This window comes from Saccharomonospora amisosensis (assembly GCF_011761185.1).
Classification (GTDB): Bacteria; Actinomycetota; Actinomycetes; order Mycobacteriales; family Pseudonocardiaceae; genus Saccharomonospora_A; species Saccharomonospora_A amisosensis.
On record NZ_JAAOYM010000001.1, the window covers coordinates 3,970,984 to 4,027,210 of the forward strand.

Annotated in this window: 58 protein-coding genes (2 of these 58 running past the window's edge); 13 read left to right on the forward strand and 45 right to left on the reverse strand. The window is 68.7% G+C overall.

The features are described 5' to 3' along the window. On the forward strand, positions 1–663 hold the 3' portion of the coding sequence (locus tag FHU38_RS19300; RefSeq protein WP_167173414.1) for an 8-amino-7-oxononanoate synthase. Its footprint begins 525 nt before the window's first position; the window shows 663 of its 1,188 coding nt (coding positions 526–1,188); its start codon lies beyond the left edge, outside the window; the stop codon is at positions 661–663. 35 nt (positions 664–698) lie between these two features. Here the strand turns inward: FHU38_RS19300 and FHU38_RS19305 are convergent, their stop codons facing one another. Then, entirely contained in the window at positions 699–1,145 is a 447-nt protein-coding gene (locus FHU38_RS19305; protein WP_167173416.1) for a GNAT family N-acetyltransferase, read from the reverse strand. Then, positions 1,142–1,936, reverse strand: coding sequence for a S1 family peptidase (locus FHU38_RS19310; RefSeq protein ID WP_167173418.1), 795 nt, complete (start codon positions 1,934–1,936; stop codon positions 1,142–1,144). Before FHU38_RS19310 ends, FHU38_RS19305 begins: the two co-directional genes overlap by 4 nt. Before the next feature lie 81 nt (positions 1,937–2,017). Here FHU38_RS19310 and FHU38_RS19315 point away from each other — a divergent pair, with 81 nt between their 5' ends. Further along, positions 2,018–3,526 (forward strand): cobyric acid synthase, encoded by a 1,509-nt coding sequence (locus FHU38_RS19315; protein ID WP_208415741.1) that lies wholly within the window; start codon positions 2,018–2,020, stop codon positions 3,524–3,526. Positions 3,527–3,687: 161 nt separating this feature from the next. Next, positions 3,688–5,076, forward strand: a complete 1,389-nt coding sequence (locus FHU38_RS19320) for a mycothione reductase (protein ID WP_167176302.1) — start codon at positions 3,688–3,690, stop codon at positions 5,074–5,076. Positions 5,077–5,079: 3 nt separating this feature from the next. On the opposite strand, the gene FHU38_RS19325 is transcribed toward FHU38_RS19320, so the two are convergent. Further along, positions 5,080–6,315: a CynX/NimT family MFS transporter gene (locus FHU38_RS19325; protein WP_167173420.1), complete on the reverse strand. Its 1,236-nt coding sequence runs from the start codon at positions 6,313–6,315 to the stop codon at positions 5,080–5,082. 90 nt (positions 6,316–6,405) lie between these two features. Here FHU38_RS19325 and FHU38_RS19330 point away from each other — a divergent pair, with 90 nt between their 5' ends. Continuing rightward, positions 6,406–7,089 (forward strand): FadR/GntR family transcriptional regulator, encoded by a 684-nt coding sequence (locus tag FHU38_RS19330; protein WP_167173423.1) that lies wholly within the window; start codon positions 6,406–6,408, stop codon positions 7,087–7,089. Positions 7,090–7,103: 14 nt separating this feature from the next. Here the strand turns inward: FHU38_RS19330 and map are convergent, their stop codons facing one another. The 10 genes from map to dxr form a co-directional block, all read right to left on the reverse strand. Continuing rightward, positions 7,104–7,961, reverse strand: coding sequence for a type I methionyl aminopeptidase (gene map / locus FHU38_RS19335; RefSeq protein ID WP_167173425.1), 858 nt, complete (start codon positions 7,959–7,961; stop codon positions 7,104–7,106). A gap of 58 nt (positions 7,962–8,019) precedes the next feature. Then, entirely contained in the window at positions 8,020–9,822 is a 1,803-nt protein-coding gene (locus FHU38_RS19340) for a penicillin-binding transpeptidase domain-containing protein (protein WP_167173427.1), read from the reverse strand. 155 nt (positions 9,823–9,977) lie between these two features. Continuing rightward, on the reverse strand, positions 9,978–10,829 hold the full coding sequence (locus FHU38_RS19345; RefSeq protein ID WP_167173429.1) for a GNAT family N-acetyltransferase: 852 nt from the start codon (positions 10,827–10,829) through the stop codon (positions 9,978–9,980). 59 nt (positions 10,830–10,888) lie between these two features. After that, positions 10,889–11,461 carry a Uma2 family endonuclease gene (locus FHU38_RS19350; protein ID WP_167173431.1) on the reverse strand — a complete coding sequence of 191 codons (573 nt, stop codon included), beginning with the start codon at positions 11,459–11,461 and terminating at the stop codon, positions 10,889–10,891. A gap of 36 nt (positions 11,462–11,497) precedes the next feature. Continuing rightward, positions 11,498–11,890 (reverse strand): VOC family protein, encoded by a 393-nt coding sequence (locus FHU38_RS19355; protein WP_167173433.1) that lies wholly within the window; start codon positions 11,888–11,890, stop codon positions 11,498–11,500. 5 nt (positions 11,891–11,895) lie between these two features. Beyond that, positions 11,896–12,738, reverse strand: coding sequence for a helix-turn-helix domain-containing protein (locus FHU38_RS19360; protein ID WP_167173435.1), 843 nt, complete (start codon positions 12,736–12,738; stop codon positions 11,896–11,898). Then, positions 12,735–13,781 (reverse strand): LLM class flavin-dependent oxidoreductase, encoded by a 1,047-nt coding sequence (locus FHU38_RS19365; RefSeq protein ID WP_167173438.1) that lies wholly within the window; start codon positions 13,779–13,781, stop codon positions 12,735–12,737. Before FHU38_RS19365 ends, FHU38_RS19360 begins: the two co-directional genes overlap by 4 nt. Then, the gene (gene ispG, locus FHU38_RS19370) at positions 13,782–14,924 is read right to left on the reverse strand and encodes a flavodoxin-dependent (E)-4-hydroxy-3-methylbut-2-enyl-diphosphate synthase (RefSeq protein ID WP_167173440.1); all 1,143 of its coding nucleotides are present in this window, start codon (positions 14,922–14,924) and stop codon (positions 13,782–13,784) included. Between the two features lie 74 nt (positions 14,925–14,998). Continuing rightward, positions 14,999–16,207: a M50 family metallopeptidase gene (locus FHU38_RS19375; protein ID WP_167173442.1), complete on the reverse strand. Its 1,209-nt coding sequence runs from the start codon at positions 16,205–16,207 to the stop codon at positions 14,999–15,001. 3 nt (positions 16,208–16,210) lie between these two features. Further along, on the reverse strand, positions 16,211–17,392 hold the full coding sequence (dxr, locus tag FHU38_RS19380; protein ID WP_313886882.1) for a 1-deoxy-D-xylulose-5-phosphate reductoisomerase: 1,182 nt from the start codon (positions 17,390–17,392) through the stop codon (positions 16,211–16,213). 181 nt (positions 17,393–17,573) lie between these two features. Between dxr and FHU38_RS19385 the strand changes: the two genes are divergently transcribed. After that, complete coding sequence (locus FHU38_RS19385) at positions 17,574–17,834, forward strand: DUF2631 domain-containing protein (RefSeq protein ID WP_167173446.1); 261 nt, start codon at positions 17,574–17,576, stop codon at positions 17,832–17,834. Positions 17,835–17,857: 23 nt separating this feature from the next. Here the strand turns inward: FHU38_RS19385 and rlmN are convergent, their stop codons facing one another. Next, positions 17,858–18,991: a 23S rRNA (adenine(2503)-C(2))-methyltransferase RlmN gene (gene rlmN, locus FHU38_RS19390; RefSeq protein WP_167173448.1), complete on the reverse strand. Its 1,134-nt coding sequence runs from the start codon at positions 18,989–18,991 to the stop codon at positions 17,858–17,860. Positions 18,992–19,081: 90 nt separating this feature from the next. Then, positions 19,082–19,849, reverse strand: coding sequence for a class I SAM-dependent methyltransferase (locus tag FHU38_RS19395; protein ID WP_167173450.1), 768 nt, complete (start codon positions 19,847–19,849; stop codon positions 19,082–19,084). A 125-nt stretch (positions 19,850–19,974) separates the two neighbouring features. On the opposite strand from FHU38_RS19395, the gene FHU38_RS19400 reads away from it, so the two are divergent. Then, the gene (locus FHU38_RS19400; RefSeq protein ID WP_167173452.1) at positions 19,975–20,817 is read left to right on the forward strand and encodes a VOC family protein; all 843 of its coding nucleotides are present in this window, start codon (positions 19,975–19,977) and stop codon (positions 20,815–20,817) included. 140 nt (positions 20,818–20,957) lie between these two features. Here FHU38_RS19400 and FHU38_RS19405 read toward each other — a convergent pair whose 3' ends face one another. The 5 genes from FHU38_RS19405 to rpsB all read right to left on the reverse strand — a co-directional run bounded on the left by FHU38_RS19405 (position 20,958) and on the right by rpsB (position 24,986). Continuing rightward, a complete protein-coding gene (locus FHU38_RS19405) occupies positions 20,958–21,875 on the reverse strand; it encodes a phosphatidate cytidylyltransferase (RefSeq protein WP_167173454.1) in 918 nt (305 codons plus the stop codon). After that, positions 21,875–22,432, reverse strand: a complete 558-nt coding sequence (gene frr, locus FHU38_RS19410; protein ID WP_167173456.1) for a ribosome recycling factor — start codon at positions 22,430–22,432, stop codon at positions 21,875–21,877. The genes FHU38_RS19405 and frr overlap by 1 nt, the downstream gene beginning before the upstream one ends. A gap of 2 nt (positions 22,433–22,434) precedes the next feature. Further along, complete coding sequence (gene pyrH, locus FHU38_RS19415; RefSeq protein ID WP_167173458.1) at positions 22,435–23,184, reverse strand: UMP kinase; 750 nt, start codon at positions 23,182–23,184, stop codon at positions 22,435–22,437. Positions 23,185–23,287: 103 nt separating this feature from the next. Beyond that, entirely contained in the window at positions 23,288–24,103 is an 816-nt protein-coding gene (gene tsf, locus FHU38_RS19420; RefSeq protein WP_167173460.1) for a translation elongation factor Ts, read from the reverse strand. A gap of 52 nt (positions 24,104–24,155) precedes the next feature. After that, entirely contained in the window at positions 24,156–24,986 is an 831-nt protein-coding gene (gene rpsB, locus FHU38_RS19425; protein ID WP_167173463.1) for a 30S ribosomal protein S2, read from the reverse strand. A 414-nt stretch (positions 24,987–25,400) separates the two neighbouring features. Between rpsB and FHU38_RS19430 the strand changes: the two genes are divergently transcribed. Beyond that, complete coding sequence (locus FHU38_RS19430) at positions 25,401–26,078, forward strand: M23 family metallopeptidase (protein ID WP_390623307.1); 678 nt, start codon at positions 25,401–25,403, stop codon at positions 26,076–26,078. A gap of 612 nt (positions 26,079–26,690) precedes the next feature. Here the strand turns inward: FHU38_RS19430 and FHU38_RS19435 are convergent. The 13 genes from FHU38_RS19435 to rpsP all read right to left on the reverse strand — a co-directional run bounded on the left by FHU38_RS19435 (position 26,691) and on the right by rpsP (position 37,584). Beyond that, the gene (locus FHU38_RS19435) at positions 26,691–27,608 is read right to left on the reverse strand and encodes a FliA/WhiG family RNA polymerase sigma factor (protein ID WP_167173465.1); all 918 of its coding nucleotides are present in this window, start codon (positions 27,606–27,608) and stop codon (positions 26,691–26,693) included. Next, positions 27,580–28,590: a tyrosine recombinase XerC gene (locus tag FHU38_RS19440; protein WP_243852299.1), complete on the reverse strand. Its 1,011-nt coding sequence runs from the start codon at positions 28,588–28,590 to the stop codon at positions 27,580–27,582. The genes FHU38_RS19435 and FHU38_RS19440 overlap by 29 nt, the downstream gene beginning before the upstream one ends. A gap of 475 nt (positions 28,591–29,065) precedes the next feature. Then, on the reverse strand, positions 29,066–30,259 hold the full coding sequence (gene dprA, locus FHU38_RS19445) for a DNA-processing protein DprA (RefSeq protein WP_167176308.1): 1,194 nt from the start codon (positions 30,257–30,259) through the stop codon (positions 29,066–29,068). 373 nt (positions 30,260–30,632) lie between these two features. Continuing rightward, positions 30,633–32,144, reverse strand: a complete 1,512-nt coding sequence (locus FHU38_RS19450; RefSeq protein ID WP_167173467.1) for a YifB family Mg chelatase-like AAA ATPase — start codon at positions 32,142–32,144, stop codon at positions 30,633–30,635. Continuing rightward, complete coding sequence (locus tag FHU38_RS19455; RefSeq protein WP_313886832.1) at positions 32,144–32,536, reverse strand: YraN family protein; 393 nt, start codon at positions 32,534–32,536, stop codon at positions 32,144–32,146. Before FHU38_RS19455 ends, FHU38_RS19450 begins: the two co-directional genes overlap by 1 nt. A 371-nt stretch (positions 32,537–32,907) precedes the next feature. Further along, on the reverse strand, positions 32,908–33,231 hold the full coding sequence (locus FHU38_RS19460) for a DUF2469 domain-containing protein (RefSeq protein WP_009153034.1): 324 nt from the start codon (positions 33,229–33,231) through the stop codon (positions 32,908–32,910). Continuing rightward, on the reverse strand, positions 33,228–34,037 hold the full coding sequence (locus FHU38_RS19465) for a ribonuclease HII (RefSeq protein WP_167173469.1): 810 nt from the start codon (positions 34,035–34,037) through the stop codon (positions 33,228–33,230). The genes FHU38_RS19460 and FHU38_RS19465 overlap by 4 nt, the downstream gene beginning before the upstream one ends. A gap of 5 nt (positions 34,038–34,042) precedes the next feature. Continuing rightward, positions 34,043–35,020, reverse strand: a complete 978-nt coding sequence (gene lepB, locus FHU38_RS19470; RefSeq protein WP_390623308.1) for a signal peptidase I — start codon at positions 35,018–35,020, stop codon at positions 34,043–34,045. A gap of 31 nt (positions 35,021–35,051) precedes the next feature. Further along, the gene (gene rplS, locus FHU38_RS19475) at positions 35,052–35,411 is read right to left on the reverse strand and encodes a 50S ribosomal protein L19 (protein WP_167173472.1); all 360 of its coding nucleotides are present in this window, start codon (positions 35,409–35,411) and stop codon (positions 35,052–35,054) included. 122 nt (positions 35,412–35,533) lie between these two features. Continuing rightward, entirely contained in the window at positions 35,534–36,295 is a 762-nt protein-coding gene (gene trmD, locus FHU38_RS19480) for a tRNA (guanosine(37)-N1)-methyltransferase TrmD (protein ID WP_167173474.1), read from the reverse strand. Then, a complete protein-coding gene (gene rimM, locus FHU38_RS19485) occupies positions 36,295–36,807 on the reverse strand; it encodes a ribosome maturation factor RimM (RefSeq protein ID WP_167173476.1) in 513 nt (170 codons plus the stop codon). The genes trmD and rimM overlap by 1 nt, the downstream gene beginning before the upstream one ends. A 10-nt stretch (positions 36,808–36,817) precedes the next feature. Beyond that, positions 36,818–37,057 carry an RNA-binding protein gene (locus FHU38_RS19490; RefSeq protein WP_009153028.1) on the reverse strand — a complete coding sequence of 80 codons (240 nt, stop codon included), beginning with the start codon at positions 37,055–37,057 and terminating at the stop codon, positions 36,818–36,820. After that, positions 37,054–37,584 (reverse strand): 30S ribosomal protein S16, encoded by a 531-nt coding sequence (gene rpsP / locus FHU38_RS19495; RefSeq protein ID WP_167173478.1) that lies wholly within the window; start codon positions 37,582–37,584, stop codon positions 37,054–37,056. The genes FHU38_RS19490 and rpsP overlap by 4 nt, the downstream gene beginning before the upstream one ends. Before the next feature lie 313 nt (positions 37,585–37,897). Here rpsP and FHU38_RS19500 point away from each other — a divergent pair, with 313 nt between their 5' ends. After that, positions 37,898–38,668 (forward strand): sulfite exporter TauE/SafE family protein, encoded by a 771-nt coding sequence (locus tag FHU38_RS19500; RefSeq protein WP_167173481.1) that lies wholly within the window; start codon positions 37,898–37,900, stop codon positions 38,666–38,668. Positions 38,669–38,670: 2 nt separating this feature from the next. On the opposite strand, the gene FHU38_RS19505 is transcribed toward FHU38_RS19500, so the two are convergent. The 9 genes from FHU38_RS19505 to FHU38_RS19545 form a co-directional block, all read right to left on the reverse strand. Further along, positions 38,671–39,465, reverse strand: a complete 795-nt coding sequence (locus FHU38_RS19505; protein ID WP_390623309.1) for a CPBP family intramembrane glutamic endopeptidase — start codon at positions 39,463–39,465, stop codon at positions 38,671–38,673. A gap of 70 nt (positions 39,466–39,535) precedes the next feature. Further along, the gene (locus FHU38_RS19510) at positions 39,536–40,282 is read right to left on the reverse strand and encodes a CPBP family intramembrane glutamic endopeptidase (RefSeq protein WP_313886833.1); all 747 of its coding nucleotides are present in this window, start codon (positions 40,280–40,282) and stop codon (positions 39,536–39,538) included. 79 nt (positions 40,283–40,361) lie between these two features. After that, on the reverse strand, positions 40,362–41,426 hold the full coding sequence (locus tag FHU38_RS19515; RefSeq protein WP_167173482.1) for an amidohydrolase family protein: 1,065 nt from the start codon (positions 41,424–41,426) through the stop codon (positions 40,362–40,364). Positions 41,427–41,438: 12 nt separating this feature from the next. Beyond that, positions 41,439–42,983 carry a signal recognition particle protein gene (gene ffh / locus FHU38_RS19520; RefSeq protein WP_167173485.1) on the reverse strand — a complete coding sequence of 515 codons (1,545 nt, stop codon included), beginning with the start codon at positions 42,981–42,983 and terminating at the stop codon, positions 41,439–41,441. A gap of 307 nt (positions 42,984–43,290) precedes the next feature. After that, the gene (ku, locus tag FHU38_RS19525; protein WP_167173487.1) at positions 43,291–44,190 is read right to left on the reverse strand and encodes a non-homologous end joining protein Ku; all 900 of its coding nucleotides are present in this window, start codon (positions 44,188–44,190) and stop codon (positions 43,291–43,293) included. Between the two features lie 39 nt (positions 44,191–44,229). Next, positions 44,230–44,589 carry a hypothetical protein gene (locus FHU38_RS19530; protein WP_167173489.1) on the reverse strand — a complete coding sequence of 120 codons (360 nt, stop codon included), beginning with the start codon at positions 44,587–44,589 and terminating at the stop codon, positions 44,230–44,232. An 83-nt stretch (positions 44,590–44,672) separates the two neighbouring features. Beyond that, on the reverse strand, positions 44,673–46,985 hold the full coding sequence (locus tag FHU38_RS19535) for a [protein-PII] uridylyltransferase (RefSeq protein WP_167173491.1): 2,313 nt from the start codon (positions 46,983–46,985) through the stop codon (positions 44,673–44,675). A gap of 9 nt (positions 46,986–46,994) precedes the next feature. Next, the gene (locus tag FHU38_RS19540) at positions 46,995–47,333 is read right to left on the reverse strand and encodes a P-II family nitrogen regulator (protein ID WP_167173493.1); all 339 of its coding nucleotides are present in this window, start codon (positions 47,331–47,333) and stop codon (positions 46,995–46,997) included. Further along, positions 47,330–48,628 carry an ammonium transporter gene (locus FHU38_RS19545; protein ID WP_167173495.1) on the reverse strand — a complete coding sequence of 433 codons (1,299 nt, stop codon included), beginning with the start codon at positions 48,626–48,628 and terminating at the stop codon, positions 47,330–47,332. Before FHU38_RS19545 ends, FHU38_RS19540 begins: the two co-directional genes overlap by 4 nt. A gap of 183 nt (positions 48,629–48,811) precedes the next feature. On the opposite strand from FHU38_RS19545, the gene FHU38_RS19550 reads away from it, so the two are divergent. Genes FHU38_RS19550 through FHU38_RS19565 form a run of 4 tightly spaced genes read left to right on the forward strand, consistent with a single transcriptional unit; the run spans position 48,812 to position 52,158 of the window. Then, a complete protein-coding gene (locus tag FHU38_RS19550) occupies positions 48,812–49,675 on the forward strand; it encodes a putative RNA methyltransferase (protein ID WP_167173497.1) in 864 nt (287 codons plus the stop codon). Then, the gene (locus FHU38_RS19555) at positions 49,672–50,316 is read left to right on the forward strand and encodes a (2Fe-2S)-binding protein (protein WP_167173499.1); all 645 of its coding nucleotides are present in this window, start codon (positions 49,672–49,674) and stop codon (positions 50,314–50,316) included. Before FHU38_RS19550 ends, FHU38_RS19555 begins: the two co-directional genes overlap by 4 nt. Positions 50,317–50,362: 46 nt before the next feature. Then, positions 50,363–51,661 carry an O-acetylhomoserine aminocarboxypropyltransferase/cysteine synthase family protein gene (locus tag FHU38_RS19560; RefSeq protein ID WP_167173501.1) on the forward strand — a complete coding sequence of 433 codons (1,299 nt, stop codon included), beginning with the start codon at positions 50,363–50,365 and terminating at the stop codon, positions 51,659–51,661. After that, entirely contained in the window at positions 51,658–52,158 is a 501-nt protein-coding gene (locus FHU38_RS19565; RefSeq protein ID WP_167173503.1) for a CoA-binding protein, read from the forward strand. The genes FHU38_RS19560 and FHU38_RS19565 overlap by 4 nt, the downstream gene beginning before the upstream one ends. Positions 52,159–52,376: 218 nt before the next feature. On the opposite strand, the gene gcl is transcribed toward FHU38_RS19565, so the two are convergent. From gcl to FHU38_RS19580, 3 genes are read right to left on the reverse strand one after another with little or no spacing between them, the layout of a single operon-like run. After that, on the reverse strand, positions 52,377–54,068 hold the full coding sequence (gcl, locus tag FHU38_RS19570; RefSeq protein ID WP_167173505.1) for a glyoxylate carboligase: 1,692 nt from the start codon (positions 54,066–54,068) through the stop codon (positions 52,377–52,379). A 10-nt stretch (positions 54,069–54,078) separates the two neighbouring features. Next, a complete protein-coding gene (locus FHU38_RS19575) occupies positions 54,079–54,954 on the reverse strand; it encodes a 2-hydroxy-3-oxopropionate reductase (RefSeq protein WP_167173507.1) in 876 nt (291 codons plus the stop codon). Continuing rightward, on the reverse strand, positions 54,951–55,775 hold the full coding sequence (locus FHU38_RS19580; RefSeq protein WP_167173509.1) for a hydroxypyruvate isomerase family protein: 825 nt from the start codon (positions 55,773–55,775) through the stop codon (positions 54,951–54,953). The genes FHU38_RS19575 and FHU38_RS19580 overlap by 4 nt, the downstream gene beginning before the upstream one ends. A gap of 384 nt (positions 55,776–56,159) precedes the next feature. On the opposite strand from FHU38_RS19580, the gene FHU38_RS19585 reads away from it, so the two are divergent. Next, positions 56,160–56,227, forward strand: partial view of a pyridoxamine 5'-phosphate oxidase family protein gene (locus FHU38_RS19585; RefSeq protein WP_167176319.1) — the 5' end (the start) only. Its footprint extends 340 nt past the window's final position; 68 of the gene's 408 nt are visible here — the first part of the coding sequence; the start codon lies at positions 56,160–56,162; the stop codon falls past the right edge of the window.

The following is a 56,227-nucleotide window of genomic DNA, read 5'->3' on the forward strand; positions in this document are numbered from 1 at the left end:
GTGGTCACCGATTCGGTGTTCTCCGTTGACGGCGACCTCGCGCCGCTCGGTGAGCTGTCGCGGGTGTGCAGGCAGCACGGTGCCGCGCTGCTGGTGGACGACGCGCACGGCTTCGGTGTGCTCGGCGACGGTGGCAAGGGCGCGGTGGCCGCGGCCGGGTTGGCGGGCGAGCCGGACGTGGTGATCACGTTGACGCTGTCGAAATCGTTGGGTGCGCAGGGCGGTGCCGTGCTCGGACCGCGCAGGGTCATCCGGCACCTGGTGGACACCGCGCGCAGTTTCATATTCGACACCGCGCTCGCGCCTGCCAGCGCCGCCGCAGCGCTCGCCGCGCTCGGGGTGCTGCGCGACGAGCCCGAGCTGCCCGGCCGGGTGCTGACGGCGGCGGGTGAGTTGTCCTCTCGGTTGCGGGCGGCCGGGTTGAGCACCAGCAGCCCGGAGGCCGCCGTCGTGTCGGTGCGCGCGCCCAACCCCGAGGACGCGGTCACCTGGGCCGCGCGCTGCGCCGAGCAGGGGGTGCGGGTCGGTTGCTTCCGGCCGCCTTCGGTGCCGGACGGGGTGTCCAGATTGCGCCTGACCGCGAGGGCCGACCTCACCGAGGCGGACCTGGACCGCGCGGTGCGCGTGATCGTCGAGTCGGCACCGGAGGGCGCGAAGGCGTGATCGTCACCTGCCACTGCCGGGGCGACGGCGCGGGGCTAGCGGTCCGGTCTCGGCCTGCGCATGCGGATGTGCGGGATGCCGTCGTCGTCCACGAACTCCTCACCCTCCGGCCGGAAGCCGTATCGCGCGTAGAAGCCCTGCGCGTAGGTCTGCGAGTCGAGAACGCACTCCGCTTCGCCCGCGAACGCCATCGCGGCCTCCATCAGGAGAGCGCCCAGCCCGCTGCCCCGCACCGAGCGGGCCGTGCATACCCGGCCGATGCGCAGCACACCGTCGGGTTCGGTGAGCACGCGAAGACACGCCGCGGCGCCGTGTTCCCCGGGAACCCAGAAGTGCCGGGTGGTGGGCAGCAGGTCCTTGCCGTCCACCTCCGGGTAGGCGGCCTCCTGCTCGACCACGAACACGTCGACCCGCAGTTTCAACAGATCATGCAATTGGGCGGCGGTGAGTTCCGTGCCCGCGCGCGAGAGGGTTTCGGTCACCTTCGAAGGCGTACCAGAAGGCTGTCCACGTGTTCGGAGTAGGTCGCTACGCGGGTGTAGACACCGGGCTTGCCTGGCTTCGCGCAGCCGTCACCCCACGACACGATGCCGACCAGGATGTCGCCCACCACCAGCGGGCCACCGGAGTCACCGTGGCAGGCGTCGACACCGCCCTCCGGATAGCCCGCGCACATCATCGTGTCCGGCTCGTAGGAGCCGTAGGCCTGGGCGCACTCGCTGTCGCTCATTACCGGCACCGTCGCACCCTGCAGTTCGGTTGCCTTGTCTCCGCCCTCCCACAGGCGGCCCCAGCCGAGCACCATCGCCTCCGTGCCGGGCAGGTAAAGGTCCGTGTCCTCGCTGGACGGCAACCGCGCGGGCCGGTACGGCACGGGACGGTCCAGTTTGAGCACCGCGATGTCGTTTCCCGCGGTCGGGTCCTGGTAGCCGGGCGCGAGCCACACACTGCGCACGCCGGTCTGGATGCCGTCGGCCATCCTCGTGTCCTGCCTGCCCGCCACGACCCCGAGTTCATAGGGTCGCACCGCAACCGCGCAGTGGGCCGCTGTCAGCACCGTGTCGTGCTCGACCAGCGTGCCGCCGCAGAACTGATGGTTCCGCCCGTCGACCAGGTACACGGCATACGGATGGTCACCGATCGACACATCGTGGCCGCCGACGATGAACGGCTGCGCCTTACTGGTCTGGTCCGCGTGCGCGACAGGCGCGAAGGCGGCGGCCAACAACAGCGCGAAGGTCACGATCAGCGCGCGTCGGAACTTTGTGGACACGGAATTTCCCCTCCCTCGATACCAGGACAACCCTAGATTGAACCTGGGCGCCCACGGTGTCCCCGGAAGGAGTGGAATAGCTTGGCGGCAATCCGAGGCGGACTGCTTGTGGCGGGAACGACGTCGGACGCGGGCAAGTCGACTGTCGTGGCTGGACTGTGCCGCTGGCTCGCACGCCAGGGTGTGAGGGTGGCTCCCTTCAAGGCGCAGAACATGTCGAACAACTCCATGGTGTGCGCCGACGGCTCCGAGATCGGCAGGGCTCAGTGGCTGCAGGCACGGGCATGCGGGGTCGAACCGGAATCGGCGATGAACCCGGTACTGCTCAAACCGGGCGGCGACCGGCGCAGCCACGTCGTGTTGCGCGGCAAGCCGTGGGGCGAGCTCGACTCCCGAAACTGGTCGGCAGGCCGCGAAGTGCTCGCCTCCTCGGCCCACGACGCGCTCGCCGAGTTGCGAGCCCGGTTCGATGTCGTTGTCTGCGAGGGCGCCGGCAGCCCTGCCGAGGTGAACCTGCGGGAGGGTGACTACGTCAACATGGGCCTCGCGAGGGCGGCGGACCTTCCCGTTGTGCTCGTCGGCGACATCGACAGGGGTGGCGTGCTCGCCGCCATGGCGGGAACGGTCGGGCTGCTCGACAAGCAGGACCAAGCGCGGTTGGCCGCGTTCGTCGTGAACAAGTTCCGGGGTGATCGCGCACTGCTCGAGCCAGGGCTGCGCACGCTGCGCGAGATCACCGGTAGGCCGGTGCTCGGGGTGTTGCCCTGGCTCTTCGACGTGTGGCTGGACTCCGAGGACGCGCTCGCGATCGCGGGCTGGTCGCGCCACCGAAGTGGTGGGCAGCCGACACTGCGCGTCGCCGTGGTGCGGCTGCCGAGGGTGTCCAATGCCACCGACGTCGACCCGCTGGCGGCCGAGCCGGGGGTCGCGGTGACGGTCACTGCCGACCCTGACGTGCTCGCGGCCGCCGACCTGGCCGTGCTTCCAGGCACGAGGTCCACTGTGGACGACCTCAGTTGGTTGCGGGAGCGTGGCCTTGCCGATGTCCTTGCCGTGCGAGTGCGGCAGGGCCGCCCGGTGCTCGGCATCTGCGGTGGCTTTCAGATGTTCGCGGGCGCCGTTCACGACGATGTCGAGTCGGGCGCGGGTACGGTGCCCGGTCTCGACCTGCTGCCACTGGAGGTGCGCTTCGGCCGGGACAAGACACTGCGAAGGCCAACGGGTCACTGGCGAGGCCATCCGGTCACCGGCTACGAGATCCACCACGGTGTCATCACCAGAAGCGACGGAGACTGGGAACCGTTTCTGGACGGTATGCGACGCGGAGCGCTGTGGGCGACGATGTGGCACGGCGCGTTCGAAAGCGACGCGTTCCGCCGCGCGTGGCTGGCCGAGATCGCCTCGCAGGCGGGGGTGCCATGGCAGCCGCACGAGAACGCCCCCGGGTTCGCGACCCGCAGGGAAGCCATGCTCGACACCCTTGCCGACGCGATCGCCGAGCACGTGGACACCTCCGCGCTGCTTGAGCTGATCCGCGAAGGCGCACCCGCCGACCTGCCGTGGGTGCGGCTCGGCCGCGAACCCGGCTGAGGGGGCCTCGAACCTCCGAACCGGACACGACACCACTCGACGCAGGCCGTGACCTTGACCACATCAGCCGTGGTGGTCCTGTCGTGGTGGGCGTGCGGAACAATTCGACACTGAACCCGGTTGGGTTACACGCAACCCGTCGCCGTCCGAAGGGCAACGCCGTGCCGCACTACGACCTCGTGATCGTCGGTACCGGATCCGGTAACTCGATCCTCGACCAGCGGTTCGCCGACCGTAAGGTCGCGATCGTCGAGAAGGGCGTCTTCGGTGGCACGTGCCTGAACGTGGGCTGTATCCCCACGAAGATGTTCGTCTACCCCGCCGACCTCGCGGCCACCCCCTCGGAGGCGAAGCGGCTTGGCGCCGATCTGGAGCTTCGAGGAGTGCGGTGGCGAGAGATTCGTGACCGGGTTTTCGGACGGATCGACCCGATCGCCGACGGTGGGCTGCGGTACCGACTCGACCATCCCGACAACGACGGCGTAACGGTGTACCAGGGCGAGGGCCGGTTCACCGGGCACAAGGAACTGACGGTCACCCTGCCCCACGGGGAGGAGACGCTGACAGCGGAGGAGTTCGTGCTGGCCGCGGGCGGCCGAGCGACGGTGCCGGACGTGCCTGGCCTGGCAGAGGTCGACTACCACACCTCCGACACCGTAATGCGCATCGACGAGTTGCCCCGTCGCGCGATCATTCTGGGCAGCGGGTTCATCAGCGCCGAGTTCGCCCACGTCCTCGGCTCCTTCGGCGTGGACGTGACGATCGTGGCCCGTTCGGGCGCGCTGCTTCGCACCGAGGACGACGACATCAGCGAGCGATTCACCGAACTGGCGTCGCGGCGTTTCGACGTGCGCCTCAACCGCGCGACCGTGCGTGCCCGCCGCACCTCCGCCGGAGTGGCACTCGACCTGCGTGGTCCCGGCGGCGACGAGACCGTCGAAGCCGAGTTGTTGCTTGTGGCCACGGGTAGGCGCCCCAACTCAGACCTGCTCGACGTGGCCGCGACCGGCGTCGCCACCTCGCAGAGCGGGCACATCGTGGTGGACGAGTACCAGCGCACCAGCGTGGAGGGCATCTACGCACTCGGTGACCTGTCTTCGTGGTACGAGCTCAAACACGTGGCCAACCACGAGGCGCGCGTCGTGCAGCACAACCTGCTGCACCCCGACGATCCGATCGCGGCCGACCACCGGTTCGTACCACACGCCGTGTTCACCTCACCGCAGATCGCCTCGGTAGGCCTCACCGAACGAGACGCGGCAGCACGAGGCGTCCGGTACGTGAGCGCCGTCCAGGACTACGCCGACATCGCCTACGGCTGGGCGATGGAGGACACCACCGGCTTCGCGAAACTGCTCGCCGAGGAAGACACCGGAAAGCTACTGGGGGCCCATATCATCGGCCCGCAGGCGCCCACCCTGCTTCAGCCGCTGATCCAGGCGATGAGCTTCGGGCTGGACGCGCGATCCATGGCGAAGGGGCAGTACTGGATCCACCCCGCTATGCCGGAACTGGTGGAGAACGCCCTGCTGAAGCTGGTCGGCGAGTAGCCGCTAGACGTACCGGGGGCGACCGGCAAGGAAGCCGAACACCATCTGGCCGGCCACGATCGCCAGCAGCATCGCGAACGACACCGTCCAGCCGCCGGTGAGGTCGTGCAGCAACCCGAACAGGAACGGCCCCAGCGCGGCGAGCAGGTAGCCGAAGCCCTGTGCCATGCCGGACAGCTTCGCGGTGTCGGAACTGTCGCGGGCGCGCAACGCGATGGTGGTGAGCGCCAACGAGAACACGCTCATACCGATGCCCACCAGGATCGACCACAGCAGCGGTGAGGCCGAAGGGGCGACCATCAGCCCGGTGACGCCCGCGATCCCGAACACCCCGAGCCCGACGATCCACCAACTTTGACTGCCCTGCCGTGCCGCCATCGCGGGCACGACCAGGCTCACCGGCAGACCGAGAATGGAAACCAGGCCCAGCAGCAGCCCCGCGGTCGTGCGAGTGACGCCCGCATCCATCAGCACCTGCGGCAGCCATCCCATGACGACGTAGGCAAGGCTCGCCTGCGAGCCGAAGAAGATCGTCACAATCCACGCGAGCGGGCTGCGCAGCAGCGACCGGCCGCCGCTCACCCCGCCCGGCGCCCTGGTCACTGACGCCCCGCCACGCATGGCGACCAGCCACAGCACCAATGCCAGCGCCGATAGCACCGCCCAACTGCCGAGGCCCGCTCGCCAACCACCCAAAGCGGCGTCGAGCGGGGGCGTCACCGAGGAACCGAGCGCACCACCCGCCTGCAACGCGGCCGTGTAGATCCCGGTCATCAGGCCGACCTTGGTGGCGAACGACGCCTTCACAACTACCGGAATCAACACGTTGGCGAACGCGATGCCAGCGCTGGCCACGAGAGTGCCGCCGAGCACGACGAGTGGCCCGTCGAGGATTCGCAGCAGCAGCCCCGCCGTCAGCACGGTGAGCGCGGTGGCCACGCCCGCGTTGACGCCGACCCGTCTGGCCAGCAGCGGGGCGGCCAATCCCGCGATGGCGAAGCAGAGCCCGGGGGCGGTGGTGAGCGCGCCTGCCCAGACACCCGACGCCCCCAGTTCGTCGCGCATCTCGTCGAGCACCGAAGCGACAGCCGTGATGGAGGGCCGCAGGTTGAGTGCCGCGAGCACCACCGCGACGGCCAGCAGCAGGCCGCCACCCAGCAGTGCCGAGTGCCTCCTGCGGCCCTGGCTCGTGCCGCGACGAACCTCGGCGTCCACGGACATCCCACCATCGGCCGACATGTTCGCTATCCTAACCATACGTAGGATGATCGGTTGAACGGATGACGCAGGGCGACTAACGCAGCGAAGGCTCGTGGAAAGGACCCAGCGGTGCCACTGGCAGCGCCCCAACGCGCCGGACTGGTCGATCAGGTCATCGGCCAGCTCAGGGAGGCCATTCGCCAGGGCGAGTGGCCTGTCGGCGAACGCATTCCCACCGAGCAGGAGCTGGTTACCACCCTCGGCGTCGGCCGCAACACGATCCGGGAGGCCGTTCGCGCACTCGCCCACAGCGGACTGCTCGAGGTACGGCAGGGCGACGGCACCTACGTGCGCGCCACCAGCGAGGTCTCCGGCGCCGTCCGCAGGCTGTGTGGCTCACAGTTGCGCGAGGTACTGCAGGTGCGCAGGACGCTGGAGGTGGAGGGCGCGGCGCTGGCCGCACGCGAGCGCACCGAAGCCGACCTGGAACTGCTCACCACGCTGCTCGACCGCCGAGACCGGGCCTGGGCCGACGGCGAATTCACCGCGTTCGTGCGCACCGATGCCGAGTTCCACCTCGCGGTGGTGCAGGCAGGCCACAACACCTTGCTCAGCGAGCTTTACCGGGGGCTGACCGAGGTGGTCACGGCCAGCGTGGCCACCACCTCGCAGGCCGACCTCTCGAAGGCCGAGGCGATCGACCACCGTGGCATCCTCGACGCCATCGCGGCCAAGGACCCGCGGCGAGCGAGCGAACAGGCGCGCGGCTTCCTCGACGAACTGATCGCAAGGCAGACCGACCCGACCGGCTAGCGTCGATGGCTACCTCACGGCAACGTGAGGATCTCCGCGCCGGTCTCGGTCACCAGGATCGTGTGCTCGAACTGAGCGGTCCACTTCTTGTCCTTCGTGGTCACCGTCCAGTCGTCCGGCCAGACGTCGTAGTCGATCGTGCCCAGCGTGATCATGGGCTCGATCGTGAACGTCATGTTCTGCTCGATGACCGTGGTCACCGACGGCTCCTCGTAGTGCAACACGGTTGGCGCTGTGTGGAACGCGGGCCCGACACCGTGGCCGGTGAAGTCGCGGACGACGCCGTAACCGAACCGCTTGGCATACGACTCGATGACCCTGCCGATCACGTTCAGCTGCCTGCCCGGACGCACGGCCTTGATGGCACGCATCGTCGCCTCGCGGGTGCGTTCGACGAGCAGCCTGACCTCCTCGGACACGTCACCGGCGAGGAACGTGGCGTTGGTGTCGCCGTGCACACCGCCGATGTAGGCCGTGACGTCGATGTTGCAGATGTCACCGTCCTCGATCACGGTCGAGTCGGGGATGCCGTGGCAGATGACCTCGTTCAGCGAGGTGCAGCAGGACTTGGGGAAGTCGCGGTAGCCCAGCGTGGATGGATATGCCCCGTGGTCGAGCAGGAACTCGTGCACCACCCGGTCGATGTCGTCGGTGGTGTTGCCTGGTTTGACGGCCTTGCCGCCTTCCTCCAGCGCCTGCGCCGCGATCCGGCTCGCCACGCGCATCGCCTCGATGACCTCCGGGCTGCGCACGCCGTTGCCGCTGTCCCGTTTGGGCGCGGGCTTACCGACGTACTCGGGACGATCGATGGAGGACGGGACGGGGCGGCGTGGGGACTGGACGCCGGGCTTGAGCGGAGCGCGATCGGGCATGCCCCCAGCCTACGACGCTGCCCGATCGGCGGACCGGCGAGCAGGACCCTGCCACACGTCAGGACAGCTGTTCGAGAAAGCGCTCGCTGACCTGGACGGCGGGCTTGGACGACCCCGCCCCCACCAGCAAAACCGAGAAGGCGACGTCACCGGAGTAACCGGCGAACCACCCGTGGGCGTTGCTTCCGTCGCCGAACTGCGCGGTGCCCGTCTTGCCGTGCACACCTGGCAGGTCACTTAGCTGCCGCGCTGTGCCATCGGTCACCACCTCGCGCATCATGCCGCGCAGTGCTTTCAACACCTCCGGCTTCAACGGCTCTCCGAGTTTGGTGGCCTCGGTGCGTTGTCCACTCACCAGGCTCGGCACCGGGGTCTTGCCCGGGGCGACCGTGCCTGCCATCAGCGCCATCCCGAACGGGCTGGCGAGCATGCGGCCCTGACCGAAGCCGTTCTCCGCGCGTAGCACTCGCGTGTCCCCCGGCGGGGCGGACCCGGTGACCGTCGTGATGCCCGGCACCACGAAATCCGCACCGATGCCGAGACTGCGAGCCGCCTCGGTGAGCGCCGACGGAGGCAGGTCAGCCGACAGCCGGGCGAACGTGGTGTTGCACGAGTGCGCGAACGCGGTGTGCAACGGCCCCGTAGGGAGGCCGAACCGCTCGTCGTTGGGCACCAACCTGTCCGCGATCACGGTGGTCGGCGGGCATTCCACCCGCGTGTCGGAACGCACACGGCCCTGCCCGAGCACGGCGGCCGCCGTAGCGATCTTGAAAGTGGAGCCGGGCGGATAGCGGCCAGTGAGCGCGATGGCGCCCTCCGCGTCGGCGGGTTCGTTCTGCGCGACGGCCAACAGTTCACCGGTTGACGGCCGCAACGCCACAATCGCCCCTGGCACATCGACCTCGTCCAGCGCCCGCTCGGCGGCCTGCTGGGTCGGCAGGCTCAGCGTGCTGTTCAAGGCCTTCGCCTCTTGCGGTCGCACACTGTGCAGCCGGTCTAGTTCGGCGCCGGAGGCGTCCACGACGACGATCCGCCAGCCGGGCTTGCCGCCGAGTCGACCGGCCATGGCGGTGCGGATAGCGGGAAGGACCTGGCTACCGAGGTCCTTCTCGACCGGAAGCAGTCGTTGCTGGCTGGTGAACCGCACACCGGGCAGGTTGTAGATGGCGGGTTTGATCGCGTAGTAGTCGGTCGAGCGCAGCACGGCAACGACGTAGGGCTTGCCTGCCTCGGTGTTTCGCACGCCCTCGCCGATGGAGCGCCGGGTGATGCTCGCGTCAAGCGGGCCAAGCTTGTCGGCGAGCGTGCCCACTACTCGCTGCAGCTCCTCGCCCGCCTCCTTACGGTCCACGAGCACGCTGACGACCGTGTCGGCGGTGAGCAGCGGCGCGCCGTCGCGGTCGAGGACGGGTGCGGGCGGCGGCAGTTCGGTTCGCAGGGCCAGCGACTGGTTCGCCCCGAGCTTGGGATGCACGACGGTAGGTTGCCAGCGCAGCTTCCACTCGCCCTCGATCTGGTACAGGCGGGCGCGAGCGTCGTAGTCCCAGCGACGGCCGTCGCCGAGCCGCCACCCGATCCGGTAGTCGGCTCCCGCCTCCCGACCATCCCACTCGTCTACCCGGTTCACCCGCGCTTCGACGGCCTCGGGTTGCAGTGCGGACCTCACCTGGTCGAGCGTGCTCTTCGCGGCTCCTGGGGAGTCGGTCAGTGCGGCGGCCCGTTCGGTGTCGCCCCCGGCAAGCGCGGCCAGGAACTCGGTGGTGACGTCCTCGGCGTCGCTGCCGCCGAACACTCCGCACCCACTGAGTATGAGAGCTGCACCGAGCAGTAACGACACGATCGGGTGAGGCCTGGTTCGCACAGGCTGACAATATGCGATCGCCCCCCGGTTCCGCGGCTCATTAACGCCACCGGTCGTAGCGGGCCACCAGTACCGAACCCAGCTTCGGGGTGTCCGACCTCGACGAGTGTGCGCGCGGCGCGAGCGGCCGAAACCGTCATCGACCGTGAACCCGCTCAGAAGAGCACCGTCGCGTAGCGGCCGACCTGCTGGAAGCCGATCTTGCGGTAGGCGGCGAGCGCCGGTGCGTTGAAGGAGTTGACGTACAGGCTGGCGATGCGGCCCATCCCCTGCACGAGCCTGGCGGCGACGGCGGCCGTTCCCGCCGTGCCGAGGCCGCCACCGCGCCGGTCGGGATGTACCCACACCCCCTGGATCTGGCCAACGCTCCCAGAAAGCGCGCCGATCTCGGCCTTGAACACCACTTCACCGTGTTCGAACCTGGCGAACGCCCGACCCGATGCGATCAGTTCGGACACCCGTGCCCGGTAACTCGCTCCCCCGTCGCCGATCCTCGGGTCAATGCCCACCTCCTCGGTGAACATGGCGACCGCCGCGGGCAGGTACCGCTCCAGCTCGTCGGGTCGCACAGGTCGCACGAACGGGTCGACGGCGACATCGGGCAGCCGGTCGATGGCCATCAGCGGCTGATCAGGCCGCACCTCCCTGGCGGGTCCCCATTCGGCCACCAACTCCGACCACAGGCCCAGCACCTGTTCGGCCGGGCCGACAAGAGACGAGCATGTCCTCGGCCTGCGCAGCGCACGGTCGGCGAAGGAACGCAACACGGCCGCGTTGCCCCGCAACGGGATCAGGTTGGGACCCGCGAAGCACAGCCCCTGCAGTCCGTTCCTGCCGTAGCGGCCTTCGGCGCCCCACAGTTCCCCGCCGAGCCGCCATGGGTCCAGCCCGGCCAACTCGACGCGGGCGGAAACCATGCAGCTGCCCACCGGGTCCGCCGCGAGCACCGCGCGAACGGCCGGGTAGTCCCTGTCCTCGAGCAGCCTCGCACCGGCAAGCCGCAACACACGTCAAGATTGCCAGATGAACGGCCGAGTAGGAAAAGCCCGTCCCCGAACCCCAGGATTCACTCGAACCGGTCGGTGTCCAGTTCGATGTCGAACGGCTCGCCGAGCTTGATCCGTTCGCCGACTGCCAGCCTGCAAGCCCTGCGGTAGGAGCCGCCTGCCGGCTCGCTGAACAGCGACACGGCGGCGCCTTCCTCGTCGAAGGGGTCGATGAGCAGGTACTGCGGAATGCCGCCGTGCGCGTACGCCCACTTCTTGCGCTTGCGGTCGTGCTCAGCGTTACCTCGGGAGGTGATTTCGACGGCGAGCAGCACATCCTCGGCTACCACGGGATCGGACGTTCTCGGCACGGCGCTTCGGGGCACCACGCACAGGTCGGGGACGTAGATCGCGCCGATGCCGCTGATCCCGACCCCGAGTGTCTGGAAGACTCCACAGCCAGCAGGCCGCCCGCGCGTCAGAGCGTCATGGACCTGATCGGCGATCAGATTGTGCGTTCCCCCAGGGGGCGGCGTCATGTGGATCCCCTCAAGCGTAACCTCCGGCCGCCACCCCTCGGGGATCTCCAGCCTCCGCCAGGTTGCCAGAAGGTCGTCCCAGCTCAACGCGGAATCAGCGAACGCGACGCTCATGAGCAACCTCCCGTGCACCGCCGTATCTCGAGGATATCAAGCCCCGCCGTAGGTGCCGAACGTCCACACATTGCCGTCGGGGTCGGCGATCGCGACGTTGCGGGAGCCGTAGTCGGTGTCGTGTGGTTCGGCCAGGATCTTGGCCCCGGCCGCTCGTGCTCGCTCACAGACCTGGTCGGGATCTCGCGTCGCGACGTAGAGCAGGCTGCTGCCCGTCGCTGATTCGGACTGCCCGGTGTGGCCGTTGGCCGCGCAGCCGTACATGACACCGCCGCCCTCGGGCCACAGCAACTCGCCGTGCCGCACAGTGGTGCCGTCCTCCCCTCGCACCGTGAAGCTCTCGGTGAAGCCGATGACCTCGATCAGAAAGCGCCTCGCCGCCTCGGTATCGGTGTACAGGATGGCGGGCCAGACTCCGGGTTTGCTCATGTTGTTCATACTTGCGATCCTGCTGCCTGCTTACCGGTGTCGTATTGCAGGAATGGGAGCTCCTCTGCGATCCAGGTGCCCGGAGAACACCCGGCCAGCGCCCGCCACTCGTTGGTGAGGTGCGACTGATCGCTGTAGCCGCATACCGCCGCAAGTTCCGCCAGGTTCATTCGGGTACCGCGCCGCAGCAACGTGCCAGCGCGCTCGAAACGCAGCACCCTGGCCGCCTGCTTCGGGGAAAGGCCCACCTCACGCCGGAACACCTCGCCCAGGTGCCTTCGGCTCCAGCCGACCTCCCCTGCCAGCTGCGCCACGCGCATCGTGCCACCGCTGGCCAGCAGCCACCGCCAGGCCAACGCCAGCTCCGGTACGGGGTCCTCGGTGCCGGTGAACCCGCCGAGCAGCACCTCGTCGAGCACCGCGAAGCGGCCTCGCCAACCCGATTCAGCAGCAAGCCGCGGCGGTAGCGCGGCGAATCGTGAGCCGAGGTCAGCGAGATCGACCACGTGCTCGCTCAGCTCGGCGGAGGAGTAGCCGAACAACGCCCGCAGCCCGAGGGGGTGCAACTCCACGTGGACGCCGCACAGGTGGCCCTGCTGGGCGATCAGCACAGGACTGGTGTGCATACCGCCGAGCACACCCTGCGGTCGCGCCGACGGCTGACCCGAACCAGGGGCACCGATCACCCGCATCGGATCGGCCAAACTGATCGCGAGCGTAACGTGCCTACTCGGCAACCCCCTGTGTAGCGCGGGCGCGGCCTCGTGCCGGGCGTAGCCCAGGTAGCGCATGACGAGCGGCCGCAGCGCTGGGTGCGGGGCTGCCATGACCCACTCGTCGCCACTCATGGCACCGGGAGCTCCTTGCGAACCACCGGCGCGACCTCCGTGCCCAGCAGTTCGATCGCGCGCAGTGTCTCCCGCTGCGGCACGCCTCCGAAGCCCAACTGGATGAGCAGCCTGCCGTGCCCGAAGAGCTCGTGCTGGTACAGGATCTTGTCGATGATCTCCTGCGGGCTGCCGACCACGAGCGCCCCCTCGCGTGCGGCCTGCCGGTCGTAAGCGGGGCGCGGGGTGTGGAAGCCGTGCCCTCGCTCGTGGAAGTTCTCCAGCATCCCACGGTCGAAGTGGGGGTAGGAGAGGTCGCGGGCCGCCTGACTCGTCGAGGCCACGAACCCTGGTGAGTTGATACTCAGCCGTAGCCCGGCCGGGTCATGTCCTGCCTCTTGGGCCGTCTGGCGGTACAGGCGCGCCAGTGGCACGAAACGCGGCAGTGCACCTCCGATGATCGCCAGCGCGAGCGGCAGCCCTAGCCTGCCCGCCCGGACCACCGAGGGAGGTGCCCCACCAACAGCAAGCCACACGGGCAGTTTCTCCTGCAGTGGCCTCGGCGCGATGTCGGCTTCGTGAAGTGCGGGGCGGTAGTTGCCCGACCAGCTGATTGGATTGCGCTCCCGTACCGCCAACAGCAGGTCGAGCTTCTCGGCGAACAGCGCGTCGTACTCGGCGAGGTCGTAACCGAACAGCGGGAAGGACTCCAGATAGGAACCCCTGCCCGCGATGATCTCGGCTCGGCCTCCCGAGACCAGGTCCAAGGTCGCGTACTGCTGAAACACCCGCACCGGGTCCTCGGAGCTGAGCACGGTCACCGCGCTCGACAACCGGATGTCGCGGGTACGTTCGGCCATGGCCGACAGAACGACAGAAGTGGCGGAGACGGCGAAGTCGCTGCGGTGGTGCTCACCAAGGGCGAACACGTCGAGCCCGACCTGGTCGGCGACCTCCGCCTGCTCGATGTAGTCGCGGATCCGCTGCCTCGCCGTGGGCAGCTTGCCGGTGACGGGGTCGGTAGTGATCTCCCCGAAGGAGTAGATCCCGAGTTCGAACGCCACTCAGCTCACCGTGACTACCGGTTCCCCACTCTCGCCCGACTCCTCGGCGATCCGCATGGCTTCCTCGATCAGGGTCTCGACGATCTGGTGCTCGGGCACGGTTTTGATCACCTCGCCCTTGACGAAGATCTGCCCCTTGCCGTTGCCGGAGGCGACACCGAGATCGGCTTCCCTCGCCTCCCCCGGTCCGTTCACCACGCAACCCATCACCGCGACCCGCAGCGGCACCTCCATGCCCTGGAGTCCCGCGGTCACCTCGTCGGCGAGCTTGTAGACGTCCACCTGCGCTCGACCGCACGAAGGGCAGGAAACGATTTCCAGCTTGCGTGGCCGCAGGTTGAGTGACTGCAGGATCTGGACGCCGACCTTGACCTCCTCGACCGGAGGCGCGGACAACGAGACGCGGATGGTGTCGCCGATACCCTGCCGAAGCAGCGCGCCGAATGCCACCGCCGACTTGATGGTGCCCTGGAAGGCCGGTCCCGCCTCGGTGACGCCCAGGTGCAGCGGGTAATCGCACTGCTCCGCCAGGATCTCGTAGGCCCGAATCATCACGACGGGATCGTTGTGCTTGACCGAGATCTTCAGGTCGTGGAAGTCGTGTTCGGCGAACAGCGACGCCTCCCACAACGCCGACTCGGCGAGCGCTTCGGGCGTGGCCTTGCCGTACTTCGCAAGCAGTCGCTTGTCCAGCGACCCGGCGTTCACACCGATGCGGATCGGTGTGCCGTGGTCGGAGGCGGCGCGGGCGATCTCGGCGACCTTGTCGTCGAACTTCTTGATGTTGCCCGGGTTCACCCGGACGGCTGCGCAACCGGCCTCGATCGCGGCGAACACGTACTTCGGCTGGAAGTGAATGTCGGCGATCACCGGGATCTGCGACTTCTTCGCGATCGCGGGCAACGCCTCCGCGTCGTCCGCGCTCGGGCAGGCGACGCGCACGATGTCGCAGCCCGCGGCCGTGAGCTCGGCGATCTGCTGCAGCGTGGCGTTGACGTCGGCGGTGACCGTGGTGGTCATCGACTGCACGGAAATCGGGTGCTCACTGCCGACACCGACCTGGCCGACCTGCAACTGACGGGTCTTGCGGCGTTCGGAGAGCACGGGGGGCGGCGTGGCTGGCAAACCCAGGTCGATGTTCATCGAATCCTCTGCTATCTCCTCAACTGCCTTGCCGAGTCCACGATACGTGAGCGCCACCTGGCGCGGGCCCGCCACTACTGCGGAAACAGCCGGATCGGGTTCACGATGTCGGCCGTGACGGTGAGCAGCACCACCGCACCTCCGATGACCACGATGACCGCTGTCACCGCATTGAGTTTCGTGTAGTCCACCGGTCCGCCAGCGGCCTTGCCGCGAAGCTTGCGCAACCAGTCACGTACCCGTTCGTACCAGGTGACGGCGATGTGGCCACCGTCGAGCGGCAGCAGCGGCAGCAGGTTGAAGATGCCGACGAAGAAGTTCAGGCTCGCCAGCAGGAACAGGAAGACCTCCCACAGGCCCTGCTCGGCCGCCTCACCGCCGATCCGGCTCGCGCCGACCACGCTGACGGGGGTGTTCGGGTCCCGCTCGCCTCCGAAAATGGCCTCCACCACGGCGGGAATGCGCTCGGGGAACTCCAGCAGCCGCTGCCAGGTCTGCACGAGGATCTCACCGGTGAACTCGGCCGACCCGCCGAGCGCGTCGACCGGACCGTACGGCAGCAGGCTCGCGGGCGCCACCCCGATCGCACCAGCCTTCTCCGTCCCCCCGTCGGGCGAGGGACGGGTCAGCTGGGGCACGTCCACGGTCAGTGTCTGCAACGCCCCGTCGCGTAGCACCTTCACCTCGGTGGGGCCCGAGGAGTTCCGCACGGCGGTGAGCAGGTCGCTCCAGCCGGAGATCTCCTTGCCTCCCACGGCCACCAGCTCGTCGCCGGGCTGGATGCCCGCGGCAAGCGCGGGCGCGGGGTCGCCAGGGCGGCAGTTGGGGTCGTTCACCTGCTCCACCGTGGTGGCATCGCGCACGCAGGACGACACCTCCGACACCACGGCCCGGTTGTCAAGGTTGGGCAACCCCATCGTGACGGCCATCAGATACAGCACCACGAATCCGAGCACGAAGTGGGTGGCGGACCCAGCGGCGAGCACGACGGTGCGCTTCCATGTCTTGAACCGCCACATGGCCCTCGGGGCCTCGTCGGGCTTGACCTCGTCCAGTGCGGTCATACCCGCGATGTCGCAGAAGCCGCCGAGCGGAATCCACTTGAGCCCGTACTCGGTCTCGCCCTTGCGGAAGGAGAACACGGTGGGCCCGAAGCCGACGAAGTAGCGGCGCACCTTCATGCCGAACGCCTTCGCCGTGACCATGTGCCCCGCCTCGTGCAGGGCGACGGACACACAGATGCCCAGCGCGAAGAGCGCGACTCCCAGGATGTAGACGAGCACGCGCTACTTCCCTCCCGTGCTGATAGCAAGGGCGCGCTCGCGCGCCCACTGTTCCGCGGCGAAGACGTCCTCGACGTCGCGAGGCTGCGCGCGCCACTCGTCGGCCGACTCCACCACCTGTTGCACAGTGTCCACGATGGACGTGAAACCGGTGTTCTGCGCGAGGAAGGCGGACACCAGTTCCTCGTTGGCGGCGTTGAACACGGCGGGAAGGCAGCCGCCCACCGATCCGACGTGCCTGGCTAGCTCTACGGCGGGGAACGCCTCGGCGTCCAGCGGCTCGAACGTCCAAGCCGCCGCCTCGTCCCACCGGCACGCCTTCGCGGCGCCCGGCACGCGGTTTGGCCAGTGCAGTGCCAGCGCGATGGGCAGCCGCATGTCGGGCGGGCTGGCCTGCGCCAGCGTCGAACCGTCGACGAAGGTCACCATCGAATGCACGATCGACTGCGGGTGCACCACGACGTCGATGCGTTCGCACGGGATGTCGAACAGCAGATGTGCCTCGATGAGTTCAAGTCCCTTGTTCACCATCGTGGCGGAGTTGATGGTGACCAACGGGCCCATCGCCCACGTGGGATGTGCCAGGGCGTCGTCGACCGTGACACCTGCCATCTGCTCGCGCGTGCGCCCACGGAAGGGCCCACCCGAGGCGGTCAGCACCAACCGGTCGACCTCGACTGCCGATCCCGCTCGTAGCGCCTGCGCGAGCGCGGAATGCTCGGAGTCCACAGGGACCAGCTGTCCCGGCCCTGCCGCGTCCAGCACGAGCGGCCCACCCGCGATCAGCGACTCCTTGTTCGCCAGCGCCAGCGTCGCGCCGGTCTCCAGCGCGCGAAGGGTGGGAACCAACCCCTGCGATCCAGGCATGCCGTTGAGCACCACGTCGGCGGCCGCGGTGTCGATCAGTTCCAGTACGGCGTCCGGCCCCGCGAACACCCGTGGCAGCCGGAACTCGCCCTTGGCGTACCCCCGCCGCTGCGCCTCGGTGTAGAGCGCCAACTGCAGGTCCTCCACCGCGGTGGACTTCGTCACGGCCACCGCCGCCGCGCCGTGCGCGACGACCTGCGCGGCCAGCGCCTGCGGGTCCGACCCGCCCGCCGCGATCCCGGCGACGCGGAAAAGGCCGGGGTTGCGGCCGACGATGTCGAGCGCCTGCGTGCCGATGGAACCGGTCGAGCCGAGAATGAGAACGCTCCGTGGTTGCCCGCTCACGCATTCACTCTTCCATGTCCGGGCCGCCGAGGGACGGAACCCGCGCAGCTGTCATCGTGACCATTGTCGTCACCATTGTCGCGGACGGCCCCCAAGGGCTCGTAACAGGCATGTGCGATCATCGAACCGCAGGTGAGACACGTGAGGAGTCATCGTGGCAGGAAAGACTGTCGAGAAGCGCACCGGAACCGACGTTGACACCCGCGACGAGCCGTCGGTCGAGTGGGGCTGGCACGGCACCTTCCCGAAGGCGGCCAGGGCCGGGGGTTGGTTCACCGCGTTCGTACTGTTCATGATGCTCATCGGTAACCACGAGGGTCAGACGGAGAACATCTGGCTGGTCGGACTCGGCTCGGCCCTCGTGCTCGGCCTGCTGTACGACATGGCACGGCGTCGCACCGCCTGGCGGCGCTGACCCGGCGCGAACGGTCAGCCCACTCACGAACCCTCCGCGGCCAACTGGCCGCATGCCGCGGCGATCTCCTGGCCGCGGGTGTCGCGGACGGTGCAGGTAATGCCGCCCGCGTTGACCCGGCGCACGAACTCGCGCTCCACCGGTTTCGGGCTGGCGTCCCACTTGCTGCCCGGCGTCGGGTTCAGCGGAATCACGTTGACGTGCGCCAGCCTGCCGAGGTGTTCGCGCAACAAGTCCGCCAGCAGGTCGGCCCTCCATGGCTGGTCGTTGACGTCCCTGATGAGGGCGTATTCGATGGAAACCCGGCGGCCGGTCGTGTCGGCGTAGTACCTGGCCGCGCGTAGCACCTCGGCCACCGGCCACCGGTTGTTGACGGGCACCAGCTCGTCGCGCAGCTCATCGTCGGGTGTGTGCAGCGACACCGCGAGCCGGACCTGCATCCGCTCGTCGGCCAGTTTCCTGATCGCGGGTGCGAGCCCCACGGTGGACACGGTGACCGATCGCTGCGAGATGCCGAGACCGGCAGGCGACGGTTCTGTGATCCTGCGCACGGCGGCGAGCACGCGGTTGTAGTTCGCCAGCGGCTCACCCATGCCCATGAACACGATGTTGGACAGCCTGCCCTCGGTCGGCGTGCCTTCGGAGTCGGGCATGAGCCCGTCTCGCAGCACGGCAGCGGCCGCACGTACCTGGTCGACGATCTCGGCGGTGGACAGGTTTCGTTCCAGCCCACCCTGCCCCGTCGCGCAGAACGGGCAGGCCATGCCACAACCGGCCTGGCTGGAGATGCACAGCGTCGCGCGGTCCGGGTAACGCATCAACACGCTCTCCAGCAGCGTGCCGTCGTGCGCGCGCCACAGGGTCTTGCGTGTGCTGCCGCCGTCGCAGGTCACCGCGCGCACCTCGGTCAGCAGCGGCGGCAGCAGCTCGCCCACCAGTCGCTGGCGCGCCGAGGTGGGGATGTCGGTCATCGCGTGCGGGTCCGTGGTGAGCCGGGAGAAGTAGTGGTGGGAGAGCTGCTTGGCGCGAAACGGCCGCTCGCCGAGCGCGGCGACGGCATCGGCACGCTCGGCGACCGTCAGGTCGGCGAGGTGGCGAGGTGGCATGCCTCGGCGCGGGGCGTCGAAGACCAGGGGAAGGGCGGTGGAGCCAGTCATAACACTGCCAATTCTCCCACGGTGGAGTCAGGCGTCGGCATGCAGCGGGCAAAAGTCCTGAACTTCCGACACGAGAGCCACGGCCGCTGGTCATCCCCCCGGCCGCGACGAGCGAACCAGCCCGCCGGGCTTGCGCCGAAGCAGGATGCGGTAGCCCACGGGCAGTATCAGCTCGTCGTCCTCGGTTCCCGTGTTCAACTTCAGTGTCTCGGCGACGGCGCGCTCGGCGACCCTGGCGCTGAACTCGATCCGCAACACAGCCGCCATGCTCGCGCGGTCGGGAAACCGCCACCGCGTCTCCACGCGTAGACAGCTGAAGCCCTGCCGGGCGAAGAACGCGTCGACCACGTCTGGGTCGTAGCGCGGAAGGTCAGCCAGCATCCAGTCGCCGTACGGCCGGTGCCTGGTGTCGAGATCGACGATCGCGAGCACCCCGCCGGGCCGCAGCACGCGATCCGCCTCCCGCAGCCCCGGCTCACATCCCTGCCCGAAGAAGTAGGCGGTTCGGGCATGGACCATGTCGGCGCTGGCGTCCGCCAGCGGCAGCCGCTGTGCCGTGCCGCCGCGCACCGCGACCGTCGGATATCCCGCCAGCCTGTGCTTGGCTCTGCGCACCAGCGGTTCGTGCGGTTCGACACCGAATACCGAGCGCGCCGTCGCGGCGAACCGAGGCAGGTGGAAGCCGTCGCCGCAGCCGACGTCCACGACATCGGCTCCCTCCCAACACACCTGTTCGGCGAGCCGGGACCAGATCACGTCGTCGGCATCCTGCGCGCGGTTCTCGAGCTCGTAGGTATCGGTGTAGTACCAGATGTTGGGGCTGGGTACGACGTCCGTCCTGCGCAGAAGCCGTTTCACCCGAACTAGCGTACAGAGACCCGCCGTTGACGTAAGATCATCCGCGCGAGGCGGCTCGGCGAGCCCACCCATCGCCGCGACTCGCGCGAGCAGCCGGGCATGCCGCGTAGCCAAGGAGTTGTGCCATGTCCGTCGGTGCCCAAGCCCACTGGAAGATCGCGGCGGGAACACCGTGTTGGGTCGAGCTTGCGACAGCGAACGAGGCCTCGGCACGTCAGTTCTACGGCGAACTGTTCGGCTGGGACTTCCACGTCAAGCGTGATCCGGCGACCGCCAATCGCCGCTACGCGATCGCCCTACACGACGACCTGCAAGTCGCGGGCCTGTACCAGGCTGCCCGCGACCAGCCGACCGGTTGGAGCGTGCACCTGGCGGTGAACAGCACCGTCACCACGGCCGAGTGGGTGGAGCATCTCGGCGGCGCGTTGACCTTGGGCCCTGTCGAGATCCCCGGCAGGGGCAGAATCCTGCACGCGGTGGACCCCAGCGGTGCACCGGTGGTGTTCTGGCAGCCGCCGCACGATTGGTACTTCCCCGAGGGCAGGCCGGGCATGTTCAGTGGCGCCGACCTCAACACCCACGACGGTGCCAGCGCGGACAGCTTCTACTGCAGGCTCTTCGGGTTCAGCAGCAGGCAGATCGGCAGGGACGACATCGACTACGCGGAATGGCGGCTGGGCCGCGACCCGGTGATCTACCGCTATGTCATGGACCCGAGATCACAGGGCACCGTCCCGCCACACTGGATGATCTACTTCCACGCCCACCCAGCACGCGGGGCCGACGCCCTCGCCGGACACGCGCTGATGCTCGGCGGAAGCGTGGTGACCGAGCCGTTCGACACCCCGTACGGACGCACGGCCGTACTCGCCGATCCAGGTGGTGCGGTGTTCTCGATCATTGATCAATCGCGTCCGGTCGACACCGGAGTCGGCAGGGCCGAGGTCGACGACCCCTACGACGACTGACGAGGACTAGCGAGGACTAGCGAGGACCGGCACTGCCGCGCCCGGGCGGCGCGGGAGCGTAGTGTCCCTACAGCATGTCGGCTCGGCATGTCGGATCAGCGTTGCCTGCTTGACGGCGCTGCTTGACGACGCTGATTGACTCAGCCCGGGACGAACGCGCTCAGCAACAACCAGGACACCACGGCGGACGGCAACAGCGAGTCGAGCCGGTCCATCAGCCCGCCGTGGCCCGGCAAGGTGGTGCCCATGTCCTTGATGCCGAGATCGCGCTTCATCAGCGACTCCATCAAGTCGCCGAGTGTCGCGGTGAGCACGATCGCGGCCCCGAACAGCACGCCCTGCCACGCCTGCCCTTCCAGCAACAGCACCAGCGACAACGCACCCGCGAGGACACCGGTCGTCAGTGAGCCCCCGAAGCCCTCCCAAGTCTTCTTCGGACTGATCGACGGCGCCATCGGGTGTCTGCCCCTGAGCACACCCGCCGCGTAGCCACCGGTATCCGAGGCGACGACCACGATCATGAAGGACAGCACCCTGCCAACGCCGTCGTCGGGCGGCACCAGCATCGCGGCGAACGAGGCGAACAGCGGCAGGTAGGCGGCCGCGAAGACCGACGCACCGACGTCACGCACGTAGCCCTTCGCGCCGGCGGGCAGCCGCCACAGCAGGCACACCAGCACGGTGAGCACGAACGCCGTAACGGCGCCCTCGCGGCCGAAGGGCCACGCGAGCCAGATCATCGCCTGACCACCGACGAGCACCGGCACCAGCGCGATCCGGATTCCCGCCGCCTTACGGAAGGCGTTGGCCAGTTCGAACGTGCCAACGGCGATCGCGGCGGCGACGATCCCGATGAACACGTACCGCACGGTGAACAGCGAAACCAGGATCGCCGCCCCCAGTACCACGCCGACGGCGATCGCCGCGGGAAGATCTCGTCCCGCGCGCGACGGCTTCCTCCCAGACGGCCTCGCCGGTTCCGACGGACCGTCCGGCTCGGCGCGTTGGCCCTCCTCGCCGCCTTCGCGCCTCTGCTGGTCGTCGCTCACCTTAGTCATCAGACCTCGAGCAGCTCTGTTTCCTTGTGTTTCACCAGCTCGTCGACCTGATGCACGTACTTGTCGGTGAGGTTTTGCAGTTCCTTCTCGGCGCGGGCGACGTCGTCCTCGCCCGCCTCGCCGTCCTTGGCGATGCGGTCGAGTTCCTCCTTGGCCTTGCGACGCACGCTGCGGATGGAGATCCGCGCGTCCTCCCCCTTGCTCTTGGCGACCTTCACCATCTCCTTGCGCCGTTCCTCGGTCAGCTGCGGGATCACGACGCGGATGATGGTGCCGTCGTTAGTCGGATTCACGCCAAGGTCGGAGTCCCGGATCGCCTTCTCGATCGCGTTGAGCTGCGAGGCGTCGTACGGCTTGACCACCGCCATCCGGGCCTCGGGGATGTTGATGCTGGCGAGCTGGTTCAGCGGTGTCGGTGCACCGTAGTACTCGACGACGATGCGGGAGAACATCGCGGGCGTAGCTCTCCCGGTGCGCACCGACGACAGATCATCCTTCGCGACGGAAACCGCCTTCTCCATCTTCTCTTCGGCATCGAAGAGGGTCTCGTCGATCACGGCTACTCCAGGTGTGTGGGTGTACTGACGAGTGTGCCGATCCTCTCACCACTCACCGCCCGTGCGATGTTGCCCTCGGTGAGGAGGTTGAAAACGATGATCGGCATGTTGTTGTCCATGCACAGGCTGAAGGCCGTGGCGTCGGCGACCTTGAGTCCCTGTTCGAGGACCTCGCGGTGGCTGATCTCTTCGAACAGCTTCGCGCCGGGGTCACGCTTGGGATCGGCGGTGTAGACGCCGTCCACGGCCTTGGCCATCAGCACGACGTCGCAGCCGATCTCCAACGCCCGTTGGGCGGCGGCGGTGTCCGTGGAGAAGTACGGCATCCCGGTGCCCGCGCCGAAGATCACCACACGCCCCTTCTCGAGGTGCCGTTCGGCCCTGCGCGGGATGTAGGGCTCTGCGACCTGTCCCATCGTGATCGCGGTCTGGACTCGGGTGGGTACGCCCTCCTTCTCGAGGAAGTCCTGCAACGCCAGCGAGTTCATCACCGTGCCGAGCATCGCCATGTAGTCGGCCCGATCACGATCCATGCCACGCTGGGAAAGCTCAGCACCCCGGAAGTAGTTGCCGCCGCCGATGACGACAGCCATCTGCACGCCGGTGCGCACGACATCGGCGATCTGGACGGCGACGGAATGCACCACGTCAGGGTCCACCCCCACCGCTCCCCCGCCGAACATCTCGCCGCCGAGCTTGAGCAGCACCCGCCGGTAGCCACGACCGAGCTTGCCGCCGCCGACCTCGTTCATCTTCGCCTCCGCCGACTGTCGTGCTGGTGTGTACCGCGGTCTCTCACAACTGTGCCCCGCCTCCTGAACTGGCGGGAGACGGGGCACATGTGCCGTGCTCGGTCTACTGCTGGCCGACCTCGAAGCGAACGAACCGGGTCACGGTGACGCCCGCCGCGTCGAGCAGAGCCTTGACCGTCTTCTTGCTGTCGGTGACCGACGGCTGCTCGAGCAGGACCACGTCCTTGAAGAACGCGTTGACCTTGCCTTCGACGATCTTCGGCAGCGCCTGCTCGGGCTTGTTCTCCTCGCGGGCGGTCTGCTCGGCGATGCGCCGCTCGTTCTCGACCGCGTCCGCGGGCACGTCGTCCCTGGTCAGGTACCGGGGCTTGAGCGCGGCCACCTGCAGCGCCGCGTTACGGGCGGCGTCGGCGTCGTCGCCGGTGTACTCCACCAGCACACCGACCGCGGGCGGTAGCCCCGCACCCCGGCGGTGCAGGTAGGTGCTGACCTTGCCGTCGAAGACCGCCACGCGGCGCAGCTCCAGTTTCTCGCCGATCTTGGCGGACAGCTCCTGGATGAGCTCGTTCACGGTCTTGCCGTCGACCTCGGCGAGCTTGAGCTGCTCGACGTCGTCGGTGCGCGCCTGCTTGGCAGCCTCGACGATCTTGTCGGCGAGCTGGACGAATTCCTCGTTCTTGGCGACGAAGTCGGTCTCGGAGTTGAGCTCGATCAGCACGCCGCCGTCACCGGCGACGAGGCCCTCGGCGGTCGCTCGCTCCGCGCGCTTGCCGACATCCTTCGCACCTTTGATGCGCAGGTACTCGACAGCCTTGTCGAAGTCGCCCTCGTTCTCCTCGAGCGCCTTCTTGCAGTCCATCATGCCGGAGCCGGTGAGCTCGCGGAGGCGCTTGACGTCTGCCGCGGTGTAGTTCGCCATCGTGCGTGTTCCGTTCCTTCGTGAGGTCCGTGGGTGAAGTGGTCGACTTCGGTCAGGACGCCGTCGGCTGCCCTGAGGAGGCGCCCGCGTCGGAGCCCGCCAGCAGTTCCTGTTCCCACTCAGGCAGCGGCTCGTCCGTTGCAACACCGGGGGCCTGCGGCTTGTCCTCGCCCTCGGGGGCGGCGCCGTTGCGACCGGAGCGAGCCATCAGACCGGCGGCCGCGGCCTCGGCGACGACCTTCGTCAGCAGTGCCGCCGAGCGGATCGCGTCATCGTTGCCCGGGATCGGGTAGTCGACCTCGTCCGGGTCGCAGTTGGTGTCGAGGATCGCGACGACGGGGATGTTGAGCTTGCGAGCCTCGCCGACCGCGATGTGTTCCTTCTTGGTGTCCACGATCCACACCGCGCTCGGCACCTTGGCCATGTCCCTGATCCCGCCGAGGGTCTTCTCCAGCTTGTCCTTCTCGCGGGTGAGGGTGAGGATCTCGCGCTTGGTCAGTCCCTGGAAACCGCCGGTCTGCTCCTGCGACTCCAGTTCCTTCAGCCGCTGCAGACGCTTGTGCACGGTCTGGAAGTTCGTCAGCATCCCGCCGAGCCAGCGCTGGTTCACGAACGGCATGCCCACGCGCAGCGCCTCGTTGGCGATGGCCTCCTGGGCCTGCTTCTTCGTGCCGACGAACAGGATCGTGCCACCGTGCGCGACCGTCTCCTTGACGAACTCGAACGCGCGGTCGATGTAGGAGAGGGTCTGCTGCAGGTCGATGATGTAGATGCCGTTGCGCTCGGTGAGGATGTAGCGCTTCATCTTCGGGTTCCAGCGTCGAGTCTGGTGCCCGAAGTGCACGCCGGAATCGAGCAACTGCTTCATGGTGACGACGGCCATGGCCGGATCCGCACCTCTTCTGTGTTGAGCGTGTCGAGCGCCTGCCCGGCACGCGGGGCCGGTTGTCGCGACTGCCCGGGTGGCCAGCCGCCCTGGTGCCGTGCCGACACTCGGACCCGTTGCCGCATCTGCCAACCACGGGACCGCCGAGCGCCGTCCGTTCCGTTGCCCCTACCCTCGAATTCCCTCGAATTCCCTCGAATTCCGAGACCGGGCGGAACGCACACGTGCACGCGAAGTCAGTCTGTGCGTACACAGACCGCGTACGTGAGTGTACGCCGCACCCCCTGAGCCGCTCTAACCGGCGGCGCGTTGCCCGGTAGGCCTGTCCACATCCATCCGTTTCCCACCCGGTTGTCCACAGCCCAGCACATTTCCCCTCCACCCCATCCCCTGCTGCGCCACCGTGGGTTCATGCACGGATCTCCCCCAATCACCCAGAGCGGCCCACTGCTGGCGCTACTGGCCGCCCTGCTCACCTGTCTGCCCGCGGCGGCGCCGCCATCGGCGCCGGCGAAGGTCACGGGCACGACACCGCGGGCCGCGGTTCAGTCGCGGGAGCAGTTCGCGGCCGACCTCGGCAGACAGAGCCACCCCGGCTCGCAGTCCACCACACAGCTGACCCCACCACGATCACCCGCCCGGCCACCGCCCAGCGAGGCGGCGCGGATGCGCTCGCGGTGGCCACTGTGGCCTCCACCCCCGGTGACGCGTGGTTTCGACGAGCTGCCACATCCCTACGCGGCGGGGCATCGGGGCGTGGACCTGGCTGCCACCGCCGGGCAGCAGGTACTCGCGGCGGCGGACGGCACCGTCGTGTTCGCGGGCACGGTGGCGGGACGCGGGGTTGTGTCCATCGATCACGAAGGCGGGCTACGCACCACCTACCAACCGCTGCTGCCCACCGTGGCCGAGGGCGACCAGGTGACGGCGGGCCAGCCCCTAGGCACGGTCGTCGCAGGACACCCAGGCTGTCCCCAGCAGGTAGCCGCATGCCTGCACTGGGGGCTGCGCCGGGGCGAGGAGTACCTCGACCCGCTTCGCCTCGTGCTGGCTGGCCCGACTCTACGACTGAAACCGTGGCACCGGTGACCAAAAGCCCGCGGGTTCCACGCGGCCTCGCCAGCGTCTGCGCCGCCGACCCAGAGCATCACGTCAGGGACCTGCGCGCTGTCGCAGTACACAAGCCCGCGTTCAGGACACGTTCGCTCGCGATCTCCTCAGACGTGAGGGGTGCCTCAAGTCGGAGCGCACCGCGTGCCGATACAACCACCGCGTTCCGAACCCGAACGAAGCGCTCCCCGACACGCACCTCACGCCCCCGAGACAAGCATCGCGCCCCGGACCTGTGCGCTGCCTCAGTGCGACACAAATGTTCAAAAACCCAGCACAGCGCCCCGACACGGGAAGACCGCGCCACAACCCGAGCACCCGTCCCACCCCAACCGCAAACCCGACACAAGCAGGACGTTGCGGGACCGAACACCACACCCCGAAACGTGCGCTACCGCAGCACAGCACACATGTTCGGAACCCGAACACAGTGCCCCCAACGCGGTGAAAGCCACGCCAACCCGAGCACCACCCACAGACCCGAACACCGCGCCCACCAACGCGTGCTTCGACACAGGCCCACTCGTTCACAACCCGGGCACAGCGCTGCTCGGGGTGGCGCGCGGCACCACCGGAGTCGGGGTGCTCGGCTCAGGCGTTGGCTTGCTCGCCGAGTTTGGCACGCAGTCTGAGCACGGCTCGGGTATGCAGCTGGCTTACGCGCGACTCCGTGACGCCAAGCACCTTCCCGATCTCGGCCAGGGTGAGGCTTTCGAAGTAGTAGAGGCTGACGACGATCCGGTCGCGTTCGTTGAGCTGTGCGATCGCTTCGGCGAGCTGTCTGCGGTTGTCCCGGTCCTCCAGGACCGCAGCTGGGTCAACCGCGTCGGCGTCCGGCAGCGCGTCCACGGGTGAACCGCTCTCCCTGCCCGCTCCGACCAGGTCGTCGAGGGCCACGACGCTGGTCAACCGCAGTTGGCCGTACAGATCGCGCAGCTCCTGCAGTGTGATGCCCAGTTCGGCTGCCACCTCGGCGTCGGTCGGTGTGCGATGCAGCCGCGCTCCCAGGCGATCGAATGCGCGTTCGACCTCGCGCGCTCGGCTGCGGACCACCCGAGGAACCCAGTCCTGGGCCCGCAGGTCATCCAGGATGGCACCGCGGATGCGCTGCATGGCGTAGGTCTCGAACCGGAGACCGCGGTCGGGGTCGAACTTCTCGATCGCGTCGACCAGCCCGAAAATGCCGGACTGGATCAAGTCGGCGACATCGACGTGGTTGGGCAGGCCGGTGCCGACCCGGCCCGCGACATACTTGACGAGCGGAGCGTAGTGCAGCACCAGCCGGTCGCGAATCCGCTGGTTCGGGCAGCTGACGAACTTTCGCCACAGCGAGTCGATGGTTGTGTCGGCATCGGCGGCACCGTCGGACGAACCGCTCGCGGTATCGTCGGCAGGTCTGGTGAGCTGCGTGTTCACGGCGCGACCGTCTCCTTCGGGACGCACCCGCGCGCGTTCCGGGTCGGCCGAATCTCCACCGGCGTCATTGGGCACGGGGGTGGGTTCGGTCATGGATCGCCTTCAGCCGCTCGACGGTCACGTGGGTGTAGAGCTGCGTCGTGGCTAGCGTAGCGTGACCGAGCAGTTCCTGAACGCTGCGAAGATCGGCGCCGCCTTCGAGGAGATGGGTCGCCGCGGAGTGTCGCAAGCCGTGCGGCCCCATGTCAGTGGCCCCCGGCACCGCCGCCACAGCGGCGTGTACCACCCGCCTCACCGTCCTTGGGCCCACCCGCCTGCCCTTGGCGCCGAGAAAGAGCGCGGCCCCGGACGACTCGGTCGCCAGTAGGCGACGCCCGCCTTCGATCCATGTCCGAAGCGCGCGTTCCGCGGGTTGCCCGAACGGCACCATTCTCTCTTTGCTCCCCTTTCCCAACACGCGGACGACCCTGCGGTCGAAGTCGACGTCGTCCAGATCGAGTCCGCACAGTTCTGAGACTCGCACACCTGTGGCGTACAGCAACTCGAGCAAGGCATGATCACGCAGCGCGACCGGGTCCTGCTCCGCCGCACCGGATTCGGACGCGCGCAGCAGGCTGTTCGCCTGCTGCGGCCTGAGCAGCCCCGGCAGTGCGCGGTGCGCTCTGGGAGCGACCAGTCGGGCACCTGGGTCGAAGTCGAGTTCTCCCCTGGCGTGCGCCCACGCGGTAAACGTGCGCGAGGAAGCAGCACGGCGCGCGAGCGTGCTGCGGCTGCGGCCCGCGCTACGTTGGTCAGCCAGCCACGCCCTCAGCACCCCGACATCGAGATCGGCGAGTTCCCCGGCGCCCGCGACAGCGGCGCTGTACAGGAAGCCGAGCAACGAGACGGCATCGCCCACATACGCCCGGACCGTATGCGGGGAAAGACCACGTTCGGCATGCAGATGCCGTTCGTAGGCGGCCACCAGGGCGGCCGCCTCGGCGGGCAGCTCTGCCCGCGTGCGCGCCCGGCTCCCACCGCTCCCACGCACACGTGTCGCGCGCGTTGACGGTGCGCGACCATCTGATGACGTCATGCCAATGACGCTGAGGCACGCGGTCGCGCTGGTCAAGCATCGCCACACCGGCACGCTCAGGTCGAGATCATCGACATACCGCCACCGGTTCTGCCCAAAGTAGGAGCCGCTCCCCCAGCCGGATTCGCGAACGCCGCGCCACAGGCGAGTGATGCTTGACGGAATCAACGCCATGCCCCGCAAGCCAAGCGGCGATTCTGCGCCATACCGCGCCCGCAGACCGCACCGCGCACCGCAGATCGCACCGCGCACCGCAGATCGCACCGCACTCCGCACCGCAGACCGCAGACCGCAGACCGCAGCGCACCACGCCGGAGCACCGTAGCGCCGCCGCACCTGCACCACTGGTGGCGAGCCAAAGTGCTCGCCACCACTGTCGTCAGCGTGGCGGAGCCGCTTGGGCGAGCCTGACCGTGGGCTGCGCCATCGGTGCTGTCATGAGCAAGCCGGGGTTACTTCGGTCGCCGTAGGACGGCTAACGGCCTCCGCTGCCCCGACCCGGTGCCGACCTTGCGCGGCGCCAACCGCTTTCGCTTGGTATGGCGAGCCCGTCCAGTTCCAGCTTCGGCAGCAAGGCACGAACCCGAGCCAGCGGTACTCCCGATTCCGTCGCGACCTGCTCGGGTGCTTTGCCCGTGCGTTCGGCGAGTGCGTCGTGCACGCGCAGTCCGTCCGTGTCCAGCCCGTCGGTGGGCCGCTGTCCGGCCCCGGTACCGCGCTTGGCCACCGTGCCCAGTTTTCCCACCGTCTCCAGTACGTCGCCGGCTGAGGCCACCAGTGTGGCGTGTGATTCCCTGATCAACTCGTGGCATCCCACCGAGAGCGCCGATCCGACCGGGCCGGGCACGGCCATGACCACCTTTCCGAGCTCACCGGCAGTGGCGGCGGTGTTCCTGGCGCCGCTGCGCCTGCCTGCCTCGACCACGACTGTTCCCGCCGACAGCGCCGCGATGAGACGGTTACGTACCAGAAATCGGTGGCGGGCCGGTGTGGTGCCGGGCGGGTATTCGGTCAGCACGGTCCCTCGCTCGGCAACCCGGTTCAGCAAGCTCACGTGCCCGGCCGGGTAGCCTGCGTCCAGACCACAGCCGAGCACGGCCAAGGTCGCACCGCCTGCCGCCAGTGTCCCGCGGTGAGCCGCTCCGTCGATTCCGTAGGCCGCGCCCGAAACCACCGCATAACCAGCTTCGGCCAGCGCGTAGCCGAGTTCGGCCGCGACGTGCTCGCCGTACTGCGTCGCGGCGCGAGCCCCAACGACGGCCACAGCATCGGACACCATGGCGTCCAACCTGCCGCCACCGCGAACCCAGAAACCGAGCGGTGGGGCGACATCGCGTTGCCCCCGCCCGGTGGCGACATCGAGACAGAGCAGCGGCCATGCGGGCCACTCGTCGTCCTCGGGGATCACCAGCCTGGCTCCGAACTCAGCCGCCTCGTGCAGATCACGCTCAGCCAACTCCAACTCTCTGCGCGCGCCGGTCTCGCAGGCCACGGCATCGGGCACGTCACCACGTCGAACCAGCGCCGCAGCGCGAACCGGACCCCGTTCAGCTACGAACCGCACCAGCGCAGGGGCCGGAGGTTCGGCGACGCGCAGCAGGTACGCGCGCGCCAGCCGCTCAGTCCACCTGTCGGCGTCCCCGGCCGCCTGCCGCTGCGCTTCGCACATGGCCACCAACTCCTCCACGAACTTCCCTGCCCGCGTAACTCCGGCTCGTGCCTGCGCCTGCCGAAGGCGCATCCGGCGATGTCATCTCGTGCATGTCGCTCAGCCCCACGTCGTGGCCGCCTCCCGGCACACGCCGGTCCGTGCCAACCACACAGCAGCCACCGGTGCCGCAAGCACTCGCTGAACCGGCCACGTACACCATCTCGGCACCGGCCGCGCGCGGGGCCGTCGACGAGCCGGCCGGCGTTGCCACGTACCCGCCCTGCGATGCCACGACGGTCGCCAGGGCCGCGGCAAGTCGGGCGCGACCCTCCACTACTCCGGTCGTGCAGCTCGGTGGAGCCGACGGTCGCTGTCACCTGCCCCGTCCCGCTCAGGCTGCCCTGCGGTCGCGGAACTCCAGTGCCGCAGCTACATGGTCGGCGTCGGGGCACTGTGAGTCAGCGAGGTCGGCAAGGGTCCATGCGATCCGCATACACCGGTCGGCACCTCTCGCGGTGATGGCGCCGCGGTCGAGGCCACGATCCAGCAGTGCGGTCACCCTGCGAGGTAGCTTGAACTCCTTACGCAGCATCGGCCCAGGAACCTGCGCATTGGTGCGCCATCCGTGCTCCGCCCAGCGTTCGGCTGCACGCTGCCGAGCCCGCAGCACCCGACTTCGTACCTGTTCGGTGCTCTCGGGTTTGGCGTCGTCGTGAACCCGCATCGCGGTGATCGGCCGCATCCGCACTCGCAAATCGATCCGGTCCAGCAAGGGGCCGGAGAGTCTGCCCAGATACCGGCGCCGCGCTGCCGGAGAACACGAACAGTCCGTCTCGCGAGGAGGTGCGCACGGGCACGGATTGGTAGCCAGGACCAGCTGAAAGGACGCAGGGTAGCGGACGACGCCGCGCGCCCGGGCGATCCTGACCTCACACTCCTCCAGCACCGTACGCAGCGCCTCCAGCCGCTCACCGCTGAACTCGGCCGCCTCATCCAGGAACAGCACGCCTCGGTGAGCCCTGCTGATGGCTCCCGGCATCGCCAGACCGCTGCCACCGCCCACCAGAGCGGCCACCGAGATCGAATGGTGTGGCGCGACGAACGGAGGAACACGCACCAACGGGGAGGCCGCGTGCAGTGAGCCCTCAACGGAATGCACAGCTGTTACTTCCAGTGATTCCTCGTCGGAAAGGTGCGGCAGCAGTCCAGGCAACCGTTTGGCGAGCATCGTCTTGCCGACCCCGGGTGGGCCGACCATCAACAGGTGGTGTCCGCCCGCGGCCGCCACCTCCAGTGCCCACCGCGCCTCAGGCTGGCCCACCACGTCGGCGAGATCGGCGACCTCGGCGACCTCGTGATCCGTTGGAGCTTCCGCGGGCGCGAGTTCCCGCTCGTCCTTCAACCATTCGACCACCTCGAGCAGCCGTCCCGCTCCGAATACCTCGATGCCGTCGACCAGACCTCCTTCACCGAGTGAGTCGGCGGCGACGACAGCGCGCCGGTAGCCCGCGCCACGAGCGGCCAGCACGGCGGGCAGCACGCCTCGAACGGGACGCACCCGCCCGTCGAGGGCGAGTTCGCCGAGCAGCACGGTCCCGCTGAGCTTGGTCGCGGGCACCGAGCCGGAGGCGGCCAGCACGGCCGCCGCGATGCCGAGGTCGTAGCCGGAGCCGACCTTCGGCAGGTTGGCGGGCGATAGCCCGAGAGTGACAGCGCTTTCAGGCCACTTCTGGCCGCTGTTGCGCACGGCCGCCCGTACCCGGTCCTTGGCTTCCCGCAGTCCTGGATCAGGAAGGCCGACCAGTTTGGTACCTGGCATGCCCGCTCCGATGTCGGCCTCGATCTCGACCAACCTGCCGTCGATCCCCAGCAACGCGACCGACCAGGCACGCGCCAGCGCCATCAGAACGCTCCCGCGATGTGCCGCACTCTTGGTTCCGCGCCCGGTGGGCAGTCGATGGCGATCACGTCGAACCGCACGGGACACCACGCAACCCGGTAGGTCGCCAACCACCTGCCCGCCAGTCTGCGGATGCGTGCCTGCTTGTCGCCCGTGACCGCCTCCTCCGGAGCGCCGAAGCGCCGCCCGGACCGGGTCTTCACCTCGCACACGATCAACCGCTCGCCGTCGGTGGCGATGACATCCAGCTCGCCTTCCCGGCAACGCCAGTTGCGGCTCAGCACGGTGAGTCCCTGCCCACGCAGGTGCTCCGAAGCCAACTCCTCGCCCGTGCGACCCAGCGTGAGCCGCGATGGCCGATCCGTAGTGCGGACCAACCGCACAACGCTGGTCACCCACTTCACCCCCCGGTTCCGTCGTTCGTCCTTCGGCTACCGACGCTGCCAGCGCGCCGGTATCTCGGGCCACGCCGACACCGCCGCCCTGTGGACAACAGCGGTGTTGTGGACAAATCGGCGGGAACGGCAAGAAGCCGAACTCGAGGAACGGGTGACCGCGGCTAAGCTACGATCCCGTTACCGTCCAACCGGGATACCAATCAGCAGGACAGTCCCCCACATGCCCCACTTGCCGGACCTGCCCGGCTTGCCCCAACATGCCCGTCTTCCAGCCGCGTTCAGCGGGGCGCTATCGACACAGCGACCGCGGGTTCTCCCGTGCATGGCGGGCACTGGCCGTGCACCGGCGCGGTGGCGGGGATCAGCGCTCAGCCACCGAACGGGCCGTCCTCCGGCAGCCGCAGTTCCGGCTTGTCCAACTCTTCGACGTTGACGTCTTTGAACGTGATAACTCGAACGTTCTTCACAAAACGGGCCGGGCGGTACATGTCCCATACCCACGCGTCGGACATCCGCACTTCGAAGTAGACCTCACCGCCACTGTCACGCACCTGCACGTCCACGGCGTTGGCAAGGTAGAACCGCCGCTCGGTCTCCACGACGTACGAGAACTGACTGACGATGTCGCGGTACTCGCGATACAGCGACAGTTCCATCTCGGTCTCGTACTTCTCGAGATCCTCTGCGCTCATGAAATCCGAGCCCCTCCTCGCAAGCCGTTGTCGGCGGAAGCTCCATTCTCGCTCACTCGGGTGTCCCTGGCACGTACCGGCACGCTCGCGTGCAACGCCGCCGCGCTGAGCAGGACTTCACGAGGGGGGCACGCACCATGCCTGGCCGCGGCCTTGGCGACATTGGCGTACGACCAGCGATGCACCTCGCTGGGCCCGTACTCGGTCAGCGCGGCGCCGTGTTCCTCGGTCGTGTAGCCCTTGTGCACGTCGAAGCCGTACACCGGGTGCTCGTCGTGCAGTGCCGTCATGATGCGGTCCCTGGTCACTTTGGCAAGCACCGACGCCGCCGCCACGCAGGCCACCGCGCGGTCCCCCTTTACCACCGGCAGGCTCGGTGCGGGAAGCCCCGGAACCCGGAAACCGTCGAGGAGCACGTAGCCCGGCGCCGACGACAATCTCGCCACCGCGCGGCGCATCCCCTCGATGTTCATCACGTGGATACCGCGCGCGTCCACCTCGGCCGCAGAGATCACCACGATGGAATAGTCGAGCGCGCGCCGCACCACCCGCTCGTAGACCCGCTCGCGGGCCAATGGGGTGAGCAGCTTGGAATCAGTCAACTCCGGTAGGCGAGCGCCGTCACCGGGCCGCAGCACACAGGCAGCCACCACCAGTGGACCAGCGCAGGCGCCGCGCCCGGCCTCATCCACACCCGCCACCGGACCGAGTCCGCGACGGACCAGCGCGGCTTGCAGTGCCCACGAGGTGTCGCCGCGGATCACGGCGCGCGGTGGACGCGGAACGCTCGTGGAACCAGCGCTCACTGCGGTTACCGCCTTCGTGTGACCATCCCGTGCAATCGCGCGCCTGCGCGCCTGCCAAGCGCCAGGGTAGGCCACGCCGCCAACGCGCCCGCTCCCAGCGGCAGACCCTGCTGCCACGGGGAAGCCTCCAGCGCGGCGGCCTGCTGCTGCTGCGGATTGTGGTCGCTGACGACCCCCCAGCGGGAGGGCGGCAACACGATGAGCCTCGCCTTGCCGATGATGTTCTCGACCGGCACGGCACCACGCTCGCCGCCGCCGCCCTGGTACCGGGAGTCCGAGGAGTTGTTGCGGTTGTCGCCCATCACCCAGACGGTGCCCTTCGGCACGGTCACCGGCCCGAAGTCTCGCTGAACCGGCTCGCCCTGCCAGTAGATGTAGGGCTCGTCCAACGGCTGACCGTCCACTGTCACCCGATTGCGGTCGTCGCAACACTCTACGGTCTGCCCGCCGGTGGCGATAATCCGCTTGACGAAGTCACGCTCATCCGGTGGGGCTAGCCCGAAGGCGGACCCGATGCTCTGCAGGAACCGGGCGACGGCGTTGCCTGAGGACTGCGCGGGTGCGTCGTTCTCCAGCCACGCGTCGGGGCCACGGAACACCACCACGTCACCGGGCGACGGCTCACTGAAGTCGTAGGTGACCTTGTCGACCAGTATCCGGTCCGGCGTGCAGCCAACACAGCCGTGCAGCGTCTGCTCCATCGAACCCGACGGAATCATGTAGACGCGAGCCAGGAACTGTTGGATCAGAAACGCCAGCACGAGCGCGATGACGATCAGAATCGGCAGTTCCTTCCAGAAGGAGCGCTGCTTCTTCTGCTTTCGCTGCCAGCGCGCCTCCGCTTCGGAGGGACTGGTTTCCCCGGGCTCGTCACCGGACGCGGATCGCGCCGAACCGGAGCCGTCCGAACTCCCCTGTGGATCGTTGTCCTCGGGGCGCTGCGGCTCGTCTTCGGCGGCGTTTGAAGGCACAGGTTCGACCACGACGTCAGGCTACGGTAACCGGGCGATTACTTCAGGACGCGGAGGACCGTTCCCTGCGCTCCTTGATCTTGGCGGCCTTGCCGCGAAGGTCACGCAGGTAGTACAGCTTCGCCCTGCGGACGTCGCCGCGCTTGTCCACCTCGATCTTGGCGATGTTGGGCGAATGCACCGGGAAGGTGCGCTCGACTCCCACGCCGAAGGACATCTTGCGGACGGTGAAGGTCTCGCGGATGCCTCCGCCCTGGCGACGAATGACTACGCCGTGGAAGACCTGGTTGCGCTCGCGATTGCCCTCGATAACTCGGACGTGAACCTTCAGCGTGTCGCCCGGGCGGAAGTGCGGAATGTCGGAACGCAGCGACTGAGCGTCCAACGCGTCCAGGGTGTTCATCGGTGTCCGTCCTCGTCCTTGTGTGGCTTCACATCGATCCGGGCACGCGGCCGTACCTGACAGCGGGCGGCCCAGGAGCTCGGCGCATGATCACGTCGCGCCAACCGGTCAAGTATGGCAGATCAGCTCGATGCGCGGTCATCGGGCTCCCCGCGAAGGCGGTCGAGCACGGCGCGGTCCGCGCTGCCCAGGCTACCTTCCGGGAGTCGTTCCAGCAGGTCGGGGCGGCGTTCGTACGTCCGCTCCAGCGCCTTGTCCCTGCGCCACCGCTCGATCAAGGCATGGTTTCCGGAGCGCAGCACCTCCGGCACCGCCAGCCCGCGCCACACCTCCGGTCGGGTGTAGCTGGGACCTTCGAGCAGCCCGTCGGAGAACGAGTCCTGCTCGGCCGACACCGGATTGCCGAGCACACCGGGCAACAACCGCACGACGGCTTCGACGATGACCAGTACCGCGGCCTCACCGCCCACCAGTACGTAGTCGCCGATGGACACTTCGTCCACCGGTATCCGGCGGGCGGCGTCGTCGATAACCCGCTGGTCGATGCCCTCGTAGCGGCCGCAGGCGAACACCAGGTGCCGCTGCTCGGCGTAGCCGCGCGCGAGCTCCTGCGTGAACGGACGGCCCGCGGGCGTCGGCACGACGAGCCTGCTGTCCGGTGTGCACACCTCGTCGAGGGCCTCGCCCCACACCTGCGGCTTCATCACCATGCCGGGACCGCCGCCGTACGGTGCGTCGTCCACCGCCCTGTGCACGTCGTAGGTCCACTCGCGCAGGTCGTGCACTCCCACCTCGATGAGCCCACGGTCGATCGCCCTGCCCAACAGCGCCGCACGCAGTGGCTGAAGGTACTCGGGAAAGATCGTGACGACGTCGATCCGCATCAGGAGTCCAGCAGCCCTTCCGGCGGATCGATCACGACCCTGCCTCCGGCGACGTCCACCTGCACCACTATCGCCGCCACGAACGGCACCAGGGCCTCACGGTCGCCGCGATCGACGGCCAGCAACTCAGCCCCAGGCGAGTGAATGACCTCGCGCACGCTGCCGACCACCGTGCCGTCGGTCAGTTCCACACGCAGGCCTTCGAGTTCGTGGTCGTAGAACTCGTCCGGGTCCTCGATCGGCGGCAGATCGGCGGTGTCGGCCAGCAGCATCGCGCCGCGCAGCTCCTCGGCCGCGCTGCGGCCGTCCGCCTCGGTGAAGCGCACCAGCAGCCGCCCGCCATGTGGGCGGACGGCCGCCACGGTAACCCGTTTCGTCACGCCGCCTCGCAGGCTCGCGAGCAGCACCGAGCCCTGCGCGAACCGTTCCTGCGGTGAGTCGGTGCGCACGTCCACGGCCAGTTCCCCGTGAAGACCGTGCGCCTTCGCGACCCGGCCGACGACGACCTGCACGGTGCGGCGCTCAGCGGTCGGTGTCGATCACGTCGACGCGGACTCCCCGCCCGCCGACGGACCCCATCACGGTGCGCAGCGCCGTGGCTGTGCGACCCCCGCGACCGATCACCTTGCCGAGGTCGTCCGGGTGCACGTGCACCTCAAGAGTGCGGCCTCGACGTGTGGTGATCAGCTCGACGCGCACGTCGTCAGGGTTGTCGACGATGCCGCGCACCAGGTGTTCGAGCGAGTCGGCCAGGAAGCTCACGCCTCGTCGGCCTTCTTCTCGCCGTCGGCCTTCTCAGGCTTCTCAGACTTCTCGGCCTTCTCAGACTTCTCGGCCTTCTCGGCCTTGTCGGACTGGGCCTCGGCAGCCTTGTCGGACTTGTCGGCGTCGGCCTTCTTACCGCCGCCACGCTTCTTCTGGGTGGTGGCCTCGGTGGCGGGCTCCTCGTTGGCGGCAGCCAGCGCGGCGTTGAACAAGTCCTGCTTGGACGGCTTGGGTTCGGGCCTGCGCAGCTTGCCCTCCGTGCCGGGCAGCCCCTTGTACTTCTGCCAGTCGCCGGTGACCTCGAGGATGCGCTGCACCGGCTCGGTGGGCTGCGCCCCGACGCTCAGCCAGTACTGCGCCCGCTCGGAGTCGACCTCGATGAAGCTCGGGTTCTCCTTGGGGTGATACTTGCCGATGGTCTCGATGGCCTTGCCGTCCCGGCGGGTGCGCGCGTCCGCGACGACGATGCGGTAGTAGGGCGCGCGAATCTTGCCGAGGCGCTGCAGCTTGATCTTGACAGCCACGGGTGTGGGTACTCCTGTCGTTTCTCGGTACTCGGGTCGGGACACGATCCGAGTGGGGAGCCGGATCCGAATGCCCGCAGGTATGGGTGTCGCCCCGGCACGGTGAGAGGGCCCGGACCGGAGCGGGCAAGCCACCATTTTGCCAGACCGCCCAGCATGACCGTCCCCGGGGAGTGCTCGCGGCTGGCCAGCTCGATGTGACGGGCGCCCTAACCGTACCTCCATAGGCTGACCCCGTGGCTGGCATCCGGGGACTCGACCGACACCGCCGGAGACGGCTCACCACCACCGTGCCGCCCGCCGGGAGCACGGGTTGACCCTCACCTCCACGGGCTTGCTGGCCCTGGCGGGCCTCGCGGCGGGTCTGGCCGGCTCCATGGCCGGTCTGGCCTCACTGTTCAGCTACCCCGCCTTGCTCGCCGCGGGACTGCCGCCGATCGCGGCGAATGTGACGAACACCGTGGCGATGCTGTCCACCGCGGTGGGCTCCGCCGCCGGGTCGCGCGCCGAGTTGCGTGGGCAACGCAGGCGACTCGGCAGACTGCTCGGCATGGCCGTGCTGGGCGGCTCCGCAGGCGCCGTGCTGCTGCTCACCACCCCCACTTCGGCGTTCGAACTCATCGTGCCGTGGCTGATCGCGCTTGGCTCGGGCCTGCTGCTGTTCAGGGACCGGATACGGGATGCCGCCGACAGGGCGAGGACCGAGGGCGGGGAGGGTGGCTCGGCGGTGCCGTCGGCCGTGGCGGTGGTACTGGTCGCCGTGTACGGCGGCTACTTCGGCGCGGGCGCCGGTGTGCTGATGCTCGCCGTGCTGTCGGCGGCGGTGACCGAACCGCTGCCGGTGACCAATGCCGTGAAGAACCTCGCCACCGGCGCGGCCAACGCGACCGCGGCGCTCGCCTACGCCTTTCTCGCCCCCGTCGACTGGCTCGCCGCCGCTGTCCTCGGCATGGGCGCGCTGCTGGGCTCGTGGCTCGGACCCGCCGCCGTGCGACGGTTGCCGGAGCGGCCGTTGCGGATCAGCATCGCGCTGGCAGGGTTCGGCCTCGCCGCACACCTGTGGCTGTCCGCCTCGCCCGCGTAGGCCTACCCGCTCACAACTCCGAGCGTGGTGAGCAGGATCGCCAGTGCGGGCAGGAAGTTGTTCATCTGGTGGGCCACGATGCTGCTCAGCAGCCTGCCGGTGACCAGTCGCGCGAGTCCGATTGGTATCGCGATCACAAGCAGCAGCGAGGTGCGTAGCGGCTCGAGATGGCTCACCGCGAACACGGCCGTGGAGAGCACGAACGCCGCCAGCCTGCCCCACTTCTCCTTGCCCCACTCCAGGCGTTCGGTCGCGCCCCACAGCAGACCCCGGTAGATGATCTCCTCGCAGACGGGGCCCAGCAGCCACAGGTAACCGAACATCGCGATCGCCGCGGAGACCGACATCGGTTTGTCATGCACCAGCGCGCTGATCGCCGAGGTGGCGTTGTGCTCACCGACCACCTCGGTCCAGACGAGCACGCCGACGGTCGTGCACACCACGCCGAGCACACCGAACTTCAACCCGACCCGGACATCGTCCCAGCGCCACGAGAGGCGCAGATCGATAACCGGGCCGTTGCCTCTCAGCTTTGTTATCGCCAGCGCCGCCAGCGCGGCGAACAGCGTGGGCAACATCGTGCCGACCAGCACGTCCCCCACCGGCAGTGAAGCAAGCGAGCCCCGGCCGAGAAAGACCCCGACGAACGCCGCTGTCGCCAGCAGCACGGCCTCCACCAGCAAGAACGCCCCGAACCCCCATCGGTGTGACGGGTATTCGGGCACCGCGCGAACGTGGGGGGCGGACGTGGTCGGCTCGACGTCTGGCACCGGTTCTGGCGAGTTCGGTGACGTCACGCCGATCCTTCCCCCGTGTACCGGACACCTGGAATACCGTAGGCAGAGCCTACTGGCCGCACACGGTCGGTTACGACCCAATGAGCAGAAACAGCGCGGCGGGCAGGTTGTTCGTCGCGTGCGCCACCATGCTCGCCCCCACCCGCCCGGTGATGAGCCTGGCCGACCCGATGGCCACGCCCTGTGCGAGCAGGGCAACGGTACGGGCAGGCTCGCCGTGTAGCTGCGCGAACAGCAACGCGGTGAGCAGCAGGATCGCCCAGTTCGGAATGCGGTAGTGCGCCAGCCCGTTCCACAGCGCGCCACGAAAGAGCAACTCCTCCGTCAGTGGCGCACCGACGACCACGACGATCGCGGCCAGCACGAGCCAACCGACCTCGGCGGAGACCCCGCGAAAGACCTCGGTCAACGGCCCTGACATCCGCTCGCTGCCGTAGATCTGAAGCAGCATCAGGTTGAGCAGGTAACCGGCGAGCAGGGCGAAGCCACCGCAGGCAAGCCCGACCTTGAGGTCTCGCCCGGTGGGCAGCAGCCCGAAGTCGGCCCGTACCCCGTTGCCCCAGCGCAGCGAACCCAGCCAGGGAACGAGCCCGAGCAGGATGTTGGGCACGAACGCGAGTAGCACCAGCGGCCCCAACTGCGGCAGCCGGATGCCCGTTGGGTCAGCGGCGTCGATCGTGGCCAGCGCGGACAACGCCAGCGAGACGGCGTAGTACCCGCCGAGCGCGAGCACGAAAGCCAGCAACCCCCAGTGGGCGCCGAGAACCAGGCCGGTCCTTACCGGCGGCACCGGCCGGTCGTCGCCCTCGCGCTGCACCAGGCCTCCCGCTGTGTCGTCGCGGCCCGTGACCAGCCGTCACGGCCCCCAACGCCACCATAAGTGACCGCGCGCTGTGTCACTTGATCACGGTTCCCCGCAGCACGATATGCAGGGGCCTGCGAAGCACGTCGAGATCCTGCCGTGGATCTGAGTCGAAGACGAGCAGGTCAGCGGGTGCACCGTCGGTGATCACGGGATGGCCGAGCCAGTCGCGGGCAGCCCAGCATCCCGAGGCCAGCGCCTGCTCAGTGCTCATGCCGGCCCGGTGCAGCGCCTCGAGTTCGTCCACCAGCCTGCCGTGGTCCACCATGCCGCCCGCATCGGTGCCCGCGTACACGGGCACCCCCGCGTCGAGAGCCGCGCCGACCATGTCGCGCACCCCGGCGTGCAGGGCTCGCATGTGCGCCGCGTAGGTGGGGTACTTCGTCGCCTGGTCGGCGATCCGGGGGAAGTTCTCGATGTTGATCAGCGTGGGCACCAGCGCCGTGCCGGTGCGAGCCAGCTCACCCAGCAGTTCACCCGACAGGCCCGTGCCGTGTTCGAGGCAGTCGATCCCGGCGCCGATCAGCCCGGGCAGCGCCGCCTCTCCGAACACGTGGGCCGTCACCCGAGCGCCCGCGTCGTGCGCGACACGCACCGCCTCTGCCAACACCTCGTCGGGCCACAACGGCGCCAGATCGCCCGCGGCACGATCGATCCAGTCGCCGACGAGTTTCACCCAGCCGTCCCCTGCGGCGGCCTGCTCGGCGACAGCCGCGGGCAGGTCGTCGGGTGAGTCCAGATCGATACCGAGTCCGGGGACGTAGCGCTTGTGCAGCGACAGGTGCCGTCCGGCGCGGATGATGCGTGGCAGGTCGTCCCTGCGTTGCAGCGGACTGGCGTCGATGGGCAGCCCGCAGTCACGGATCAGCAGCGTCCCGGCGTCACGGTCGATCAGCGCCTGCTCGGTGGCCTCCTCGAGCGTCGTCGGTCCGCCGACCCCGATACCGGGATGGCAGTGGGCGTCGACCAGACCGGGCAGCAGGAACGCTCCGTCAAGCGGCTCGGCGGGCTCGACGGGGGTGAAGGAAATCCGCCCTCCGGCGATCCAGACGTCCCGTTCCTCGCCCCCGGGCAGCACCGCGCCACGCAGGTGGTACATGTGCGACCTCGGCTACTTCTTCTTCGGCAGCTTCAGTTTCGCGGGATCGAAGCCGGGCGGAAGGTCATTGAGGCCGCCGCCGAGCTGGGACAGGTCGGGCATGCCACCGCCGCCTGCCGCGGGAGGGAAGCCGCCCGGCAGGCCACCGGGGAAGCCACCACGCACCTTGGGCTGCGTGGGACCGCGCCCCTTGCCCTTCTTGCCCTTCTTGCCCTTGCGGTTCTTCTTGCCTGCGCCGGGACCGCCGCCGAAGCCGAACCTGCCCGCCATCTGCTGCATCATCTTGCGGGCCTCGAAGAAGCGGTTCACCAGATCGTTGACGTCCCGTACGGCGACACCAGAGCCGCGGGCGATCCGCTGCCTGCGCGAGGCATTGATCATCTTCGGGTTGGCCCGCTCCTCGGGGGTCATCCCTCGGATGATCGCCTGCAACCGGTCCAGGTGCGCGTCGTCGACCTGGGCGAGCTGGTCCTTCATCTGCCCGGCACCGGGCAGCATGCCGAGCAGGTTGCCGATCGGCCCCATCTTGCGCACGGCCAGCATCTGTTCGAGGAAGTCCTCAAGCGTCAGCTCGCCGGCGCCGAGTTTGGCGGCCGCCTCCTCCGCCTTCTCCTGGTCGAACGCCTGCTCCGCCTGCTCGATCAGGGTGAGCATGTCGCCCATACCGAGGATGCGACTGGCCATGCGGTCGGGGTGGAAGACGTCGAAGTCCTCCAGCTTCTCCCCGTTGGAGGCGAACAGGATCGGCTGACCGGTGACGTGCCGCACCGACAGCGCCGCGCCACCACGAGCGTCGCCGTCGAGCTTGGTGAGCACGACGCCGGAGAATCCGACACCGTCGCGGAACGCCTCAGCCGTGGTGACGGCGTCCTGACCGATCATGGCGTCCACCACGAACAGCGTTTCGTCCGGCCTTACCGCGTCCCTGATGTCGGCGGCCTGCCGCATCATCTCCTCGTCCACGCCGAGGCGGCCCGCGGTGTCGACGACCACCACGTCGTGCTGGGCACGCTTGGCCTCGTCGATGGATCGCCGGGCGACGTCGACGGGGTCACCGACGCCGTTGCCCGGTTCGGGCGCGAACGTCGGAACTCCCGCCCGCTCGCCGACCACCTGAAGCTGGGTGACCGCGTTGGGTCGCTGCAAGTCGCACGCCACCAGCAGCGGCGCGTGGCCCTGCTTCTTCAGCCACATCGCGAGCTTGCCGGCGAGCGTGGTCTTACCGGAGCCCTGCAGACCGGCGAGCATGATCACCGTCGGCGGGTTCTTGGCAAGGTTCAGCCTGCGGGTCTCACCGCCGAGGATCGCGACGAGTTCCTCATTGACGATCTTGACGACCTGCTGGGCGGGGTTGAGCGCCTGCGAGACCTCGGCGCCCTTCGCGCGCTCCTTGACATGCCCGATGAAGGCCCGCACCACCGGCAAGGCGACGTCGGCCTCGAGCAGAGCGATCCGGATCTCTCTTGCCGTCGCGTCGATGTCCGCGTCGGAGAGCTTGCCCTTGCCGCGCAGGTTCTGCAGGACCGACGTGAGCCGATCGGAGAGTGTGTCGAACACGGGATGCACGCTCCAGCGGGTCGGTGGGTTCTCGGCCGGCTCGCGGGGCCGACGACATTCCAGGGTAGACGACCTTGACCGCCCGCCGGTCCGCCCGGCCGGTGTGTGCTCCCCCTACGCCGGCCGGGCGGCGGATCCTCGGCGGTTCCCGAGCGGTCCCGGTGACGTTCGCCAGACCCCCAGTACCAGGCGATCGGAACCGAACCGGGCAACTCACCGAGGCGCTTACCACCCTGCCGGGCGAGGAGGTTGTCACGGCAGCGTGAAGACACCGAGCACGCGTGAGTAGATCTACTCGTCTCGGTGCTCAGTGGCTGCCCTTCGGCGCCGCGCGAGCTTTCGACGCCGCCTTGCGGGCCTTACGCTCGGCCTGCTTCGCCTCACCCGCGGCCGCCTCTGCCCTGCTCACGGCAGTCCGCCGAGCGGCAAGTTGGTCGGTGTCGGTGCGCTGCTGGGCGTGTTCCCGCAAGGTCGCGAGTAACTCGACCACGCCCTCCTCCTGCGCGGGCTCGGTTGGCCGCGCCACGTCCGCGCCTTCCAGCCTGGCCTCGACGAGTGCGGAGAGCGCCTCGGAGTAGCCGTCGGTGAAACGGTGCGGCTCGAAGTCGCCGGACAGGTTCTCGATCAGGTTCGCCGCCGCCCTCACCTGCGCCATCCGCAGGTCCACGTCCTCGTGCAGGAAAGGGAAATCCGCACCGCGGACCGCCTGTGGCCAGTGCAGGGTTTGCAGTACCAGCACCTGATCGGCCACCCGCAGCACACCCAGCGTTTCGCGTTGCCGCAACGCCACTTTCACCACCGCCACCCGGTCCGCCAGCCGCAGCGCCTCGCACAGCAACACGTACGGCTTGTTGGCCGAGACCTCCGGCTCCAGGTAGTAGCTCTTGGCGTGCAGCAACGGGTCGATGTGCTCGCCGCGCACGAAGCCATGGATGCGGATCGACTCCGCGGCCGCGCCCGAAAGCGAGGCGAGTTCCTCCTCGCTGAGGACGACGACATCCCCGCCCGCCGACTGGTAGCCCTTACCGATCTCCTCGGCGGGCACCTCGGCACCGTCCACCTCGCAGACCCGCCGGTACCTGAGCCTGCCGCCGTCAGTGGTGTGAACCTGTATCAGGCCGGAGCCCGGCTCGGACGTGGCGCTGTAGGCCTTGACCGGGATGGCGAAGCTGCCGAGGCCGATGGTGCCCTTCCACACGGTGCGCATGTCCGAAAAGCCTAGTAAGCGCCTTACCGCGCTCGACAGCTACAAACGGGTGTGGCCACCCGCCATTTCGGCGATGGTCTCGACCAAAGGCTCGCTTTCGGTGAGCGCCTGCGCCGAACAGCCGAACGCCGTCGCCGCCGCCTGGAGTACCTCCGCGAGTGCGGCGAGGTCCGCGGTGGGCACCGCGGCCAGCGCCGGATCGGCGCAGCCTGCTCGCACCCGCCGCGCCAGTGCCTCGAGCGCCTCGGCGAGGTTTCGCTGCCCGCTCACCACGTGCCCGACGACAGCGGCGAGTTCCGCGAGCTCGACGCCGGGAGCGGCGGCCAGCGCCTCGGCACAGGCACGCAGGTGCGACGCGGCCACGCTCGCGGGCAACACCACCGGTTCCAGCTCGGCCATTCAACAACCCTTCGCCGCGTGCGGGATGTGGCCGACATCCTGCCATCGGCGCCGAAAGCAGGCGCCGCCGACACTCCGCCTCCTCACACGGCGGCGGCCAGCACGGCGCGCTCCACCCGTTGTCGCCAAGCCGCGTCCGGGTTGCCGTGACGCGGCCGGACGGCGAAGGAGTCCACCACCGCCGTGCCGAGTGTGGCCACCCGCGCCCAGCGAACCTCGGCCCGGCATTCCCGCAGCGCTCCAGCCACCCGGTACAGCAGGCCGATTCGATCGGCCGCGCGCAGCTCGAGCACGACGGTGCTGTGTCCGGACGTCTCCTCGTCGAACCACAGCACCCTTGGCACCGTGCCCGCCAGATTCGGCGACTCGTAGGCGCTTTCCTTCTCGGCCAGCTTCGCGGCCAACGGCAGGGTGCCCGCCACCGCTCTGGCGAACTGCTCACGTAGCAACGCGGTGTCCGGCGGCGAGCCGAACCTCGGCGACGCGGTGAAAACACCCACGTGGCCGCCGGGGTAGCTGCGCAGCACGGCGGAGTGCACCTGCAGTGAGTGCAATGCGAGTACACCGGCGGCCGGTACGAGCAGTTGCGATCCCTCCGGAACGGCGAGCACGACGTCGGTCAGCCTGCCGGAGATCGTGATGCGCACCTGGCCCTTGGCCGAACGCGCCGCGGCGGAAACCAGCTCCCGCTGGGTTTCGTCGATGGGTTCCGGTGCGGGCAACGGCTTTCCGTGTAGCAGTCCCCGGCAACGCTCGACCAGCTCGCCGATCAGCCCTGCCTTCCACTCCGTCCACATCCCCGGTCCGGTCGCCAGCGAGTCGGCACGCGCGAGCGCGTGCAACAACTCCAACAGCGCCGCGTGGCCGTCCATGGTCTTGGCGACCCGCTCCACGGTCTCCAGCTCGCTGATGTCGCGACGCGTCGCCGTGTGAGGCAACAGCAGATGGTGACGCACCATCGCCGACACCAGCGCGGCATCCGCCTCCTGCAGCCCGATCCGGGTGGCGACCTGTGCGGCGATACGCGCGCCCAGTTCGGAATGGTCGGTGTCGCGGCCCTTTCCGATGTCGTGCAGCAGTGCTCCCAGCAGCAACAGGTCCGGCCGCGAGACGGTGGTGGTGAGCCTGGCCGCCTCGACGCAGGTACGCACGAGATGGCGGTCCACCGTCCACACGTGCACCGGTTCGCGTGGGGGAAGGTCACGCACCGCGCCCCACTCGGGGAACAGCCGTGCCCACAGCCCCGTGCGGTCGAGTGCCTCCACCGCGTCCACAAGGCCCTCTCCTGCGCCGAGCAGGGCTGTCAGCGCCTGCCTCGCCTGCTGTGGCCAGGGCGCCCGCAGTTCGGGGGCCGAGTCTGCGAGGGTGCGTAACGTGCCGGGCGCGATGGGGTTGCCCGTTCGGGCCGACGCGGCGGCGACCCGCAGCAACAATCCCGGGTCGCGGGCGGGTATCGCGTCACGGGCCAGCGCCACCTCGCTGCCGTGCAACACCACCCCGTCGTCCAGCGGGGTGCGGCTCGGCCGCCGGGAGAAGCGACTCCCCGGCGGCTCGGCGGCCGACCGCAGCGCCACATCCACGGCGTAGGCGACGGCTCTGCCCGCGCCGGACAGTTTGCGAGCGAGGGAGAAGCGATCACCCAGCTCCAGTTCGCCTGCCACCAACTCGGCTTCGGCCACGCCGAGGACGTCGCGGTCGCGCCGAAGCTCCCTGCGCAGTTCGGTGCGCACGTCGAGCAGCAAGGTGCGGGCGGCCCGCAGCTCCTGCCCCGGCCGGTCACAAAGCTGCGCCACGGCGAACGCGTCGAGCAGCCCGAGATCGCGCAGGCCACCTCTGGCGTACTTCAGGTCGGGCTCCGCGGACTGTGCGAGTTCACCGCTTCGCCGCCAGCGGGCCCTGGTGGACTCGACCAGTTCCGGCAAACGCTTGCGTGCGGTGCGTCTCCAGTTTTCCCGCGCCGCTGCGACCAGCCGTTCGGTGAGCTCCTGGTCACCCGCGATATGGCGGGCGTCTAGCAGTCCCATCGCGGTGCGCAGGTCTTCGGTGGCGACCTTGAGCGCCTCGCCCGGTGTGCGGACCGAGTGATCAAGCCCAACCCTCGCGTCCCACAGCGGGTACCACAGCGCGTCGGCGATCTCGCCCACGTTCGGGTTCGCGTCGTGGACGAGTACGAGATCGAGGTCCGAGAACGGCACGACCTCGCGACGGCCGAGGCCACCGACGGCGACCAGCGCGACACCGGGTTCGGCGGTGTCGACGCCGGCCGCCGTGGCGGCTCTGCTCAACCAGAACTCGTACAGGTCGACCAGCGCGGCTCGCAGTGCCGCCGCGCCGAGCCTTCCGTGGTGACCCTCCAGCAGCCGGTTCGCCGCCTCGGCCAGCCCCCCTTCGACCACGGCAGCTTCCTAGAGCGCATCCGCGCCACGTTCACCGGTTCTGACCCTGATGACGGTGTCGACCGGACTGACCCACACCTTGCCGTCACCGATCTTGCCGGTGTGCGCGGAACTGACGATCGCGTCGATGACCTTCTCCACGTTGGCGTCGTCGGTCACCACCTCGACCTTCAGCTTCGCGACGAAGTCGACCGCGTACTCGGCACCGCGGTAGACCTCCGTGTGGCCCTTCTGCCTGCCGTAACCCTGCACCTCGCTCACCGTCATGCCGAGCACGCCGAGTTGTTCCAGCGCGGAGCGGATGTCGTCGAGCGTGAACGGCTTGACGATCGCGGTGATCAGTTTCATGACTTGCTCTCCTCGAGCTTCTTGGCGTTGCCACTCACCACGCTGGCGTCGACCGACGCGGGCCTGCCGCCCCTGCCGCCTGCGAAGTCGTAGGCGGTCTCGGCGTGTTCGGCCTCATCGATACCGGACACCTCGTCCTCGGCGCTGACGCGACCGCCGGTCACCGCCTTGACGATGAAGCCGAGGATGACCGCCACGACGGCCGAGTACACCATCACCGCGAGGGCGCTGATCACCTGAATGCCGAGTTGGTCGGCACCGCCGCCGTAGAACAGGCCGTTGACGCCGTCCTCACCCACGACGCTCGCCGTGGCGACGAAGCCGAGCATCACCGTGCCGACGAGGCCGCCGACGAGGTGCACACCGACGACGTCGAGCGAGTCGTCGTAGCCGAGGCGGTACTTCAGGCCGACGGCCAGCGCGCACAGCACACCGGCGGTGGCGCCGATCGCGAGTGCGCCCCAGGTGTCGACGTAGGCACACGCCGGGGTGATCGCGACCAGCCCCGCGACCACGCCGGAGGCCGCGCCCAGGCTGGTGGCCTTGCCGTCCCGCAGCCGCTCCAGCAGCAGCCAGCCGAGCATCGCGGCGCAGGTGGCCGTGACGGTGTTGACGAACGCGATACCGGCGACGCCGTCGGCGGCGTAGGCCGAGCCCGCGTTGAACCCGAACCAGCCGAACCACAGCAGACCCGCGCCGAGCATCACGTAGGGCAGGTTGTGCGGCTTCATGGCTTCCTTCGGCCAGCCGACCCGCTTGCCGAGAACCAGCACGAGGCCGAGCGCCGCGGCGCCCGCGTTGATGTGCACGGCGGTGCCGCCGGCGAAGTCCAGTGCACCCAACTCGCCGATCCAGCCGCCGTCGCCCCACACCCAGTGGGCGACCGGGAAGTAGACCAGGGTGGCCCACAACGCGCCGAACAGCAACCAGGCGCCGAACTTCATCCGGTCGGCGACGGCACCGGCGATCAGGGCGACGGTGATGATGGCGAACATCGCTTGGAAGGCGACGTCCACGGTGCCCGCGGTCGGATCCCCTTCCGGCGTCATGAGCCCGGAAAGGCCGATGAAGTCGAGTGGGTTGCCCAGCAACCCGCCGATGTCGCTGCCGTAGGCCATCGAGTAGCCGAACACCATCCACAACACACCGATGACGCCGATGGCGCCGAAGCACATCATCAGCATGTTCAGCACGCTCTTGGAGCGCACCATGCCTCCGTAGAAGAAGGCCAATCCCGGTGTCATCAGCAGTACCAGAGCGGCACTGGTGAGCAACCAGGCCGTATTTCCTTCCACGCTTCTCCTCCTAGAGCCGTCGGCGAAATCAGCGATTGCGGCCAGCATCGGAAAGGCGTGTTGCGCTGAGGGACTCCAGAAGTTGCGTCGCTGTGAACCAAACCACCGGCGTTGTTACGGCTGCGTTTCCCAGTGCGGGTGCCGATTCGTCCGGTCCGGAAACCTCGTGGTCGAATATGGCCCATGACCTCGCCGAAGACCTCCGCGAAGTCGCTACCGTCCGCGGTCGTGGCGGCCCTTCGCTGCTCCGTCTGTGGCGAGCGGCTGCGGCATGGCGATCACTGGCTGCGATGCGACCGGGGGCATTCGTTCGACATCGCCCGGCAGGGCTACGTCAACCTGCTGCACGCCAAGATCCCCGCCAAGACGGCGGACACCGGCGAGATGGTCGCGGCGCGGGTGCGGTTCCTGGAAGCCGGGTACTACACGCCACTGGCCGACCTGCTTGCCGACCGCGCGGAGGAAGCGGGCTGCGACTTCGTGGTCGACGCGGGCGCCGGCACCGGCTACTACCTGGCGCGGGTACTGCGGCGCCTCCCCAACGCGATCGGCCTCGCGCTCGACGTCTCGGCGGCGGCACTGCGCAGGGCAGCCAGAGCGCATCCCCGCCTCGGAGCGGCCGTGTGGAACCTGTGGCAGCCGTGGCCGGTGTCTTCCGGCGTGGCCGACGTGTTGCTCAACGTGTTCGCTCCGCGCAATCCCGGTGAATTCCACCGGGTTCTGCGGCCGGGTGGCACGCTGCTGGTGGTCGCGCCGGGACAGCGCCACCTCGACGGGCTCGCCGACACCCTGGGGCTGCTGGACGTGGCCGATGACAAGCAGCGGCGCCTCACCGACGCGCTCGCGCAGGGATTCACCCCTCACGGAGAGGACCGGCTGGACGGCACGGTGACGCTCACCCCCGAGCAGGCCCGCGCGGCCGTGCTGATGGGGCCGAACGCGCACCATCTGCACCGGGGCGGTCTCGCCGCGCGCCTCGACGCGATTCGCGAGCCGATCGAGGTGACGACGTCGTTTCGGGTCTCGAGTTACCGCAGGCTCGGATGAGTACCAGGGTGCGGGCCACCGTGCTCGCGGACGACGCGTGGCTGGTCGCCGACCTGGAACGGGCGCGGCGGCTGTACGGGCGCGCGGGAGCGCGGGTGCTCGGCACCATCCGGTGGTACTCGGCCTCGTCGGTGCTCGTGGCGCCCGCGCTGGAGCCGTTCGTCCACACCGGGATCGCCAGAGACCCTTCGCTTGAGGCCGTCACGCTCGACATGCACCCCGACGGCCGCTACCTCGACGCGGAATCCGACCGGAGCCTCGAAGGCGGGATCGAACGGCTTGCCGAAGCGCTCGGTGCCGCGCTCGACGCGGCGATCAGCGCGGCGGCACGGGTCAGCGGCGCCACTGCGAGGTCGTTGTGGGCCATCGCGACCGACTCGGTGGCCAACCGGATGCTGTGGGCGGGTTCGGCCACAGCGGCGCCGGAGCGGGCGATCCGGCTGGCGGAGGCGCTTGCCGAGGCCGTAGGCGGCCCGATGCCCCGGCCGCGGTTCGAGTTCGTCGGCGAGCGACCCGTGGTGCGGCGCTGCTCGTGCTGCCTGATCTACGAGGCGAAACTGCCTGAAGTCCAAAAATGCGCGAGCTGTCCCCGGCAGCCACCGCAGGAGCGTGCCCAGCGGCTGCGCGCGCTGCTGGGCTGACCGCGATCCTTGGGCGAAGCGGGTTGTTCGCCTAGGGTGAATCGCGATGAGCGAACGTGATTGGGGTTTTCGCACCCGCGCGCTGCATGCGGGAGGCACACCTGACCCCGAGACCGGCGCGAGAGCGGTGCCGATCTACCAGACGACCAGTTTCGTGTTCGACGACGCCGCCGACGCCGCGAACCTGTTCGCGCTGCAGAAGTACGGCAACATCTACAGCCGCATCGGCAACCCCACCGTGGCCGCGTTCGAGGAGCGGATGGCGAGCCTGGAAGGCGGGATCGGCGGCGTGGCCACCGGCAGCGGGCAGGCCGCGGAGTTCCTGACTTTCGCCGCGCTGGCCGAGGCAGGCGAGCACATCGTGTCGGCAAGCGGTCTCTACGGCGGCACGGTGACCCAACTCGACGGTACGTTGCGACGCTTCGGCATCGACACGACGTTCGTCTCCGAGACGGATCGCGACAGCGGCGAAAGCTTCGCCGCCGCGATCACCGGTAAGACGCGCCTGCTGTTCACCGAGGTGATCGGCAATCCAAGCGGGAACATCGCCGACATCGCCGCGCTGGCAGACGTCGCGCACGCGCACGACATCCCGCTCGTCGTGGACGCCACGCTGGCCACCCCTTACCTGTGCAGGCCCATCGAGCACGGCGCGGACATCGTGCTGCACTCGGCAACCAAGTTCCTCGGCGGTCACGGCACCACGCTCGGCGGGGTCGTCGTCGAGTCGGGACGGTTCGACTGGGGCAACGGCAAGTTCCCACGCATGACCGAGCCGGTCGCCAGCTACGGCGGGCTTCGGTACTGGGAGAACTTCGGTGAGTTCGCCTTCTGCACCAGGCTGCGCGCCGAGCAGTTGCGCGACATCGGTGCCGTGCTCTCGCCACACTCGGCGTTCCTGCTGTTGCAGGGCGTCGAGACGCTGCCACAGCGCATGGACGGCCACGTCGCCAACGCCAAGGCGGTGGCCGAGTACCTCGCGGCCGACCCTCGGGTGGCGTGGGTCAGCTATGCCGGGTTGGCCGAGCACCCGCATGCCGACCGGGCGCGGCGGTACCTGCCGCTCGGCCCCGGTGCGGTGTTCTCGTTCGGCATCAAGGGTGGCCGCGCCGCGGGCGAGCGGTTCGTGGAGTCGGTGGAGCTGCTCTCCCATCTCGCCAACGTCGGCGACGCGAGGACGTTGGTCATCCATCCCGCTTCGACGACACACCAGCAACTGTCCGACGAGCAGTTGCGGGCGGCCGGTGTCGGTCCCGATCTGATCCGGCTCTCGGTGGGCCTGGAAGACCTCGACGACATCCTCTGGGACATCGACCAGGCGCTGGGCAAGGCGGTGGCGGCATGAGTATCGACCCGAATCCGAACGGGTGGACCTCGCCGACGGCTCGGCAACGGCAGGCCTTGCTGTCGCGCACCGAGTCGGTGACTCTCGTCGGAGCATCGGCCAACCCCGCGCGCCCCAGCTACTTCGTGGCCACCTACCTGCTGTCCTCCACCCGTTACCGCGTCAACTTCGTCAACCCCAGGCTCGACGAACTGCTCGGGCGGCCGGTGTACCCGTCACTGGCCGACGTGCCGGGCGGAGTGGACCTCGTGAGCGTGTTCCGCAAGCCGCAAGACCTGCCAGGGGTCGCGGAGGAGGTCATCGCCGCCGGTGCGCGCACGCTGTGGTTGCAGTTGGGGTTGTGGCACGAGCCGGTGGCGGCCCGCGCGGCGCGGGCAGGTCTGGACGTGGTGATGGACCGCTGCGTCAAGATCGAGCACGCGCGGTTCGCCGGTGGGCTGCACCTGGCCGGGTTCAACACCGGGGTGGTCAGTTCCCGCCGCCGTCAGCCGATGTGAGGTCGGCGTCTCACGGTTGCGCGAGCATCGAGTGCAAGCGGCCTTCGTGGCCGGCATGCCGGTCGGGGTCAGCTTCGCTCGACCCGGTTGTGATTCGCCGATCGTGCCTGCGAGCACGTCGCCCCCGGCGGGCGGGCACTTCGGCAGTGCCGTTCGCCGGGGGCGAGGTCGCTACATCCAGCCCGTCTGCCCGCTCGCGAGGGCAACGGCGCGGTGGTTCACAACGGTTCGAACTCCACCACGTTGTCCAGCGCGGTGCCCATCGAGGCATTGGCCTCGCGCTCGATCATGATCTCCACCAGCACCGGGCGGCTGGTGCGCTCGGTTTCCTTCCTGGCCCACTCCAGCGCGGCCCTGATGTCACCGGGGTCGGCGATCCGGATTCCCGAGCAGCCGTAGGCCTCCATGATCTTGACGTTGTCGGTGCCGTACTCGTCGTAGTGCAGGTCGACCTCGAAGTTCATGTCGTAGCCCTGCTCGGCCTGCCTGATCAGGCCCAGGTACTCGTTGTTGAGCATGATCAACACGAACGGCACGTCGTACTGTGCCGCCACGGCGAGTTCCTCCACGAGGAACTGGAACGAGTAGTCCCCGACCACGCCCACCACCTCGGCGTCGGGGCAGGCCTTCTTGACCCCGATCGCGGCGGGGATCTCCCAGCCGAGTGGGCCTGCCTGCCCGCACACCTGGTAGTGCCGCGGCTTGTGCGTGCGCTGGAACTGTCCGGACCAGATCTGGTAGAGCCCGATCGCGGTGACGAAGTAGGTGTCCTCGCCGTAGTAGTCGTTGATCTCCTTGAACACCCGAGGCGCCTTGATCGGGATGGTGTCGAAGTCCTCCCGCCTTGGCAGTTCCTCCCGCAACTCCGCGATCCGGTTCACCCACACCGCGGGGTCCACCAGCGCCGCCCTGTGCTCCGCGGCCACCTCGAGTGCGTCGAGGAACGAGCCGACGTCGGAGACGACTCCCAAGTCCGGTCCGAACACCTTGCCGATCTGGGTCGGCTCGACGTCGACGTGGATGAACTTGCGCTCACCCCGGTACACGTCGAGCGCGCCGGTGTGGCGGTCGCCGAACCGGGCACCGAGCGCGAGCACCAGGTCCGACTCCAGAAAGGCCGCGTTGGCCCACCGTTGCGAGGTCTGGATACCCGCCATGCCCGCGAACAGCGGATGGTCCTCGGGAAAGCTGCCCTTGCCCATGAGCGTGACACCCACCGGCACGCCGAGCCGCTCCGCCACCGCGCGCAGTCGCTCACTCGCGTCGGCGAGTACCACCCCGCCACCAGCGAGGATCAGCGGCCGTTGCGCGGCAAGCAGCATGTCCAGTGCGCGTTCCACCCGTGCGGGCGAGGGTCCGGGACGCACGACGGGCAGCGGGGAGTCGATCGTGGAGTCCCACTCGATTTCCTGCTTCTGCACATCCAGCGGCAGGTCGATGAGCACCGGGCCGGGGCGGCCCGACCTGGCGATCCGGAACGCCTCCCGAAAGATCCACGGTGCCTGAGCCGCTTCCTTGACCTGCACCGCCCACTTGGTCACCGGGGTGGCGATCTCCACGATGTCGACGGCCTGGAAGGCTTCCTGGTGCAGCTTTGTGGACACCGCCTGCCCCGTGATGCACAGGATCGGGATGGAATCGGCCTGCGCCGTGTAGAGCCCGGTGATCATGTTCGTGCCCGCGGGGCCGGACGTGCCGATGGCGACACCCACCTTTCCGGTGGTGCGGGCCCAGCCGTCGGCCATGTGGGTGGCACCCTCCTCGTGCCTGACGATCAGGTGCTCGATGTCACTTGCCCGCAGCGCCTGGTAGAGCGGCAGGATCGCGGCGCCGGGGCAGCCGAACGTGGTGTCGACCCCCTCCGATGCCAGCACATCGACGACGGCCTGCATAACGGGAACTTTCGGCATCCTCGTCTCCTCACGCCCTGCCGGACAGTTGCTCGGTGACCTTCAGCAGTGCCGAATGGTCGAGCGAACCGTGACCCATCGCCCTTGCCGCCGCGACCAACTGGGTGACCAGACCTGTCATCGGCAGCGATACGTCGGCCTGCCGCGCCGCGGCCATCGCGATTCCCATGTCCTTGTGGTGCAGATCGATCCGGAAACCTGGCTCGAACCGCCTTGCCACCATCGATTCGCGCTTGAGGTCGAGAATGCGGTTGGCCGCCAGCCCACCGGCGAGCACGTCCAGCCCGGTACCCGCGTCGACACCGCAACCCTCCATCAGCACGATCGCCTCGCCGACGAGCGCGTAGATGCCACCGACGACGAGCTGGTTGGCGGCCTTGACGACCTGTCCCGCCCCGTGCGGTCCGACGTGGACGATCGTCTTACCCATGGCTTCCAGCAGCGGTTTGGCTGCGGCGAAGTCCCAATCCTCACCCCCGACCATGATGGACAGGCTCGCCTGCTTGGCTCCCGCCTCGCCTCCCGAAACCGGCGCGTCGAGCACGCGGATGTCCTTCTCCGCCGCGACCTTGGCCACCTCGATCGAGGTCTCAGGCCTGATCGTGCTCATGTCCACGAGCAACGCGCCCGGTTTGGCCGACTCCAGCACCCCGCCCTCGCCGAGCACGACCTGTTCCACCTGCGGGTGGTTGGGCAGCATCGTGATCACGACTTCGGCGCCGTCCACGGCGTCGGCCACGGACTTCGCCGCGCTACCGCCTGCCGCGACGAGCTTGTCCACCGCCTCCGGCACCACGTCGTAACCGCGCACGGTGTGCTCCGCCGCCGCCAGGTGTGCGGCCATCGGCGTTCCCATGATGCCGAGCCCGATGAATCCGATCTTCACAACGCCCTCCGTTCACGCGGCAACCAGTGCAGTGATGACTGGCTGTCGCTGGTCGGCTTGTACTCCAGTCCCACGTATCCGGCGTATCCGGCTGATTCGAGAGCGGCGAGGTAGCCGTCGATATCGAGTTCCCCCGAGCCCGGCTCGCCTCGTCCCGGTGCGTCGGCCACCTGCACGTGGCCGATACGGCCCGCGTACTCGTCGATCACGCCGCCGAGGTCATCGCCGTTGACGGCGAGGTGGTAGAGATCGGCCAGCAGCGTGACGTTGGCCCTGCCCACCTTGTCGAGCACGGCTACCGCGTCGGCCGCGGTGTGCAGCGGGTACTTCGGTGCCGCCGAGAGCGGCTCGAGCACGACCTGGCCACCGATGGGCTCCACCGCGCCGGCCAGGTGGTCCAGAGTGGACAGTGCCAGTTCGTCCTGCTGAGCGGGTTCGACATCGTCGATGCGGTTGCCGTAGAGGGCGTTGAAGGTGCGGCAGCCCAGCCGCCCCGCGATATCGATCGCGACATCGACGCTGTCGTGAAACTCGGCTTCCCTGCCGACCCAGGACACCAGGCCCCTGTCGCCCGCGGGCATGTCACCCGCGAAGAAGTTCAGCCCGACCAGCCCCACACCGGCATCGGAGACGGCGTCGACGAAGGCATCGACGTCGGCGTCACCCGGCACGGCCTGCTGGAAGGGCCACCAGAACTCGATCGCGTCGAACCCGGCCTGCCTGGCCGCCTCGGGCCTTCGCAACAGCGGAAGCTCGGTGAACAGCATGGACAGGTTGACGTCGTAGCGCAGGCGGTGCCGCGCGCTGGACTGCTCAGCCATGAGGCCACACGCCCCTTCGAGGCAATTTTGAGGTAATTTCGCGATACGAAATTAAGTTTTCGTACTATGACAGTAGCTGGCGCTGCTGGGGAACGTCAACGGTCGGGACGTGAGCACACCGGGGCGCCGCTTCGGCGGCAGCGAGGTTTCCGCTCGGTCCATTTCGGACCGGCAGGGGCATCGGAAGGTGGTCAGGTGGGTCAACGGCGGCCCGGAGCAGGCCTCCTCGCGGTCGGCGAGGTTCCACTACACCGCTCAACCGAAGGTCGCAGCCGACCGAAGCTGATCGGCCGCGACAGAAGGGCCTTTATGCCCTGCTCAGGGGTCCCCCCTCTGGTGGAAGGTCGAGGCAGAGAAAAACATCCGCCGCGGCCGGAGGTCATGATGACTCCCACGATCGAGATCCAGAACCTCGCCGAAGCCGAGTGCCTCGGTCTGATGCGCTCACAACC

Excerpts from the sequence above, each read along its gene's own strand:
- FHU38_RS19360 (WP_167173435.1), bottom strand. The coding sequence starts at position 12,738 with ATGAGTGGCGACGAGTGGGTCATGGCAGCCCCGCACCCAGCGCTGCGG.
- trmD (WP_167173474.1), bottom strand. The coding sequence starts at position 36,295 with ATGCGGATCGACGTCGTCACGATCTTTCCCGAGTACCTTCAGCCACTG.
- FHU38_RS19450 (WP_167173467.1), bottom strand. The coding sequence starts at position 32,144 with ATGGCGCTGGCGCGTGCCTGGTCGGTCGCGTTGCTGGGGATCGACGGC.
- pyrH (WP_167173458.1), bottom strand. The coding sequence starts at position 23,184 with ATGAACGAGGTCGGCGGCGGCAAGCTCGGTCGTGGCTACCGGCGGGTG.
- FHU38_RS19550 (WP_167173497.1), top strand. The coding sequence starts at position 48,812 with ATGACCTCGCCGAAGACCTCCGCGAAGTCGCTACCGTCCGCGGTCGTG.
- FHU38_RS19355 (WP_167173433.1), bottom strand. The coding sequence starts at position 11,890 with ATGAGCAAACCCGGAGTCTGGCCCGCCATCCTGTACACCGATACCGAG.
- FHU38_RS19440 (WP_243852299.1), bottom strand. The coding sequence starts at position 28,590 with ATGACGTCATCAGATGGTCGCGCACCGTCAACGCGCGCGACACGTGTG.
- ispG (WP_167173440.1), bottom strand. The coding sequence starts at position 14,924 with ATGAACATCGACCTGGGTTTGCCAGCCACGCCGCCCCCCGTGCTCTCC.
- tsf (WP_167173460.1), bottom strand. The coding sequence starts at position 24,103 with ATGGCGAACTACACCGCGGCAGACGTCAAGCGCCTCCGCGAGCTCACC.
- FHU38_RS19555 (WP_167173499.1), top strand. The coding sequence starts at position 49,672 with ATGAGTACCAGGGTGCGGGCCACCGTGCTCGCGGACGACGCGTGGCTG.
- FHU38_RS19580 (WP_167173509.1), bottom strand. The coding sequence starts at position 55,775 with ATGGCTGAGCAGTCCAGCGCGCGGCACCGCCTGCGCTACGACGTCAAC.
- ku (WP_167173487.1), bottom strand. The coding sequence starts at position 44,190 with ATGCGCACCGTGTGGAAGGGCACCATCGGCCTCGGCAGCTTCGCCATC.
- rlmN (WP_167173448.1), bottom strand. The coding sequence starts at position 18,991 with ATGACTGGCTCCACCGCCCTTCCCCTGGTCTTCGACGCCCCGCGCCGA.
- FHU38_RS19430 (WP_390623307.1), top strand. The coding sequence starts at position 25,401 with ATGCACGGATCTCCCCCAATCACCCAGAGCGGCCCACTGCTGGCGCTA.
- FHU38_RS19325 (WP_167173420.1), bottom strand. The coding sequence starts at position 6,315 with ATGTCGGCCGATGGTGGGATGTCCGTGGACGCCGAGGTTCGTCGCGGC.
- FHU38_RS19560 (WP_167173501.1), top strand. The coding sequence starts at position 50,363 with ATGAGCGAACGTGATTGGGGTTTTCGCACCCGCGCGCTGCATGCGGGA.
- gcl (WP_167173505.1), bottom strand. The coding sequence starts at position 54,068 with ATGCCGAAAGTTCCCGTTATGCAGGCCGTCGTCGATGTGCTGGCATCG.
- FHU38_RS19540 (WP_167173493.1), bottom strand. The coding sequence starts at position 47,333 with ATGAAACTGATCACCGCGATCGTCAAGCCGTTCACGCTCGACGACATC.
- FHU38_RS19460 (WP_009153034.1), bottom strand. The coding sequence starts at position 33,231 with ATGAGCGCAGAGGATCTCGAGAAGTACGAGACCGAGATGGAACTGTCG.
- dprA (WP_167176308.1), bottom strand. The coding sequence starts at position 30,259 with ATGTGCGAAGCGCAGCGGCAGGCGGCCGGGGACGCCGACAGGTGGACT.
- FHU38_RS19515 (WP_167173482.1), bottom strand. The coding sequence starts at position 41,426 with ATGTACCACCTGCGTGGCGCGGTGCTGCCCGGGGGCGAGGAACGGGAC.
- rpsB (WP_167173463.1), bottom strand. The coding sequence starts at position 24,986 with ATGGCCGTCGTCACCATGAAGCAGTTGCTCGATTCCGGCGTGCACTTC.
- FHU38_RS19400 (WP_167173452.1), top strand. The coding sequence starts at position 19,975 with ATGTCCGTCGGTGCCCAAGCCCACTGGAAGATCGCGGCGGGAACACCG.
- FHU38_RS19405 (WP_167173454.1), bottom strand. The coding sequence starts at position 21,875 with ATGACTAAGGTGAGCGACGACCAGCAGAGGCGCGAAGGCGGCGAGGAG.
- map (WP_167173425.1), bottom strand. The coding sequence starts at position 7,961 with ATGCCCGATCGCGCTCCGCTCAAGCCCGGCGTCCAGTCCCCACGCCGC.
- rplS (WP_167173472.1), bottom strand. The coding sequence starts at position 35,411 with ATGAACACCCTGGACGCGTTGGACGCTCAGTCGCTGCGTTCCGACATT.
- FHU38_RS19530 (WP_167173489.1), bottom strand. The coding sequence starts at position 44,589 with ATGGCCGAGCTGGAACCGGTGGTGTTGCCCGCGAGCGTGGCCGCGTCG.
- FHU38_RS19350 (WP_167173431.1), bottom strand. The coding sequence starts at position 11,461 with ATGAGCGTCGCGTTCGCTGATTCCGCGTTGAGCTGGGACGACCTTCTG.
- FHU38_RS19565 (WP_167173503.1), top strand. The coding sequence starts at position 51,658 with ATGAGTATCGACCCGAATCCGAACGGGTGGACCTCGCCGACGGCTCGG.
- FHU38_RS19435 (WP_167173465.1), bottom strand. The coding sequence starts at position 27,608 with ATGACCGAACCCACCCCCGTGCCCAATGACGCCGGTGGAGATTCGGCC.